The organism is Lysinibacillus sp. 2017, from assembly GCF_003073375.1.
Taxonomy (GTDB): Bacteria; Bacillota; Bacilli; order Bacillales_A; family Planococcaceae; genus Solibacillus.
In genome coordinates this window covers 1,211,100-1,268,770 of the sequence record NZ_CP029002.1, presented here as the reverse complement: position 1 = coordinate 1,268,770, position 57,671 = coordinate 1,211,100, and the positions used below count along the sequence as shown (strand labels likewise).

Sequence of the window (57,671 nt, the reverse complement as noted above, 5' to 3'; positions counted from 1 at the left end):
ATTTTTAAAGCTCATCACTAAAACATAGATTGTTTATTTAAGTTTATAATATTTTAAGCCTTTATGAATTGAAGCATTAACCAAATTTTCGATTTTTATAGACATTTACATGCTTATGTTTTTTAATTCGTCATCTAGATAAAACAGATGATGCAGGAAATACCATGAAGGTAACACTTTGCTGCTAGTGTTTTTAATTTTAAAGGCGCTATTCCCTTTTATTGGAATAGCGCCTTTTTTATATGCTTCTACTAATCGCTAGCCGACTGTGCTACTTTCATTAAATAATACTGTTCCTCCCTCGCCATATGGTCAGCCATAGACGCAGAAAAGATTCCTAACACTTCCGCGCTCAACTCCAATTCTTCAAGCTCATTTAAAAAGGTTTTAAATAAGCCCATTTCCACTTCCACCTCATGGTTAAATCGATTTAACGCCGGGAATTTCTGGATATTCGTACGTAAATAGCCCGTTAATTCGACTGCTTTTAAATGAAACTGTTCAAAGTGTTTCGTGAACGCACTGCTTTTTTCCTTTAATCTTTTTTCGACACCATCCAATCGGTCATTAATGGCACCTGCGTGACCCGATGCATCGACCAACCAGATGAGATGATGATGTAATTCGTGAAAGATTGGTGGCACTTCCCCTTGTTTGAGGTAATTTAATATCAGTAAGTATTCTTCTAATTCGTTCACCATATGATTCAGAAAAGTAGGTGTTAGTTTTATGAGGAAAATTCACATGTATAACAGATCAGCAAAAAAGCGACATACAGACCAACTGTTTCCTCTCTTGTACACTCAAAAGAAGGGGCTTGTCCAGAATACTTCTGGACAAGCCCCTCTTTCATTGACAGTTTTAGAATTTAAACATTATTTTAGTAAGTTAATGTAACGACTGTACACATAACCTTTTTTCCCTTTGTAGGAAATGACATACCAGCCTTTTTCTTTGCCAAGAATTTCGATTTCTTTGTTTTTAGAAATAGCGCCTAACACTTTCCCACTGTTGGCAGCTTTTGAGCGAACGTTCAATTGATAAGCTTTTACTTTTCCTTTTAATGCTGCTGGTTTAACTGGTTTGTCGGTCTTGTTCGGTGTTGCTGGCTTAGCAGGCTTATCCTTTGAAACTTCTGGCTTCGCTGGTTTATCAGTTGGCACTGCTGGTGTAGCCGGCTTTTCTTCATTGTTTGGTACTGCTGGTTTATTTAATGCTTCAACCAAAGCTAAATAAAATTCACCTGTTGTTTTAACTTTTACAAATTGAGCAGGATCGACATTCGCTTTTGTTGATAATGCGTTGATTTCTTGTTTTGTAATAGCATCTTTTACATTGATAGATGCGATATTAGTGTACTTTCCATCTTCTGTAGTAGGTACTGCTAGAATACCTTTATTGACTAGTTCTACAACTGCTTTACGTGCTGGAGATTTTGTATCTACTCCGACAATTTTCCAGTTGCTTTGAATCGTTGGTTTATATTCGCCCTTCTTTTCGTCCTTTAAGTATCTAATGGCAAGATTGCGAATGGTACCACCCGTTTCGCCATAGGCACTTTCATCTTTCGAGGACCAGATCATATTGAATTTACGCCCTTCTAACGCTTGTCCTTTAGATAGAAGGAAGTCCATTCTATATGCATTCATCCCTAGCGTTAAATGATCCTCTGCTTTAATCGGAGTTCCGTCTAGCTTTGTAAGGTTTTTAATACGTTTTCCTGGTGCCTCGGATAAGTCGATATCGTATTTCACATTTCCGAAGAAGTCATTTGTACTGTATTTGGATGCACGACGAGTTTTATCAAAGCTTACTGTCACGTCTCCATCACGCGTACTATTAAAATAGCCAACTGCCCATTCCATATAATCTTTTAAATCTTTTCCTGTTACTTCATAGACAGAAACTTCCCCTCCAGCAAACTGGTAGTTGTAAGCAATGTCTTTTTTCTTTATAGGTCCAATATTTAAAGAGGCTTTGTCATTGTCAATCTGGTGCGCTACCACATCTGCCTTACTATAATGAAGCATCACTTCATGGAAAAAGTCAGACAGAGGTGTTTCTTGGACTTGTACTGCTGGGATACCTTCTATTTCATTTGCTTGTACAAGGTTTGTCCCTTTTAATTGAGCGACCACCACATTAGCATCTGCACGGGCAAATTCATGATAAGGCTGTAATATTTTTTCCAGTTCTTCATCAGATTTTACCATAGTTCCATCTTCCGCTTTCACGGGGATGGTAGAAGCGTCCTTGCCCTTCAGCGTTAACTTATCTCCTTCTTTAGAGAAGGTAAGATCAATTCGTGAAATATGTGTACCGTATTTTGCTGGCTCGGTAACTAGAACTCCATTTACATCTTCCTTATTTATCAACACATGATTATGTCCTGCAAAGATTGCTGCAAGCTCAGGTACTTCGTTGGCAATGTCCATTACACCTGTTCCAGGATTACCATTTTCATTTTCAAGACCCATATGTAAAAGACCAATCATTACATCTACTTTACCTTCTAGCTCTTTCACCGCTTTTTTCGTTTCTTCTACAGGATCCTTGACTACTAGACCCTTAAGATGATCCGTACCTTTTTCATATTGTGTGATTAATGGCGTAACCATTCCTATTACTCCAACCTTTACTCCATCACGTTCGATAATGGTATAGGCAGGTAAAAAACGTTCCCCATTTTCCTTGTATACGTTACCTGCTAGTCGAGGTCCTTTGAATTGACTAGAAACCTTGTCCAAAACATCTAAACCAAAGTTAAATTCATGATTACCAAAAGTCCATGCCTCATAGCCCATCTCATTAATCGCTTGAGTCATAGGAGATAGTGGTTGATCGTTGAATAGCTCTGCAGAATTGTCCTGTATCAAGTCTCCATTATCCAATAAAATAGTATTTGGACTCTCCGCACGCACCTGCTTGATAATTGTATATAATTGCGTTAGGCTCCCAGTTACATTCGGTCCATCTATCGCATAATCCCATGGCATAAATCGACCATGAATATCAGAAGTAGCTAGAAGTGTTATATTCACCTCATTTTCTTCTGCATGTGCAGGGAGCTGTTTGATAAAAAGCCCATTCCCTAAAAATAAAATCACAACTAAAAAACTTGACACAATCCTTTTCCAATTAAACAAATTTTTCGCCTCGTTACTGTTCAAATTTTAATAACTATATTATTATACCATTAGGAATTAATTTTCAGAAGTTGCAAATTATAGTTAATCATTTGGATTGTTTTCACACCAAGGTGGGGGCGACGACCAGGTATATCATTAATTAATAAAATTGGGCTGACAAGAAAGTTTTTACTTTCTAGTCAACCCAAATTTTTATACGATATTAAAAAAGCTTTACAATATACATAACAAAAGTAACTACTAATAATAAAGGCATAGCTTGCTGTGGCAATAGCAGTTCGATTTTGCGTCTAAATACAAATGCCACAATGAAGATAATGATTATTAAATACAACAAATAGCCTCCCTCTGCGATGATAGGCGTTGCAGGTGCAAGAAATAAAATGGTAAAAGCCATTATGAAAAATACAAGACGTCCTACAATTTGTGTTACACGTAGGGATTTCTTTGCCGCAAGTATTAAAAATGGCATTGAAATAACGATGCCACCAATTACCCCTCCTGGAATAATAGTATGGTCAAATCGCATCGCAATGTATAGCGTCACTAATAATACAGCCGCTGTTAATGCATCTACTACCATCCTATTTGTGAGATAAACATAAAGGCATATTAGTAGACAAAGTAGCATTCCTAGCATAATCAACACTTTCGGTGTTTCTAGAAAAAATATAATATCACCAATCGTTAATAATGCATACCATGTGATCAAGACAAATAGCCATTTATGTAAGGCTTCAAACTTTGTTTGCTGCACTAGCTTTACCCATCCAAATTGTAAAGACAATATAAATAAGACCTGTTAAAGCCGCCATATAGACTTTCGGCACTATGTTTTCTTCTCCATCAAACATTGTAAGCGTCAAGAAAATTATTGTACATAAATATGTAAGAATCGATACTAACATTTTCTTCATACAAACTCCTCCTGTTTCCATCATTATGGCACAAAAATTTTAGAAAAAAAGTATATTTTCCCCTTTTTATACAAAATATAAATCACCCTATCAGGTTCTGGATGCTAATATAATTTGCTAGAAACCTAGTCCCTAAGTACCCTATAAAACCGTACATTATGATACTATGCCAAACCGATTAAAATTTTAAAACGCATCATTGGCTAGATAATTATGCTATCTATATATAGAAAACATCTTTTCTTCGTGGTTTTTGAGAAGTTGTGCTATATTCAAATGGTCAGGAGTGAGTTGATGAAAAAGTTTTTAACAATTACCGTATTTATTGTTGTTTTACTCGGAGCAGCCGGCTATGCTGTATGGCATTTTGGTACAAATATCGCTTCCGAAAAAATAAGTGAAAAAATTGAAGCTACTTTAGATGACGAAAATCTAAAAGAAGTAAAATCCTATATCGAGAACGATTCGAAGGTTCAAGAAATTGTTAGCGAGGCAGCAACTACAAATCCGCATACTCTTCCCTTCCAAACTAAGGAAGAAGCGACACGTGTGTTAATAAAAAAAGTGGGCGTTAATCGTTTACTTGATATTCAGGAACAAGCGCAAAACGGTTCAATTAATAAGGATAAAATAATATCCGAAATTGAAGATAAACTATCTGAAGATGAAATTTCTGCATTAAAGTATGTTTTATATAAGGAATTGAATAAATAAGACTAGCCATTTAATAGTATTATTTATAAAAGCATACAAGCTGAGATTCATAGAAGGATTTTCAACACAGCTATTTTTTATTTACTTACACTAACTCCAACCATGCGAAATCCTTTCAATGTGTGGCGTGTATAAACACATGGATGCTGGTGGGTTTAATTAATTAGGCTCGGTTCCTATTTACGTGGAATCGAGCCTATTTTCTTCTAGGGCTTACTCACCTACCGTACCATCCTTATCAGCATCGTGCATATAGGGGTATAACCAGTGATCACTCGTTATTGGCATACTGTAACCTGCTGCTTTTGCTTCTTTAATCGTCACCTGTCCATTACCGTTTGTATCCACGCTAGAAATATCTTCAGTACCATTCGAAGCATTGGGTTTATTAGAACTTGTTGACTTATTTGAGTTAGTTGATTTACTTTCAGTTAATCCTAGAGATTTATTTATTTCATCAGGGTTGCCGTTATCAAATTCATCTACAATTTTATTCCCTTTTAAAGTGTAAGTGTACTTGTAATGAGAAGGAATCTGCGTTTCCGTATTAGGATATGTGATTGTTGCTTCAAAATTAGTAGCTCCTCCAGCTTTACGAAGGGCATCTTCCATATATGCTTGATCACCATGTCGGTTAAGCGTACTATCTTGTGGCGTAATATTATAAGCATTTGATACCCCACCAAGAGAATCTGCAATAATATGCCCTTCATCTAAATCTGCTCTTTCGACACCAGGGACTTTTGCCTCATCACGGTAGTATCTTCCAGACGATGTTACAGGTTCGGTACGATCATCTTGTAGAACGATTTCTTCAGCAATGACATGTACTAGTTGCCCGTATTCATTCGTAAATGCATAGTAATGTCGGTCCCCAAAACCAATGTCAACGACGACGCTAGGTTCGCGATATCCAGACAAATCACCACCATCAACTTCAATTAGTTTGTATCCTGAGAATAGGTCATTATTTGATTGTGTTGGTATTTCCTCTACTACTGGTTTATCATCTGTAGTGATTGTTTCTTCTTTTCCATTATTATTTGTATTAACTGTGGTTACTTCTTGTGAATCTGTTTCTCCATATGTAATGGATGCATCTTCTACGTTGGTACAACCAACTATAAAGATGGCAGTTAAAAGTATGATTAAATAGTTTACTTTCTTTTTCATTTTAGGACTCCTTATAGCATTTTTTTACTGAACATTCTAGAGATCTTTGAATAAAACATAAATTAACATTGTTAACCTATTTATAATTATAGTATATTACAATATTAATTATATTACAGTAGATCCTTAGTGTTCAAATATCTCTTTCATCCTGCCAAAAATTATATTGCAAAAAGGAGCGAAGAAAATGAGGAGTAGAGGTAAAAAAATTCTTATTACATTGTTACTAGTATGTTTTTGTCTAATTGTGATTAGATTTATTATTAGGTTTTTGGACTTCTGGATTTCTAAATAAGCTCAAAGTCCGAGAATATTATCCTTTAATTTTTCGCAATGGAAAAAAACGAGCGCCACTCAGAGAAGGCGCTCGTTACATAGAATAATTTTTTGATTTACAAACAAACTATCGACATTAATCTTCCTAGCTAGTGATCATTTTCTGTTGAAATCAATTACGGATTTTGAGTTCGAATACTGTCGCTATACTTGATTTGCTCCTCATTCAGCCGACTCTGCTAATTTTATTAAATAGTACTTTTCCTCCCTAGCCATGTGGTCAGCCATAGACGCAGAAAATATCCCTAACACTTCCGCACTTAACTCCATTTCTTCCAGTTCATTTAAAAAAGTTTTAAATAAGCCCATTTCTACTTCAACCTCATGGTTAAATCTGTTTAACGCTGGAAATTTCTTCACATTAGTACGTAAATATCCAGTTAATTCTACTGCTTTCAAATAGAACTGTTCAAAGTGTTTTGTAAAAGTACTGCTTTTTTCCTTTAATCTTTTCTCTACACCATCCAATCGGTCATTAATGGCACCTGCATGACCAGAGGCATCTACCAACCAGATTAGATGATGATGTAATTCGTGATATATTGGTGGCACTTTCCCCTGTTTGAGATAGTTTAATATACGTAAGTATTCTTCTAATTCGTTCACCATATGGTTTATGAAAGTAGGTGTTAAATGGATTTTCATTTCGCTTGTTAAGTGGCGTTCAATAAGTGATAGTTTGAAGGTCCTTAAATATTTTACTGATTCTTCAACATTATTAGTGAAAAGAATCGCATTGGATTCGTTAAGTGAACTTACTTGAGAAAGAAGTTGATCGAAGTGATTGATAAAGGAGGCAGCTTTAGAAATATCCTCTATTTGAGAAGGATATAGCGAATCATAGATAAATCGTGAATGATCTCCTAATACCTGAAGCCAAAACTGATGTTCAAAAACAGCACTCTTCAAATAATCATTTTCCATGCTATTTACATCCCCTTTTTTTCCACTGGTATTCAATTTATTCGACTCGGAATTATTTTATGAGAAAAGTTCAAACTTAATACCGTTAGACAGATAATCCACAAAGGAGTAGTACAGATCACCTTTTCACTCTTTTATCTGCATTTTTTTTAGACGTACCTACAATTAAATGCCTCCTACAATTGGATACATAACACCAACTGTAGGAGGCATATCAATATTTATTAGTTTTACGGGGTTTTTATTTAGACTAACATTTTAGATTACAAGTTGATTGGCTCGCCACCCGTAACCCCATAAATCTGACCGGTGATATAACTTCCTTCATCGGAGGCCAGAAGAACATACACTGGCGCAAGCTCTACCGGCTGTCCCGCACGACCAAGAGGAGTATTTTGTCCAAACTTAGGAATTTGTCCTTCCAATTTTCCATTATCCAACTGCAATGGTGTCCAAATTGGTCCTGGTGCAACGCCATTGACACGCACCCCTTTAGAAGCAAAGTACGAGGAAAGAGTTACCGTAAAGTTGCTTATCGCACCTTTTGTAGCTGCATAATCCATTAATGATGTCGACGGATCGAAGGATTGAACCGATGTGGTAGTGATAATCGCACTTCCTGGTTCTAGATGCTTTTCGGCGGCTTTTACGGTCTCAAACATGCTGATGATGTTTACTTTGAAGGTATCATGCACTTGTTTGATTGTTAAATCACTTAGAGTTGGCTGTGCAATTTGTTGCGCAGCATTCAATACTAGCGTGTCCAATCCCCCAAACGCTTCCACTGTTTTTGTAACAATCTCTGTCGCAGAACCATCTTCTCGCAAGTCATATGGCAGCAGTAATGCTCTTCTTCCTGCTTTTTCAATTAATACTTTGACTTCGTTGGCATCCTCCTCTTCACCAGGGAAGAATTGTATGGCCACATTTGCACCTTCACGCGCATAGGCAATGGCGGCGGCACGGCCTATTCCAGAATCACCACCAGTAATCAAGGCATTGCGCCCTTCCAGGCGATTGTTTCCTTTATATATTTCTTCTCCGCAGTCAGGTTTAGGGTTCATTTCATTCTGTAGCGCTGGAGTATTCTGCTCTTGATTCGGGAATTTTCCTGTATGAAATTTCTTGCGTGGATCAGTTAGATGTGGGTTTCCCATCAAAATCATCTCCTATCTTGTTTAATATTTATAGCCAAAGAATAAAAGTTCAGAAAAGCTTTTAACACACTTTTAAAACTTTCATAAACTAATCTCTGTTACATTTTTAAATACCCAATAATCATTACGTTAAACAGCGTCAGTATTAAAATGCATCAAACAAATCAAACTAATAACCCCGAATAGATCCACTTTTTTTAAAGTGTCCACTATTCAGGGCCCAGTTCATATCCAATTCATTTCACAAAAATGTTTAAAAATTTGTTATGCAGCTCTCGTTTCTCTAGTCACTTTTCAAAGACACTATATCAAGTGAAATTTGAGCCATCCACCATTAATTTACTGATCTTTCTTTATGTTTTCTTGTGCCATTTTAACTAACTCTTTCACCATACTCCCTCCGATTTTTCCGCCTACTTTACCAGCTTCAGCAGAAGTAAGTTGACCATTATAGCCATCTTTTAGGGGAATACCTAATTCTTTAGCTACCTCTAATGCTGCATCTTCAGGATTTTTAGTACCGATGACTTTCGCTTTTAATTGATCAAGCTCTTGTCTAGCTTCGGGTACAAGGATTTTATTTCGATTTTTCTTTGCCATTTGAATCACTCCTTTTATACTAGCTTAGACAATAAAGAGCAAAAAATGAGTAGCAGATAATGTTAATCATTTCATCAATTTCTTATTCACATTTTTTAGCATCAGTACCTTTAATGAAAACTTTCATTTGGATTTGGATTTTTTTCGATGCTCTGCAAAAACTCTAGTAGCAAACCATTATTACTAGCAGCAATTGCATTACTTGTTATATTAAGTGGTTTAACTTCCTCTAATTTTTGATAACAAAAAAAAGGATAGATAGAGCAAATAAGCTCTTCTATCCTTTAAGGTTATATACGGTTTAATCCATTAATTAAATTACCCAAAGAGAATGTAGGTCATTACGTTCTTTCGATGTATGTTCCTTTTGGCGTTGCTTTCTATCTACTCGCAACTGTGTTCCCCTAGGTCTCTAATGCTCTTTCCTATACGATAAACGCAAAGTATGAAATGAATAATAAACAAAGCACATACATAATTGGGTGAACTTCTTTATAACGCTTTTGTGCTATTAAACAGATTGGATAGAAAACAAAGCCTAAACCAATACCGATTACGACGCTTGAAGTAAGTGGCATCATAATAATTGTTAAGAACGCTGGAATAACAATTTCTAACTTCGTCCAGTTAATTCGACGGATTTCCATTGCCATTAACGCACCAACAATGATTAATGCAGCAGATGTGACTTCGACAGAAATAACACTTACAAGTGGTGAGAAAAATAATGCAACGACGAAACAAGCTGCAATGACAACTGATGTAAAGCCAGTTTTACCGCCAACAGCAATACCAGCAGAAGATTCAACACTTGTTGCAGGAGTTGACGTACCTAAAATGGCACCAATGACACCTGTAGCTGAATCAGCAAGTAAGCCTTTCCCGATGTTAGGAATTTTATTATCCTTCATCATACCAGCTTGGCTCGCTAAACCAATTAATGCACCCGCAGTATCAAAGAATGCAACGATTAAAAATGTGAAAATAACGGTTAATGTTTGTGCATTGAAAATGTCACCTAAGTGCGTAAATACAACACCAAATGTTGGCTCTATGCTTGGAATACTACCTACAATTGATGAAGGAATATCGATTAATCCAAAGATCATACCAACAGCTGTAGTAATAACCATCGCGTAGAAAATACCGCCGTTAATGCCACGTACTAGCATAATAACTGTCAGAATAATACCAAGAACCGCAAGTAATGTCATTGGTGAAGTTAAATCACCAATTGATACGAATGTATCTGGGTTACCAACAATAATACCGCCATTTTTTAAGCCGACAAATGTGATGAAGAAACCAATACCAGCCGCGATGGCATATTTTAAATCGATTGGAATGATGTTAATAATTTTCTCGCGGATTTTGAATAAGCTTAAAATCATAAAAATGACACCAGCTACAAAAACGCCCGTTAACGTAACTTCCCAATCAATCCCCATCCCAATACATACAGAAAATGTAAAGAATGAGTTTAATCCCATACTAGGTGCCATTGCAAATGGGAAGTTTGCCAGTAAGCCCATTAATAATGAACCGATGATCGCAGTAAGCGCAGTTGCAGTAAATACAGCCCCATGATCCATGCCAGATTGGCTTAGGATAATAGGGTTTACGACTAATATATATGCGATTGATAAGAAAGTTGTGATACCCGCGAGTGTTTCCGTTTTATAGGAAGTACCACGTTCCGCAAATTTAAAAAAGTTTTTCATGTTGTAATCTCCTATTTATAGATTAAAGATAGAAAGGGAATGATGCCGAGTTCGTTTTTACAACCAACTTTTTTATTTTCCCTTAATAATAGAAAAAACCTTGACCACAAAATGAGGCCAAAGTTTTCTCTACAAAACGGAATAAAAATATATCATTTATTTTCCATTCCTTGTAGTCAGCTATTTATTGGTAGCTGGTAGAAACTTTCAAGCCGTATTCTTGAACTTATACAAGGTAAATATCTTCTTTTTAAAAACAATAGGAGAATAATATCAAGTTTAATTTAAAACGTCAATAGTATAAATTGGAATAAGTTTTTCTAATAAAATAAGTAAAAATATTCGAAAAAGAGCGAAAAATTGAAAAGAAATTAGATCTACAAGAAAATCACAGTAAACCAACTCGCCACAATTCTTCAGGTTTGCTAGTACCGATTACCTTCGTTTTTAATTGATCAAGCTCTTTTCTAGCTTCATGTACAAGAATTTTGTTTCGATTTTTCTTTGATTCCTTTTATACTAGCATAGGCAATAAAGAGCAAAAAATACTAGCAGAAAATGTTCATTTCATCAATTTTCTTTTTCACAGTTTTTTATGCATTCTACACATTACAGCAATGGATTTTTAACACAGATAAGACAGAAAACAAAAAAAGAGTAAACAGCCTACAAATGTTGTTATATCACGTTTACAGGCTATTCTCCTTTGAGACAATTTCTGTACCAAACCTCGTATATAGCCTATAGTATAATATCACTTACTATATAGATCATTAAGAGATAGGTGGATACAGAATATAATAAGAATACAAACTGGTAGGAGGTGAGCTTTTAACGATGGAATTTTTCGTAATATTTATTGTGTTGCCGATAGTCGGAGTTATTTGGTTCTTAAATTTAGTCACCTTTATTGAAAAGCTCCATAAAGGTAAAAATACGCATAACCAAAAAGTCTTAGGTAGCGTATGGACTTTCCTATTTATCGCTTTGCTGTTTTATTGTTTGATTTGGTTAATAGGTTAATATTTCTAAATAAAATGGTTAATAATAATGAGAATTCATTTTTTAAAAAGGAGTTTCTCATGACAAAAAAATTAATGAAGGCTATTTCAGATCATTCCTTGCCATTAAGTGACATGAGTTTAAATAAAATGGTGGAGGCCATTGGAGATGCCAAAATTGTAATGATTGGTGAAGCGTCCCACGGAACATCCGAATTTTATACAACTCGTGCGGAGATTACGAAAAAGTTAATTGAACATAAAGGATTTCAACTCATTGCGGTAGAGGGAGATTGGCCATCCACCCAAGTAGTAAACCGATATGTAAAGGGCTACAGCACTGAAGGTGAAACTGCAAAAGATGTATTAACGAAAGCTTTCCAACGTTGGCCAACATGGATGTGGGCAAATGAAGAAGTAGCAACCTTTACAGAATGGCTAAAGGAAAACAATAGAAATTGCGAAAAAAAAGTAGGCTTTTATGGCATCGATTTATATAGCTTATTTGAATCAATTGATGAAGTATTGAAATTTTTATCGAATAATCCGCAACATCAAGTTGACTTAGAACATGCTAAAAAGGCTTTTACTTGCTTTGAACCGTATAATCGAAGTCATGAGCATTACGCCCTTTCTGCAATTCAATTTTCCGATGAATGTATTAGTGAAGTCGTTAGCTTATTACGCTCATTACGGAATCATAAAGAACATTATTCGAGTAAGCAGGAAGAAGATTTAAATGTCGTGATGAATGCGCTCGTAGCAAAAAATGCAGAATCGTACTACCGAGAGATGATGTCAGATGAAAAATCGTGGAATACGCGTGATTATCATATGGTGGACGCGATTCATGAATTACGCAACTATTACGGAGAAGAAACAAAGATTATTCTGTGGGAGCATAACACACATATTGGGGATGCTTCTGAAACATCGATGAAAGATGAGCAGCTGATAAATGTTGGCCAAGTTATTCGAGAGCAATGCGGGAAGGATAACACCTATGCAATTGGTTTTGGCACGTATGAAGGCACTGTAATTGCTGCAGATCGTTGGGAAGACCCTTTTGAAATCATAAAAGTCCCACCTGCAAAACTAAGCAAATGGGAAGGCCAACTCCACGCAGTGAGTCCATATGATAAAGTATTATTATTTAATGATGAAAATAGAGAATTGTTTAATGATTGGATTGGTCACCGTGCGATTGGTGTTGTGTATAATCCTGAGTTTGAGGCTTACGGAAATTACGTTCCTTCTAGAGTTGGTAGCAGGTACGATGCTTTTATTTATATCAATCAAACGAACGCTTTACATCCTTTTCAATAATGGCAATAAAGTAAGAAACGCCCTAGAAGTACCACCTACTTTTGGGGTGTTTCGACGGTAAAGTATTGTACTATTTCGATCTCCCCTTCTGTATCATGCTTTTTTCTTCATGAACTGCTCATCTAACCTTCTACTAAAGAAAACGCTGCAATTGATTCATATTTTGGTGTATTTTCTAGATTTGATTTGTATAACACGATTTCACTTACTTGAAAAGACAAAACCTTTTCTCCAAAAGGATTATGTGTGGCTAAATCGCCCATTTTGAAATCTTCAATTCCTCCCCATTTTCGGGCCAATGTGATATGGGGATGATAGCGCCGTGTTTCTAAAGAGAAGCCCGCCGCAAGACAAGTTTTATGGACAATTTCTTGAAGTTGAAATAATTGATTCACTTCATTCACTGCTCCCCAAAAGATGCGAGGAGATTTTTGAGGACCAAACACATTTAGTCCTTCAATCTCTAACTGAAAAACCTTTTGTTTCTTAATGGCATCGCCAACTAAGCTAATAACGGGCGAAAGTTGTTGTGGGTTTACTGAACCAAGAAAAGCAAGGGTTATATGATAATCATTCAAATCCACCCAACGTTTAAACTGAAATACTGGTTTAATTTGAACCAGTTCATCGTGAATTGTTTGTTTAACACTATCCGGAATACGTACTGCCCAAAAATAATGGGTCTCTCTCTCCATATACTTTCACCTCTTTTTATATAGAATTGGTAAATGTTCATTATAAGATACGTATGGATTTAAAAGAAATGAAAGAAATGAAAGAAATGAAAGACATTAAATCCATGGCATAGTTTATATAGAAGGCAATGGAAATATACGTAGAGATGTTACCACTTGTTGTATTAACGGAGGCTATAGAAAATAAACCGCAAAATTTAATTTGTGGTTTATTTTCTATTAATATTAAATTTTTTTCAATTTCAAGATCAAAAGCTTACTTTGCTTCCTCAATTGCTTGATTGGGATTGTTCGGGTTGTTCGGGTTGTTCGGGTTCGGATTCACTGGCTCTGGATTTACCGGAGTCGGGTTCACTGGCTCTGGACTTACCGGAGTTGGAGTCACTGGCTCTGGATTTACCGGAGTCGGGTTCACTGGCTCTGGATTTGATGGTAGTGTAAGGACTAGTTCCTCTAGTTCCTCCACTTTATCATCAAATCGATTCATAAAGTCAGTTAACCTGGCCATTACTGTACCTAAGTTCTTATATGTTACAGGTCCTTTTGGATTAAATGTTCCATCTGGGTATCCTTGAAATAGACCAAGTGCTACTGCTGCTGCAACTGCATCTCTTGCATATTCTGAAATACTATCTGTATCACTAAATTTAAGGTCCTTTCCCATTCCTGTTACATCTATACCAAGTATTCTCACAAATATAACAGCCATTTGTTGTCTTGTTAAATCTTTATCAAAACCGAATATACCATTACCAGTTCCTGAAATAAAACCTGCTTTAACAAAAGCCTCAATCGCTTCAAATGAAGGATCATCTACTGGTACATCACTAAAGGTCCCAAGTGCTGTTCCCTCATTCGAAGTAACATCATCCGAAAAAGCATCCACCTCAGCGGCAGTAGTAGGTGTACCCGACAAAGGAGATCCTGTGTTCCCTGAAGCTGCTCCTCCATTCGAAGTAAAAGCACTTAAAAAAGGATTCACATCAGTGGGTACCAAAGGGGTAGAAACAATACTCACTATTTGAGATGCTAAAATAGCTTTCGCCTCATCCATATCTGTTGATGCGTTGTTTAATGCATTAACCCAGAAAGTAAGCCCAGCAGTATCCGGTACTCGTCCAAAAGTACTTTGATATAAAGTAGTTACAAATTGTTCGTGTGTTTGACTGCTAGAATAGTTCGATGTGCTTTCAGGTGCAGTTAAAAATCCTTGAGTTATTGCTGAAACACTACCACCTGATGAGAGTGCATTCGACCAAAAAGTTAATCCATCTCTATCCGGTGCTCGATTAAATAATGCTGTATATAAGTTAGATATTTGTATTATAGATTCTTGTTTGCTGATCGTACCAGATATACTCCCAGCGACCGCGGCATAAGTAGTAGAATACATAGCATTAAACATAAAAACGATACTGCAAAAGACGACTAAAGATTTTAATTTTATTTTCCTCATAATAACCCTCCTGTAATTCTTCAAACAAATGAACATATTCACTCCAATAAAAGGTACCTATTATTTAATATTTACATTTCTTACAAGTAAAGAAACTTAACATAACCACCTTTCTGCTTATTGATTTGGTGTTGTTTTCAAGACATACCATTGGCTGACATTTTAATTTTATCACTTTCTATAAAGACTTTTCTTAATGAATTCTTAATGAAAATAGCCTGCTTCAAGAGGTGTTTCATAAATTTCCATTTGACAATTATTTGGTCCAGAAAAAATAAAAAGAGTGTAGCCATCATCAGCTACACTCAAAATAAAATATTTTATTTACTACTCTGCACCTTATAAATTTTACTATCGAGTTGCTTATTAAGTGCTTGTTGGATAAAGTTTGTTGCTTCGTATAACTTATCTTCATCAATATTTGTCTCGATTTTGAGTCGATGAAGGAAGTTGACAAGGTCATTGGTAGAGATGTTACCGCTTGCTCCAGGAGCGTAAGGGCAACCTCCTAATCCGCCTATTGAGCTATCAAATTTTGTCACACCCATTTCCAACGCCGCATAAATATTGGCTAATGCACGCCCATACGTATCATGAAAATGAAGTGCAAACAGTTTAGGGTCATAGTTGTTAAATAGCTCTGACAAGATTTCCTTCACTTGTACTGGATCTGCAACACCAATTGTGTCACCGAGTGAAATTTCCTTCACGCCCATTTCAATATAAGCGTCGATGATTTCTTTAATCTTTTCGATGCTTATATCATCACCAAATGGACTTCCAAATACAGTTGAAATATATCCTCTGAGTGGGATTCCTTCATTAGTAGCAATTTCTGCGACGGTTTTCAAATTTTCAAGTGACTCGGCAATCGTAGCATTTAAATTGCTTTTATTATGTTCTTCTGAAGATGAAATAAATAGAGCAATTTCATCAACACCTTGTTTAACTGCGCCTTCTACACCTTTTAGATTGGGTACAAGTGCAGCATAAATGATACTTTCATTGCGTGTGATCTGTTCTAAAACTTCATTATGATCTGCTAGAGCAGGAATCCACTTTGGACTGACGAATGAAGTTACTTCAATATAATTCAATCCTGTTTTGCTCAATAAATTGATCCATTGAACTTTTACATCTGTCGGGATAATTACCTTTTCATTTTGTAGTCCATCTCGCGGACCAACCTCTCTAATTTCAACAAATTTCGGTAGTACCATATGTGCTACACATCCTTACATTAAATTCCGAATAATTTTAGCATTATCCAGCTTGAAGCATAGAATACCATGAATTGTACGCCAGCACCAACACCTAAAATACGGTTCAGTAGTCCCCCTACAGTAGCAACAGTAAATGTTAATACAACACCTAATAATTGTGCTTCATTATAAGCAAGTAGGAAGGCAAGACCAATAAACATAGCAACGATTGCTTCTTGGCTAATATATTTTAATACTAAAACTGAAGCTTTACGTGCATAGTTCATCGAAAATGGATAAGCGATTAATGCACTAATACCTAGTCCAATTAAACCGAATATAAAGAAGTCCCATGTCGACAACATTGTATGTAAGTTATTGATTGGATCAACACTAAATACAGGTGGCGCATTAAATAATGGTGAAGCAGGACCGAGTGCAACAGGGCTTAAGGGAATACCGAATGCAATTAATGGAATGATTACTTCTGCGATATAAGTAGATTCAGTAACACCATTCATAACGGTTAAGCTAGTTGTAGACTTTTTGTAAGCACCTTTTGTTCTAGAGCCGACAATTTCACCCATTAAAGATGTCATACCTACTGGGCTGAATACAAACGTTAAAGATGAGATAAATGTTGTGATAGCTGTAAAGATAGATTGCTCTTTTGATAGAATTTTGAATGGATTAGGGAAAAAGCCCTTCCATGCTTTTGTTTCGGGTGCAAGATTATATTCATTCGGTTTATTTCTGATTAACTCATGTTTAGCAATTGGCGAAGTAGCCATTAAAATATTACTAAACATTGGACCGATTGCAATCCCTAAAAAGAATGTGATAGATAAGTGTTTTTCAAGTAATGAAAAGCTCATAAAATCTAAAGATTTGATGAAAAATGCAAAAGGAATAATGATTAAAAGACTTGCCCATTTCCCTTTAGAGAAGAAGGCGATTAAAATGGCAGCAAGTGTGAAAATAATACCTGATGATGATTTAAAGAAATCTGCAAACTGCCCTAAAAAGCTTCCTAAAAGAATTGATGTCGGTAAAGCGATAAATGCACCAAGAATACCACCAGAAATCATTTTTCGTAAGGCAACATGTGGCATTCCCATGCGACGTAATGTGTTAGCATGATCGATTAATGGTACAGCAGTCGTATCTCCAGGAATACCTAAAAGTGCTGTTGGAATAGCATGTGTTAAATGTTTTGCTAGTACAGCTGCCATGAAGAAGGCAAATACACCTTCAGGAGGAGCACCTAATAAAATGACTAGTAATGTAATAGGCACCATGATTGCTGTTTCATCTGTACCCGAGATAAGGCCGATAATCGTGAAAATGATAGCTCCCAATAGTGCAAAGAGCATGGCTACTAAATAAATACTCATTTCTTATCTGCTCCTTTCATGCTTTCTATGTTTGCTAGTACACCTAATTCTTCAAGTTCTTTTCTCGTTACAGCATCTTCCTGAATTAAGCGAATCTCTTCATCGATATCTAATTTTAAATCTTCATAAGCTTCTCTCATTGAAGTAGCGGATGATTGATCATCTAGAAGTATTCGTTTTGGTCTGAATAGCGTTGTATTAATTGCGACAATAATTAATATAGCAGCAATACCTGTTAGCAGAGAGTAAGAATTGACCATATTCGCCTCGGCAAATTTAGGGAATAGCCATTGCCCAAACTCATAACCTAAAAGGCTAGCAGTGACACTTAAAATAATCGAAATAATAAGTTGATTACTAGAAACTGTATCACCAAGAATTTCAATGAATTTTTTTTCTTTAGGTTCATTGTTTTTATTACTTTGCGAATGCGCCATTTTATTCACCTCTTAAAGCGTTCGTAATTTCTAAAATACGATCGTAGCGGAAGTCTTTTTCTTCTACAGCTTGTTGAACAACCTGGTCTATTAATTCAGCTGTTGCACCAGCCATTACAGCAAGATTTTTTGCGTGAAGACGCATATGTCCTGATTGAATACCTTCAGCAGATAGTGCACGTAAGCTTGCTAAGTTTTCAACTAGGCCAACAGCAGCAATGTTACTTGCAAGTTCTTCAGCTGTTTGTACACCCATAATTTTTAATGCTGTTTTTGCTACAGGATGTGTCTTTGTTGCACCACCGATAATTCCTACAGCCATTGGTAGTTCTAATGTCCCTACAAGATTACCCGCTTTATTAATTTCCCATGTTGTTAGGGAACGATATCTACCAGATTGCGAAGCATATGCGTGGGCACCAGCTTCAACAGCACGTGTATCGTTACCTGAAGCTAATACAGCTGCCGTAATACCATTCATGACACCTTTATTATGTGTAGCTGCACGATATGGATCAGCATCTGCAAATTCATATGCACTCACGATATTTTTAGCGACCTCAATACCGCCTAACATTTCAACTGAAAATTCGCCACGAGCTCTTATAATACGTTTATCTGCAAGGTTCGAAATAATTCGTAGTACTACTTTTCCGTCTGTAATACGCTCGATTAATGGAGAAACTGATTCTGCCATCGTGTTAACAGCATTTGCCCCCATAGCGTCTTTTGTATCAACGATTAAATGTATAACGACCATTGTTTCTTTAGCCGTTTCGATAAGATGCACTTCGATATCTTTAACACCCCCACCTAAGCGGACTAAAGTTGGATCTTTTTCATTGCAATGTTCTATAATTTCATTTTTATGTTCGAAAATTTTAGCTCTGGCTGCGTGAGGATCTTCAATATTTAAAATTTGGATTTGACCACGCATGACAGTCCCTGAGCTTGAAGTAAAAATCCCTCCCAAATCATAAGCCGCACGCGCAGCATTACTAGCAGCAGCAATAACGGATGGTTCTTCTGTAGCCATTGGAATGAATACGTCTTTACCATTTACTTTGAAGTTTGCTGCTACACCTAATGGAATAGAAATTTGTCCGATAACATTTTCTACCATAGAATTGGCAAGTTCTAAAGAAATACCGCTTCCTAAAGAAGCTATTTCCTCTGTTGATAAGTTTGATTTTTCTGCAATAAGTTGTAAGCGTTCCTCAACCGATAGTAGATAGAAGCCTTTAACACGTGATGTCATTTGTATTCCCCCATTAAATTCAAAAAGTGTAATTCCATTCAACTTAGTTGAATGGTATTACACTAATATAAAGTAGAATTATTTATATGTAAATAGAAATATTGTATTTTCGATAATATTTTTGTTTTAACTAGATAAATTATTCATCTACGTATATTGTAAGTACTTTTGAATTTTCGGGAGAATTATTGATGAAAATATGTTCCTTTTTACCAGAAAAGTACGCAGAATCGCCTTTATCCAATGTATATAGTTTATTATCGTACTTCAAAAGTATGCTTCCTGTAATCACATAAATAAATTCATCATTATCATGTAGATAGGGAGTTAAGTTTTCTGCCCCATTATGAACAGTTACGATCGAAGGATTAATATTACTCATATAAGATTTATTTGCTAATAGTTCATATTGATAGCCAAGTTCATTTGTTTCGACAGTTTCAGCACGTTGTTTTTTAGAGACGATTGAAATACCATCGAATTCTTCCTGTATAACAAACCATGCCATTGGAACATGGAAGATCCCTGCAATTTTGGATAATGTAGCGAGACTTGGCGTTGCTTTAGCGTTTTCAATTTTGGAAATATGACTTTTAGTTAGCCCGATTAAATCTGCTAGTTCCAACTGAGACATTTTCGATTTTTTGCGCATTTGCTTAATTTTTGAACCTACTTCTACTAAATTCATTTAGATTAACACGACCTTTTCGTATTTTTCACTTACTGCTATTGTATTTTTTTATAGAGAAATAGTAAAACGTTTTATAGAATCAATATTTTCTATAAAAAAATTTTGTCTTCTCTAGGAAATAATCACCCTTGTTTACCCTATAGTATGAATGTGCTGTATCCGTCAATCCCATATGTTTCTAATGCAATTTTGTTGAAAACTACGCGTATATCTCTTCATCGGCTTAATCCTGTGCTCAAGTCTTTAGATTTTAATAAAATCTTTCCCTCCCAAATATGATATCGTACACTATATAACTAATAATTTATAATAATTAGTTATATTTGAACGTGAAGGGGTTAGTTATTTTGGAAATAAGGGATTTGAAAAATTTTATTAAAGTTGTAGACCAGGGAAGTTTTACGAAGGCTGCAGAAGAAATGTATGTTACTCAATCATCTTTAAGTAAAAGTGTGAAACGTTTGGAGATACATTTCGGAAGCCAGCTGATCGTTCGGATTAAAAATAATTTACATTTATCGGATATCGGCAAGATCGTTTATCAACAAGGCCGTGAAATTATTAATTCCGTCAATGATTTGAATCTCTCTATTAATCAAACGAAAAATGGTGAATACGGAAGTATTTTATTAGGTATTCCACAATTAATCGGTACACTCTTTTTCCCTAAAATTGCGAAAGAATTTTATGAATCACATGGCAATATTAAAATCGAGCTGATCGAAAATGGTGCAAAAAAGTTAGAGCGAATTGTTACAGATGGAAAAGTTGATATTGCATTGATTGTAAAAACACAATTAACAAAAGATAATTATGATATTTATCCATTTATTGAAGATGAGTTTTATATATTTTTAAACGAGGATCATCCACTTGCAAATCGTACAGAGATTTCTATTTCAGAATTAAAGAATGAAAAATTCATTATATTTCCCGAGGAATTTACTTTGCATGACTATATTATTAATACCTGCAAAGCACATGGTTTCTTCCCTAATATTTTGTACAAAAGCTCTCAATGGGATTTAATATTGGAGCTTACTGCCTCTCATAACGCCGTGACCTTACTACCTAAATCTATCTATACCAAAAACGTCAATAAAAGAATAAAATTAATCAAAATAAAAGGAAAACCACTGTTATGGTCATTAGTTTTCATTACTCTAAAAGATTCCTATAAATCATTTGCGCTTCAGAGCTTCATTAAAAATATCGATTCCTTTAAGCCTTAATATTCCGTTTTGGAATAATTAGAAGTCTCTTTATTCGTTTTACTGATTTTTATACATAAGATAGAATCCTAATTAAATAAGGAGCGAAAATAGAAGTATTACATATAGCTTAGGATTTTCCAAAATGGATATTTCTAGATATTGAGTCAGTGTGAACAACTATAGGAGGCTATTTTTATGAATAAAGTTTTTGAATCCTTTGATAAGGCTGTTGAAGATATTAAAGATGGTGCAACATTATTAGTAGGTGGATTTGGTCTTTGTGGTATTCCCGATCACTTAATTGCTGCCATTCAAGCAAAAAATACAAAGGACTTAACCGTTGTTAGCAATAACTGTGGCGTCGATGATTTCGGTCTCGGTTTACTACTAAAAAATCGTCAAATCAAGAAGATGATTGCTTCCTACGTAGGCGAAAATAAAACATTTGAGCAACAATTTTTATCTGGTGAATTAGATGTTGAACTAACACCTCAAGGCACATTAGCTGAAAGACTCCGCGCAGGAGGTGCCGGTATTCCAGGCTTTTATACAGCCACAGGGGTCGGAACGCTCGTCGCAGAAGGAAAAGAAACAAAAGAATTTGATGGAAAAACATATATCCTTGAAAAGGCCATTCAAGGTGACTTTGCTCTTGTAAAAGCCTGGAAAGCCGATCCATCAGGCAACTTACTGTTTCGTAAAACCTCTCGTAATTTCAACCCACTTGTAGCTACTGCTGGGAAAATTACAATTGTCGAAGTTGAAGAGCTGGTCGAAATCGGTGAACTAGATCCAGATGAAATTCACTTACCGGGCGTTTATGTTCAACGAATTATTCATAGCCCTCATTTTGAAAAACGTATTGAACGCATAATGCTAAGGGGGGAAAACTAATGGATGCACGCAAAAAGATTATCAAAACTGCTGTTCAAGAAATTGAGGACGGCATGTACGTGAACTTAGGAATCGGCTTACCAACTCTCATTGCCAACGAAATTCCTGCAGACATCGACGTCTTTTTACAATCTGAAAACGGCCTACTTGGTATTGGCCCCTACCCTACAGCAGAAGAAGTGGACGCAGATCTCATAAATGCAGGTAAGGAAACTGTAACAGCCAGACCAGGCGCTGCTTACTTCGATAGTGCTAGTAGCTTTGCCATGATCCGTGGAGGCCATATAGACCTAGCCATTCTAGGCGGTATGGAGGTTTCACAAGCAGGCGATCTTGCCAACTGGATGATTCCAGGAAAAGTAGTTAAAGGCATGGGCGGTGCTATGGATCTAGTCGTAGGTGCAAAGAAAGTAATCGTCATTATGGAACACACAAATAAATACGGCGAATCAAAGGTCAAAAAAGAATGCATCCTTCCATTAACAGGGCGCGGTGTTGTTCATCGTCTTATCACTGATTTAGCCGTATTTGATTTTCAAAATGGTGAAATGAACCTAGTAAAACTACAAGAAGGCATCACACTTGAAGAAGTAACTGAAAAAACAGAAGCTGAATTTGTGAATAAATTACAATAACTCTAAAGTCGAAAAGCCACCTATTCGAAAAACTTTCAGATAGGTGGCTTTTTGTCGTTTATACTACAAAGGTGCGCTATTTTAATGTCAGTTTTCTACTGTCTAATTAAGCCACTTAATATACGAGCTGATTTCTGTTCAAGATTATTAATGGTGTAACTGCTGGTAGCACTTTGTCCCAACATACAGAAATAGGGTGTTCCGAGTCAACATAAAACAATTGTGTATGAACGTCTTTATGCTTACTTGTCAATTCTACCGTATCCAATGACTTGGCGATTACATCTGAAAATAGCCCCGTTTTATAAATAGCCTCCTTCTTTGTCCATAGCTCATAAAACGAGTTTATTCGGTTTTGCTTAGACTTTTCATTGATCAAATTAATTTCTGCCTCTGACATAACATAAGCCATTACCTCTTCATTAAAATGAGCAATTTTTTCAACATCAACCCCAACATGGCCATCATTGGTCATAGCCATAACGATCCACTCACCAGAATGTGAAAGATTAAAATCGCCCTTCCAATGATTTTCGCCAACAAGATATGGGCGGCCAGTTTTATCACGAGCAATTTGTATATGTTGAAGATTTGTAAATGTTCGGATTGTCCATCTTACTAGTGCGCTCCCTAACAATGCTCGCTGCCGGTCCTGCCAATGCTTGTACTTCAGAATCCTATTTTGTTCTTCATGTGGAAGTTTTATTAAGAATGCACGCCATTCCCATTGCAATAATTGAGGACCAATAGGAAGAGCGAATAAGTGGATTTCCCTTTTTATGGCCTCAGAATTCGGCATCACCTAACGCCTACTAGCTTTGGCTTTGGAAAATAGCCCATTTCAATTCCATATTTAATCATTGTCCAGAGAAAATCGGGGTTTGGCTCTGCGCATATGACATCTGTGTTCTTTAGAAATTCCTGCGTCTTATTACTATTAAATATAAACGGTGAATCACTTGCTCCATCGCCTTCAAGCTGAGCAATTGCTAAGGTTAAATAATCTTGTAACTCTTTTGGATGATCCCCATGCAATAGCCATTTTTCATATTCTTCTGCCGATACAATTTCTAACTCATAGCCAATTTCTTTTATATCTTCAATAAAATCTAGATATCTCAGCGGTACAGGGTTACACACATGGAAAATATGCCCGTTTGATTGTGGTTGGCGAGCTAATGCAACAAGCGCCTGGCTTGCATAATTAATCGGTGTAAAATCAACATACCAGTTTGCTTCTGGTGTTTTGCCTAAATATAGCATTGATTTAATCATGCGATAAAAAGCATTATCATCCATATTACGTTGGAATTTCCCTGTTTCAGAATGACAAGTTAAATTTCCCACTCGATAAATTGTTACCGGTATCTGTTCCATCCCAGCATTTCTCACAATATTTTCAGCCTTTAGCTTACTTTGGTTATAAACATTTTCCAGCGTAACATCATAATCAAAATCACCATACTCTTGGGCATGTCCCCATTGACTTGCAGCAAGTTCTTCAGGAATGCCAATTGTTGAAACGTGATGAAAATGAATACCGGCTTTACGTTTCGCCAGCTCAAGTAAATACCGAGTTCCTTCAATATTGACATCATGAAAATGATTAGCTGCGCCGAAATGTCGTACATCGGCACCACAATGAATAATCGCATCGATTTCTTCAATAAGTTTGTGCTCGTCTTCAACTAATAAATTTAGCGCTTTTTTACCCAAATCACCTTGTATAACCGTGACCTGCTTATCTATTATTGGGACAATGGCATCACCAAAATAATACTGCATACTTTCTTTCAATTTTTCATCCAGTGTTCCGTGTGAATTTTGTCTGATTAAACAGTATACATGTACATTCGTTTTATTCAAGAGTTCATATAATACATGACTTCCTAAGTAGCCTGTTGCCCCAGTTAATAGCACCGTGTTCATTGGCAAAGGTTTTGTGGTTGGATCGACTGGTAGAGCATTTGGTTCCATTAAATCCTTCAATACATAGTCAGTTGTTCGTTTAGTCGTATCATTATGCTCAGGCTGATAATTACTTATATACGTATCTAGTTCTGCAATGGTTTGGTATTGGAAAAAGTCTTGTATTTTTAAAAATGGCACATGCTTTTTTACTTGGACAAGAATCTCCAGTACTTTGAGCGAATGTCCACCACTATGAAAGAAATTATCATGAATTCCGACACGCGTAATACCAAGTACATGTTCCCAAGCATTAGCTAACATAAGCTGTATATCATTTTCGGGCGCATCATAATGACTTGTGAAAGAGACTGCTACATCTATTTCAGCTAACTGTTTTCGGTCTATTTTACCAGTGGCGGACAATGGCATTTCTTGCATTTCAATCAAGCGCTCCGGTACCATATATTCTGGTAGATTGCTTGCTAAATACCCCCTGATTTCATCTTGTTTTAGTTGTGTACCACCTGTTACTGTATAAAAAGCAAATAAGCTGTTATTTCCATCTGCCTTTTTCTTCGCGAGAATCACTGTTTCTTGTATACTCGGGTGATTACTTAACACGGCTTCAATTTCCCCTAGCTCGATTCGAAATCCTCTCACCTTGATTTGAGAATCTTTGCGACCCACAAATTCAATTACTCCGCTTGGTAATAGACGCACTAAATCTCCTGTTCGATACATCCGTTTTTTAGGATCATCTGAAAATAAATGAGGGACAAATACTTCCGTCGTAATTTTAGGCTGGTTTAAATAGCCATCAGCTAAGCCGATTCCTGCAATACATAATTCTCCTATTACATTGGGTGGACAAAGCTGACCATCTGTATTCACAATATACATTTCGTAATTTGCAATCGGTTTGCCAATTGGAATACTTGATTGACTGTCTTTTACTTCTTTGTCCACTTTGTAATAGGAAGACAATACTGTACATTCTGTCGGTCCATATACATTCACAATTTCCGTATGTATTCCGAACTTTTCTTGCCACTTTTGTAAAATAGCAGGCATTAACGCTTCTCCGCCAACAGACAAGTATTTTAACGATTTCAATGAATTCTTATACTCCCTTGGAAGATGAGTAGCTAACTGTGTAAAGAAAGCATTTGGTACTGTTGCCGCTGTAACTTTTTCACGCTTGATCATATCAGCAAAAGCCTCGATAGATACGCGTTCTATACTTGTTAGCATATGTAATCTAGCACCGGAGAAAAAAGCAGTGAACGTTTCAGTGATTGAAGGATCAAAACTATAGGAGATAAATTGAGAATAGACATCCTGCTCAGTGGATTGATAAATTCTTTGATGCTCTGTTATTAAGTTGATAACTGCATCATGTCTGAGCATCGTTCCTTTCGGCTTGCCCGTTGATCCTGATGTATAAATGATATAAGCTAGATCGGTTGATGCGACATGGGCATTGATATTTTCTTTAAAAAACGTTGTTTCCGTGCCGTCTAATATCAACACATTGCGGGAGTTAGAATCGATAAGTGGTAAATCATCAAGTAAATGAGTATGTTCTTTTTTCGTCAAGATAAACGGAGCACTTGTATCATTTAACTGGTAATGACAGCGTTCTTTTGGATAACTTGGATCAATCGGAACATATACCCCTCCCGCCTTCAGAATGCCTAACAGACTGAGTATCGTCTCCTTGCTACGTTCCATGAGAATGGCAACATAATCCCCTTTTTGTAGTCCATTTTCGATTAACATATGTGCAATTTGATTCGAACGTTCATTTAGTTGACGATAAGTCATGACCCCACCATCGAAAGACAATGCAATTCTTTCAGCAAACTGTGCTGCAGATTGATAAAACATCTCCGGTATAGTTTTCTCTTTTTCATAAGATGCTTTCGTCTGATTTAACGCTAGATATAATTGTTTCTCCTCATTCGTCAACAGTTGCGTTCGATCGATCGGTAATAGATGTTTTTCATTACTTTTCAAATTATAATCTGGTGTCATTAAATCAACCCTTTGTTTTAAATTCAATCCTCACAATTCCTTTCTTCTAAAAAAAATATTCAATGGAAAAGTCGTTCCCATTGAATACTTTTTCATTATGATTTCACTATAAATGAACTAACCACTTTCATTAATTCAGCTGATAAATTAGTTAATGCTTGTGCTTCCTCCGAAACTCGATTTACTGTATCTAACTGAGTAACAGATGCATCGGCAATCGTTCTTGTATTATTTCTAGAATTGATAGAGAAGTGTTCCATATCCTGAACGGATGTTGTTACTTCTTCCATACCTGCAGCCATTTCTTCAATTGTCGCTGACAGTTCTTGAATCTGACCTGAAACTTGATGAATTGAAGTTAAAATTTGCCCAAAGGACTTCTCAGAATCATTAATCAGAAGCAGGCCATTATCTACTTCCTCTACAGCATGAACCATTATTTTTACAGATTCATTTGTATCATTTTGAATATGAGATATGAGTGTAGAAATTTCTCTCGCTGATGCCTCTGATTGTTCTGCAAGCTTGCGCACCTCATCTGCGACTACAGCAAACCCATTTCCTGCTTCACCTGCACGAGCAGCCTCAATGGCGGCATTTAATGCGAGTAAATTTGTTTGTGAAGCAATGCCTGTAATAATACCGACGATTTCTTCAATTTTACCTGAATGTGCGCCCAACATTTTTACCGATGATGCCGATTGGTTGACCGCATTACTAATCGCGTTCATTTGCGCCACTGATTTATTAGTGGATTCATGTCCTTTTTCTGCTTCCTCAGTTGCAATAATAGAGGATTCTGAAATCTGATTTGACGTCATCGCAATGCGCTGGATACCTGTATTCATTTCTTCGATTGTTATAGAAGCTTCTTGTGCTTTTTGAAGTTGTAAATCTGCACTGCTAGCAACCTCTTGCATGGATTCAGAAACTTTATTATAAGAATCCGTTGTTTTATCCATATGTGATGATAAAACTTGTGCCGAATTTGAAACATGTGAAGAAACATGAGTAGCACTTTTAATAACTGTTTTCAAATTTTCAATCATTAAATTAAAGTCATGAGTCAGCAATCCGAGCTCATCTTTTGATTTAACAGGTAAAGCCTCAAGTTCTAAATCACCTTCAGCTACTTTTCTAGAGAGTTGAGAAAGTTGATGAATCGGCTTTAGTTTCTTATTTAAAAGAGAATAAACAACGATTGAAGATCCGATTAAGAATAGAACTGTAACCAGTAGTATCCATAATACTTCTGACATGGCTTTAGCAGTTACCATTGATACATCATAATCAATCGCATAAGCACCCAACATTGCCCCGTCCTCATCTAATATTGGTGTTAATCCTGTTTTATAGCTACCAAATTCATCGCTATATATTTCAGTTTCGGTGGCATTTTTTGTTTCAAAAACATCTTGGATTTTTGCGAGGAAATCTGGAGATAGACCCATTTCAATCATGTCTTGATTATATTCCGCACCAAAGTCCAGAATACTTGATGAGAGAACCGGAGCATTTATATTTTCTCCATCCACGGTAATGATATAGAGATTCGTAATAATATTGGAATTATTATTGATTGCGTCCATATCTTTCGTAATAAGAAGTGCATTCGGGTTATCTGCGCTCGGCTGCTCTAATACGGAATTCAATGTCTCCATATGTATAGTTCGGGATAAAATCATCCCTGTATCATAAAGTGATTGATCCATACTTTTTAAATTACTTTCTTTCACAATGTAATAAGATAAGCCCATAGTGACCAATCCAAATAAAGATAAAATACTTATCATAACAATCGTCAATTTCAAACTAATTGACGTATACTTTTTCTTACTGTCCTTCATCTGCTTTTCCTGCCTTCCAATTTGCATACACTACTACAATTCATGTGACCTATCATACAGCGTGTCCTTATGCATTTATTTCAATTTACTGTTTAACATTATTAACCAGTAAATTGTTATTAATAATAATGTTTGACAATATTAGTTAAATATAATGTAAAGAAGCACCTTATACAACCCAAATAAAATACCATTTAATCTTTAAAAGTAGCTTTTCACTTTGAATTTTATAGTTTTTTAGCCCTATCACTTTTAAGTAGTAATACATATTCTTGTTCAGAAATTGTACTATATTGTTAAGTTGGAAAATTAATGATGCTGGACTCGTGATGAAGATGATCCCTTCTATGTAACAACGGCAGCCATTCAAAAAATAAACCGCCAAATCAAATTTAATTTGGCGGTTTATTTTCTATAATATTAAATTTTTTCATTTAAGAGTGTCGACTATTTAGAGCTACGTTCATTTGCCCATATGAATAATATTTTTCGATTTCAAGATCAAAAGCTTACTTTGCTTCCTCAATTGCTTCGATTAATGTTGAAAATAACGCTGCATTCTCGACATCTTCATCTGTCACTTCATTTAAAATTTCAAAGTCTTCATCATCGATTAATAAAATACTCATACCATCTTTAATAAATTCTTCTGCTTCGACTTCGCCTTCATAGTACTGATAGCTTACTAGCACGACGTAAGCCCCTGCTTCTTCATCTAAAAATGTGTAAAGCTTTTCTGAATTGCCGTATACTTCTTCTAAAATATCTTGGATTTCAGTTGTGCCTACGTTCCACTGCACTTCGTTATTAATAGTTGCCGCTACTAGCGATTCAATAAATTCATCTACTGTATTTGTCATGATACCCTCCAAATCCGCTAAACTAAAGGCGGTTAGTCTACCTACTGTACCATAGACAAACACGACTCGTAAAACTCTCGCACCAAATGCAAAAAAACCACTACTTTTCTACCGAGCAGCGGTCTTCTTCATTTATTTACTATTAACTCTTATAACACCGATTCAATCGCCTTTTCTATATCTAAAAACGAACTATCGGGCTCAAAGCGTTGAAGGACATGACCATTTCGATCAACTAAAAACTTCGTAAAATTCCAACGAATATTACGACCAAGTAAATAATCCGGATAATTTTCCAGTATGCCATTGTACATCATCTTTTGCTGCAGTGTTTCACGTACAAACTCTGGGCAATCTACCTCGTGCTTTAAGTATTTGAATAATGGATGTGTCTGTTCCCCATTGACCTCTACTTTTTCAAATACTGGATAATTGACACCGTATTGAAGCTTGCATTGCTTAGCAGACGTTTCGCCATCTTCAGGATTTTGTTCCCCAAATTGGTTACACGGGAAGGACAGCACCTTAAACCCTTTTGATGCATATCGTTCGTACAGCTTTTGTAAATCCTCATATTGATATGTAAATTGGCAATGGTTTGCTGTATTAACGATTAGCATCACTTCATCTCGATAGGTTTCCATCGATAATATTTCACCATTCGGTTTTTTTACTAAATAATTATAAATACTCATTTTCAATTCCCCCTTAATTGTTTCTTTGCCGTTTTGTTAATGAATACAATTATACTGCTTGAATTGTTACTTTAATATTGCCTTTTGTTGCTTTTGAGTAAGGGCAAACCGTATGTGTTAATTCTAATAATTTTTGTGTTTCCTCTAGTGAAAGACCTTCAATATGACCTTCTAGAACTACTTCTAGTACGTAATCAAATGGTGCCTGCTCTACTAAATGTACTGTAGCTGCAATTGTCGATTCACCTGCGATTTTTTCTTTACGTTTTAAAATATCTAATGCGCTATTAAAACATGCACTATATCCTGCTGCAAATAATTGTTCAGGATTTGTTGACTCTGCAACATTTGATCCTGGTGGGGCAATTTTTAATGATAATGAATTATCTTCTGCATAAGATTCCCCTTTGCGACCACCAACATTAATCATTTTTGTTGTAAATAAAGTTTTCATAAACTTGCCTCCATAAATATTTTATCCAATTAAATTGCATACAATTCAATTTGGTAAATTCATTGTATACAATTTAATTGCGTTTGACAAGTATCGTTTTAATTACTATCATAAAGAAAAAATCACCGTTATAAAGGAGATCACTTTGACCAATTATTTAGAGAATCAATTATGCTTTTTACTATATGTGACCTCAAAAGAAATCATTCGACAATATACGTCATTACTTAAACCCTATAATTTAACGTATACAGGTTTTATAACAATGCTCGCCATCGAAGAAGATGAACAGCTTACAGTGAAAGATTTAGGCAGTCGGCTTTATTTAGATTCAGGCACACTGACACCGTTATTAAAAAAATTAGAGAAAAAAGGCTATATCCTGCGTGAACGTTCCACACAAGATGAGCGACAAATGAATGTATCATTGACAGCATTAGGTCATGAAATACGCAAAGAACTTCCCTGTGTATCTGAAAAAATCGCACTAGACATGGAAATATCGCAAGAACAATATGAGCAAATAAAAGGGATTCTAAAAGGTTTTTTAAAAAATGAATTCCACTAGCTTTTAGAATTAAAATTAATAACGACAGGAAAAAGGACATCTTACAGATCACTAGTAGGATGTCCTTTTTTCTATCTAAAAATTAGCCCATTAAAAAGTGCTATCTAATCCTATGGTTCGGTAACATTAATATAGGTGAACACTATGTAACGAATATGTAGATATTAATACTGATTCAAAGGTAGTATCGATCATGATAAGTGCCAGCTTTGACACCCTTCGGAACTTTTACTTCACACCACAGTTACTTTAGGCGTATAATTTCAATAAAGTATAATATTTTTTTGACATAAAAGGGGTTAGGTCTATGGCCGCACTATATGCGACTGGTGCATTTGCTGAACAACTCGGCATTAGTAAAGCATCACTACAACATTACATAACAATTTTAGAAAAGCACGGATATGAAGTTCGACGCAATAGTCGTATGCATCGCCAATTTTCAGACGAAGATTTTATGGTTTTACGTGCGTTTTTAATGTTAAATAAACATCGCGGTTTAAAATTAAAGGAAGCTGCGCAAACCGTAACGAATCCAGAATTCGAGCCAGCAGAAATATTAAAGCATGATATTATTCCAGCATCTTATCAATTATCACAATTTGAAGATTTATCAAATTCGATGCAACTTTTAGCAACACATGTGCACGGCATCGAGCAACAAAACATGCAGTTATTAACATTAATCGAAGAACAACGAACACAAAATGAGCTATTACTTGAGCAAAACCAAACGTTAAAACAACAGTTTGGCGTCATGATGCAACATATTTTGGATCAGGCAAATGAGCCAAGCACTCTACATCAACGTCAGCTCGACCGAGTCGAACAGCAAAACAGTGCGATTATGAGTGTATTAAATAAACTCAACGTTACGCAGCAAGAGTTCACTGCTCCGTCTCAATTAGAATCCGAAAAACAAACGAAAAGTGTGTTCGGAAAGTTGTTTAAATAACATAACACTTCCACCTAATATCTTTTATGAAAAATGCCCTAAGAGCTAACTCTTAGGGCATTTTGAACAATCAAAGCATTAAATTTGGAACTAACTTTTAAAAGATTACTCTACGCCACTTTCTAAAACCGCAAAAGAAATTGTATCGCAATTAATTTCTGCCAATGCGCCTAACGGTAAAATAAATTTTGGTTCGGTATGACCAAAACTCGCATTATAAAGAATCGGTAACGACTCTAAATGGAATTCCTTCATAACGGTTAAAATTTCCTTTTTATATTCCTCATAGTAGCTTTCATCTTGTGGTTTACCAAAGATAATGCCCTTCGTTTTATTTAAAATGCCTTGAATCGCATAGTTTCTTAGCCAATACCTTAGATAACTTGGTTGTGGTTTATCTTCAGATGTTTCAAAGAACAATATGCTATTTTCCCAATAGTTCTCCCCTGGCCAAAGCTCTGTTCCTTTTGCAAATTCAAGTACCTCCATACAACCACCAATTAAACGTCCTTGAACTAAACCTGTTCCTTGCAGTAGTTCATATCCTTTATTTGGCTGCATCGTACGACTTTGATTTTTATTTGATTCTTCCCACTCTAAACGTTCACTCGTCCATTCTTTAGCTGGTGAAATTTCACCAATTACTTTATTTGAAAAGAGCGTTCGCTGTACCGCTTCCATTGTATATGGATGCATTTCTACATTTTCAGCAAAGTCTGTTAAAATGGCGGGTCCATAAAAAGAAGAAATTCCTGCTTTCAGGCAAAATAAATGGGCAATCGTTACGTCCGAGTATCCCATAAACACTTTTGGGTTATCACGGATCACATCAAAGTCAATATAAGGAAGTAAACGAATACTATCATTTCCACCGATATTCGCGATAATGCCTTTAATTTTTTCATCCTTAAAGGCAACCATTAAATCTTCTGCCCGCGCTTGTGGACTGTTATATAGATAGTCTGCCCCTTTTAAACTATTAGGCATCGCAATGACTTTCAAACCAAAAAGGTCTTCTAATCTCTTTACACCCTGTTCGTAACGCCATTTAAGCTCTGATTCTCCAGCCCCTCCCCAAGAAGGACTTACCGTAGCAACAAAATCCCCTGGCTGCAACATTTTAGGTTTTACCAACATAATAATCACCTCATTAAAAAATGAATTTAAATTAACCACTCCAAATTTATACATTAATTGGTATTTTTATAATAGTATCATTTTAATAGGTGCGCATCAAACAACTCGTGCTTATATTTTATTTCCAATTCCATAATTCCACATCTCCAAGTTGGAATTGATAAATGCCATTTTCCGCGCGCAGCTTTAGCAATTCTTTTGTGGGACCTGTTACGACTGCACCATATACTTCGAAACCATTTGATTGTATATATTCATATCGTTCTTCTAAATAACTTAGCCCAAGGAACCTTTCATAGTAGCTCTCTTTTTTATCCAACATCTCTTTCAAGTTCATTAGATAATAATCCTTGCTTTCATCCATCATCTCCAGATTTAAAGTATGAATAAATGAACCACCATTAAAATCTTTACCATGTGCATGACCGCCATACAGTCCAATTTTATCAGAAACAGTGACTGTCTTGCCCGAACCCCCATATGCAGTTGGGGTAAAGCTTTCAAATTCCCCTGTGAACAATGGCATCCAAAGGACATCTAGATCATAATTCGCTACCTTTTTAAGCAATGCTTCTGGCGTCATATAATCAACTGTTGTAAATTTCATTTCAGTTACAGTTCCTTCAGGTAACTTTTCAAGTCGTTGCCAAACCGTTTGTGAGAATTCATCTTCAGCATCTTCATTTTTATTCGCATCATTCGGTAAAACAAAGGAAAATTCATTAAGTACTGCTCGTCCTGGATGTTCATACTGTATGTGTGAAAAGACGTTCAATAAACTTTTCGTAACCTTTACATCACCAATTAACATTTCCTCTTTCCCTACAACTTTCAAAAGTGGATTAGAAAATTGTTGTGTCCCCGTTGCACGAATAGAACTACCTAATATACTTTTAAAATCCGCATAGACATTCGGATATTTCATGCTCGTTGCCACTCTTGCATAATACGCATCCTCATTTTTAGTGTCCGTCGCATCAGAAATTAGCGTGATAGCAAGCATATAAATCCAATAAATAAATGCAATGATTATGATAATCCGTACGATTTTAATCGTTAATAACCATTTGGAACGTTTTAAAATTTTAGCTTCTTTTTCCTGCGTCCACTCATTCATAAAAATCTACCTCCCTCTTCATCAGTTCATTGATTTTCTTGCGGGCTCGATGTAGCAGCACCTTACTATTTTCCTCTGAAATTTGAAGGAGCATGCTAATTTCCCGATTAGAAAGATGCTCATCTTCTCTTAAAATATATACCGTCCGATATTTTTCAGGTAATTGTGCTAAAATCACTTGCAATGTTTGCGCATATTCCTTTTCAACGAGTTCATGCTCTGGCAAACCGTATGGACTTACCATTTCTTTTGGTTTTAAAAATAATTGAAAAAGTGGATTTTTTCTTCTACGCTCTAATTTTCGCCATTCATCTAAATATGTATTTCTTGCTACTTGAAATAGCCACGCTTTCGCATTATCAGCATCCGCTTGTTGCAAATGAATCGTAGCGCGGACAAAGGTTTCTTGTACTAAATCTTCAGCAAGTTCGGCATTTCCGCACATTTTATATAAGTAATAATACAAAGATTTCATATGCTGACGATAAAGAGCATCTAATTTATCAGTATTATGCATGCTTCCTCCTTTCTAGCGCTATACCTTACACGTTATCTCGCTAAGAATGTTACACTATTTTTTCCATTAAAGAAAAAGAGTTCAATTTGTTTACAATTTACACTTATTGTACTGCCTAAAATAGCATGACAGTGGACAAGTAATTGCGCAAAAAAAGAACACCTACTTTTATTATTCAGTAGGTGTTGTAAGAAATGGATCTCACATAACAAACGCAAAGATGTTTCCTTTTAAGATTTTCAAACTCTTCTAAGTCTGTACCCGTATAGTGCGCAAACATTGTAACTGGATAAAAACTTTTCCGTGTTGGTAACTGAACTGTCTTAATTTCATTCCCTTCAAGATACATATGATAGTAGGATGTGGTCTGATCAAAATTCATTTTTTCATACCATTTTTGCACCCATTTATCATCCCGCGTCCACGCTTCCAAATAAGTTAGGTTTAATTCTTTGGCTTCTTTCATCGCTGCTTCTAATAGCTTTTCTCCGATTCCCTTTCGTTGATAATCTGGGTGAACCGCAATATGCCAAATCATTCCGCCTAAACTGTCTTTAGTCGTACAAACAGATTTTGGCTCTTTTTCATATTCAATATCGATTAATCCTACAACCTGATTATCCATAATAGCAACTAGTTCAATTGAAGGGTTTTCATATACTTCTTTTTCCTTTAACACATTGTCATAATAGGCTGTATTCAAAAATGATAACACTCGGCAGCGTAACCATCCTTGTTCATCATTTTCTGTATATTTACGAATAATCATATTTTTCTCCTTACTATTTATCATAAAACGCCCCTAAAATACCCTTATTTTTACATTTTGACGTTTTAATAGTACATTGGTTTCTTTAAATTTTTGAATTACGGGATAATTCATAGTATTTATTGTAAAATAACAGCAACACATGGAGAAAGAGGCTTGTTTTATGAATTTAGAATTAAAATTAATTAACCTAATCGAATCAGATTATTTATTATGTTCAATTTTAAAAAAGGCGGAAGAATTACATTTAAATGATTGCTGGGTGGCAGCTGGTATCATTAGAAATAAAGTTTGGGATAATTTACATACGATTCAAACCGACATCAATGATATTGACGTCATTTACTTTGATGATTCTGATATTTCATTACAGAGAGAAAAAGCATTAGAGTCAAAGTTAAACCTATTACTACCTAATCAGCCTTGGTCAGTAAAAAATCAAGCGCGAATGCATATTAAAAATGGCGTTGATCCATATTTATCCTCGTATGATGGGGTTGCCCATTTTCCCGAAACTCCAACATCTATTGCGATTCGTATAAAAAATAATGAAATAGAGATTATAGCTCCTTATGGTTTACAGGATTTATTTGAAGGGCGAGTTAGACCCACTCCTCCATACCAAAAAGGTTCCAAGCTCCATCCTATTTATTTAGAACGAATTCAAAATAAGAAGTGGAACACCATTTGGAGTAATTTAGTTATTGAATCTCAGTAAAAAAATCCCCACCCCACCCTTTGTACAATCAAAAAAAGCAGCATACTGAATAACTATGCTGCTCACTATAAGGAAAACCTGGGGATCACATAAGATTTTCAATGATAAGACATCGTATCTTATATGCGATTTTATTCATAAAGCCGATAATGTAACAGTAATCAAAAGTCCTCTAAATGATTGATGTTACTGACTTTCAACAAAGGTGCATAAAATGCTGTATAGAAAAAGACAAAAACACCCTGCATTCAATTAAATGGGGGCGTTGGTTCGCTAACTTTTATTTGGGAACGTTATTGGATTAAAAATTGTAATAAATATACGGTGTCACATTACAAAATTCTTTAATCTAGCTAAATTTTCTTCCAAAAATAATGCATTTTTTTCAATACCTCGGCGTTTAGACCATCCAATACTATTGAAGGCATCTGTAAATGAGTAAAATGGTAAGACAGCCTCTAAATCAATTAGTGGTCTAATACTTTTATAGCCTTCTTGAAATGCCTGATATAAATTAGGGTTAAAGCGTAAAAAGTCACGGTATAATTTGATGAAATCTATTTCTGTCGAACCAAATCGGACACTTTCAAAATCAATCATTCCTGAAATGTTATTGCCATCAACAATTATATTTGCTGGTCGAAAATCCATATGTATAAAGCTCGGTCCATCATTAGGAGGAAGCTGATGTTTCATATTTTCAAATTTTTCAATAGCTTTCGTGTATAAATTTTCATCCAATACTAATCTTACATCCTCAGCAAAACTATAAAATTGCTTTTCGATAAAAGTAGACCAATGCGAAAACTCATTTTGAATACCCGTTAATACTTTCCCATCTGGTGGTTGTACAGTGTGCATTGTAGCTTGAAGTACTCCTACTTGAAACGCTACTATAGGGGCAACTTCTGTGGTTAATTGTTTTCCCTTTAATTCTGATAATAAAAAAGCACCAGGACATTCTTCATCTCCAGACCAGTAATTCAACATTTTTGGAATGGCTACACGTCCTTTCAAAATTTCATAGGCTTCCAATTCCCGCTGCCAATTCAATTTTGTATAGGGGATTTTCAAAAAAGTATTTTCACCATTTAGCAATGTACATTTATAGACTGTGGAACTATGGGAATTTTCAACATCACTAATTGATTGTACCTGCAATCGAAATTGGTCAATTATTCTATTTAACATCAAATATACCTCCCTGTTGAATATTGTGCGCTCATATTCACTTTAACAGATCATTAAAAGAAATTAAAATTCTGTTCCGTTAGTTAACGTAAAAACATTACCAAAGCGAGATTTTGGGTCGTTTTCCTCTTAGCGTTGTAAATTCGCATAAATTCCTATTTACAAGGTAAGGGGGTATTCTGGTCTGTTAGGACAATATTCACAATGAAGATCACTACATTTTGATTCAGTCCAACTATTACATTTAGGGCAAAAATATGTATCAAAATTATCATAATAAACTAAGTTAGATTTGCATTGCGTACAAAATTTATTTTGTTCAATTTGACCGAAAAATTCGAAACCTATTTCAAAAAAAGGTATATTATTGTAATGTATTACTAAAAGTAGAGGAGGATTTAGATTTATGAATAAAGCTAAAATGTATATATGGTTGGTAATTATATTTTTTGCAATTATATTTATTGTTTTACCTATTCTGTTTCCTCATAGCATTATATTAAATTGGGTAAGAAATATATTGTTTGGTATTTTGATTCTAGGTTTAACATATGATTTTATAAAAAGTAGAACAAAAAGTAAGATTATCAGCTAGATTTTTTTAGACTGTATTAAGGTTTCCGTATTTAATGTAGTAACAAATGCTTTAGATTTGTATTCAAGAATAGTGAAAACATTCAAAAAGCCTGACACATTGGGGACTGACCACCGTTTTTGAGACAATAAGAAAACACCTTATATTACAGCTAGTTGACGGTATTCTACCGACGACTGGCTGTTTAATTTTGTTTGAATTTGGATAACTTACTCTTGTTCCCATAGAAAAAACACCTCCACATTGTCATTATGGGATTTCTTGGCTTACCGTTTTCGGGCGTTCCTCATTCCGAAAAATTTTCTCCAGTTGAGCTTCCTTCATTATTAAAAAAATCAAACTACCTCATGATAATAAAATGCTTACTCATTCAAGATCACTTCCCAAACGTTTTACTTAGGCAGAAAGCAAAAACTAAAACTTCATATTTTTAAAAATTTTAAATAGTCTAATAGTTTATCCTTTGTAAAATTAACTTTTTGTTATATATTTAAAATGATTCAATTACTTTTCAAATTTGGGAGGGTTTTTATGAAGTTGAGGTCTAAGTATTCCTTTTTATTAGCAGGTGCATTTGCAATCGCTTTAATCGCTGGATGTGGTGATTCAAGTTCAGACAGCGACATCGATCTAAACGAGTTATCATTAAAGGACATTGAAGAAAAAGCAAAAGAGGAAGGCAAGATTAACTCAGTTGGTATGCCTGATGCATGGGCAAACTGGAAAGAAACATGGGAAGAAGTTTCAGAGAAATACGCGTTAAAGCATGTCGATACGGACATGTCTAGTGCTGAAGAGCTTGCAAAATTTGAATCAGAAAAAGACAATGCCTCTGCGGATATTGGTGATGTAGGGATTGCATATGGTCCAATTGCCGAAGATAAAGAACTGACACTAAAATATAAAACTTCTTACTGGGATGATATTCCGGACTGGGCAAAAGATGATGATGGTGACTGGATTATCGGATATACCGGAACAATTGCCTTCATTGCAGACAAAAACAAAGTTCCAGACGTTCCAAAAACATGGAAAGAATTACTTGAATCTAAATATGTCGTTACAGTAGGCGATGCATTAACTGCAAACCAAGCACAATTTGGTATTTTAGCGGCAGCAATGGCTAATGGCGGTGATGAAACAAATATTCAACCAGGTCTTGATTACTTTACAGAACTTGCAAAACAAGGACGTTTATCTGTAGTGGACCCTGAAGTGGCAACACTTGAAAAGGGTGAAAATGAAGTGGCAATCGTTTGGGACTTTAATGGTTTAGGTTACCGCGCACAAATTGATGAAAATCGTTTTGATGTGACAATTCCAACAGATGCCTCTGCTGTATCAGGCTATGCGACGATTTTAAATCGTTATGCAAAAAATCCACATGCAGCAGCTCTTGTACGTGAATATATTCTTTCAGATGAAGGACAGGACAACTTAGCAAAAGGCTTTGCTCGTCCAATCCGTGAAAATGCGAAGCTTTCAGAAGAAGGTAGCAGCAGCTTATTAGATGCTTCTTTATATAAAAATGTTCAGCCAATTGAAGATTTTGATGCATGGACAGAAACATTAAAATCACTTCCTCAATTATGGCAAGAACAAGTATTAGTTCATGTAAAATAACGATTTTTAATTGGACTAGTTGAATAGTTGAAAGCGTGTTATTCCTATTTTTAAATTTATTAGGCAGCTCGCTAACTAAGTTTAGCAACTGCCTTTTTTCTAATTAATGGAAGTTACAGAGAAACAACTTCTAGTGTTCCAACTGAAATGCAAAGGGAGTGATTATTTGAAACGTTTTAATTCTGCTCTTATTTTTCTTATTCCACTCGTATTAATTGTTGTTCTTTATTTTTTCCTACCATTAATTTATATGCTAATTTCTAGCTTTACGACAAATAAAAATGTGTCATTTGAAAACTATCTTTCTATTTTCACAAGCAAATTTTTACTACTAAGCTTTTGGAATAGCATTAAATTATCGTTTATATCAGCCATTGTTGCACTTATCGCTGCACTTTTAGGCGTTTATGCCATGTATTCATATTCTGAAGCGGCCCGTGAACGCATATTAGTTATCATCAATCTAACATCGAACTTTTCTGGCATTCCACTTGCCTTTGCCTTCATTATTTTATTAGGAAACAGCGGATTTCTAACAATTATTATGAATAAAATGGGCTGGGATTTAAGCTTTTCAATTTATAGCTGGAGCGGGCTTGTCTTAATTTATATTTACTTCCAACTTCCATTAGCCGTTATGCTACTGTATCCGATTTATTACGGGATTCAACAAAATTTAAAAGATGCTGCTACCTTATTAAAAGCAAGTCCCTTTACTTTTTGGCGTCGCATTGGGGTTCCTATAATTTTACCGAGTGTCGCAGGAACCTTCGCTATCCTGTTTGCGAATGCAATGGGTGCTTATGCTTCTGCTTATGCATTGACAGGTAGTAGTCTGAACATCACTGCCATTCGCATCGGAAATTTACTATCTGGTGATATTTTCGCCGACCCAGAATTAGCAAGTGCGATCGCAGTCGTATTAGGTTCGATTATGGTAACAAGTATGCTGTTAAGTGAATGGCTAACAAAACGAACGAGGAAGGATTTGATACGCAAATGAAAATCGTAAACTTTCTCGTCTTTCTTTGTATCTTAATCTATTTAGCCGTCCCCCTCCTTGCTACCGGACTTTATGCACTCTCGACTTCGTGGAATCACAGTATTTTACCGGAAGGACTCACAATGAAATGGGTTATGCAATTATTTCAAGATGAACATTTTTTGATGGCATTTGGCCGTTCTATTTTTTTAAGTGGTCTTTCGGTATTGCTTTCGGTTATTTTGGTCATTCCTGCAATCTGTATTATTTTGCTGTACTACCCAAAATTAGAAAAGTGGCTACAGCTAATTGTTGTATTAATTTATTCATTCCCTGGCATTATTTTATCGGTCGGTTTAATCCGCCTTTATTCAGGAACGTTCATGCCCTTACTTTGGGTAATTGTCGGCGTATATGTCGTGCTCATTTTACCGTATATGTATCAAGGTACGAAAAACGCCTTGAGTAATGTACAAGGGCGACAATTGATGGATGCAGCTGAACTACTAGGTGCTTCTAAATTGGTCGCATTTCGTAAGGTGCTGATTCCTTCGATTTATCCAGGAATTTTTGTTGCGACACTTCTTTCATTTTCAATTCTTTTCGGGGAATTCGTATTAATCAATTTAGTTGTCGGTGCGAAGTTTAAAACCTTACAAATTTATTTGATGGAAAAACTAACGGTAAGTGGGCATATCGCGAGTGCGGTCGTATTAATTTACGTCATTCTTATGTCCATATTAATGCTAACAATCGCAAAAATCTCAAGTAAGATGAAGGGCGCTGAAGTCAAATGAGTAGTGTATCACTAAAAAACATCACTAAAAAATTTAAAGATACGGTCGTGTTACAAAATATCGATATGCAAATAGAAGATGGGCAATTCGTGACATTACTCGGTCCCAGTGGCTGCGGGAAAAGTACAATTTTACGTATTTTATCAGGCTTAATTGAACAAGATTCGGGTGAGATATTCGTAGATGATACTGAAATTTCTACCCTTGCTGCTAGTAAGCGCAATGTCGGTATGGTGTTTCAATCGTATGCATTATTCCCAAATTTAAACGTTTTTGATAATGTTGCATTCGGCTTGCAAGTACAAAAACTCCCAAAGAATCAAATCAATGAAGAAGTACAAAAAATTTTACACCTTGTCGATTTAGAAGATAAAGCACAATCCTTCCCACATGAGCTTTCAGGTGGACAGCAGCAACGTGTGGCATTGGCACGTTCGATTATCGTAAAACCGCGTGTCCTTTTGCTCGATGAACCACTAAGTGCATTAGATGCGCAGATTCGAAAACGCCTGCAAGACAAACTGCGAGAAATTCAGCAGGAACTCAACATGACAACGATTTTAGTCACACACGATCAAGAGGAAGCGATGCATGTTTCGGACAAAATTTTCGTCATGAGTAAAGGACAGATCGCCCAAATCGGAACACCTCTTGAAATTTATACACAACCAAAATCAGATTTCATTGCAAGTTTTATTGGTAATTACAATATTTTCACTTTCGACGAATTAAAAACGATCCTCATGCAAGAACCCGCTGTAAAAGCGTTGAAATACGCAATTCGTCCTGAAGCAATCCATGCCAATGAGCAGCCTGGAAGCTATCGTTTTGAAGCAACCGCAAAGCAGTCCATTATGAGCGGAAATATTATTAAATCTGTATTTGAAAAGAACGGACTGACACTTACAATTGAACAATTACATCGTGATGCTACGGAGTTTATTGAAAATAACACATACACATTGTTTATAGAAAAAGAAAACCTGATTCCTCTTGTAGAATGATTTGAATCCTTTGAAGAAAGGCAAGTGATGTGATGCTCGTAGATTATCATATTCATTTAGAAGAAGGCCCGTACAATGAAAAGTGGCGCAAACGTACGCTACAAAGCTTACTGCATTTTTATCCGAATCCATATCCGCCTTCCTCAATTGAGGCGATTCGCTATGAAACCACATTACTTGAAAATCGTCTACAAAAAGGCTGTTATCATGAAAACTGGATTGACCTGTACTGCCAAACCGCGAAAGAAAAAGGTATCCTGGAAGTTGGTATCGTCGATCATTTATACCGCTTTAAAGAAACCCGCACCTATTTCGAGAAGGCCCTCGACTTAAACTTAGAGACGGATCTTGGTCAAAAGCAACACCACTGGCTAAACCGTGTGATGACAGAAAGTATGCAAGATTTCATCACCGCCATACAAGACGCTAAAGTTCGCTGGCAACAGCAAGGCGTTACATTGTTACTCGGGATTGAAGCCGACTATTTTGTAGGGCAAGAACAGGAATTAGCACAGCTATTAGCGCTAGGCGACTGGGATTTCGTCATTGGTTCAGTGCATTTTATCGACGGTTGGGGTTTTGATAATCCGGACGTTTCGACGTTATTTTTAACGTACGATTTAAAAGAACTTTACGCAAAATTTTTTGAAACGATTGAGCAGTTAGTTGATAGTAAGCTATTTGATATCGTGGCACATATCGACAATTTAAAAGTGTTTAACTACCGCGTTGAGGACGAGGAGTTTAATACGTATTGGTATGATCGCCTTGCTAAAAAGTTAAAACAAGCAAACATCGCAACTGAAATTAATTCTGGTTTACGTTACCGCTATCCTGTTGCTGAAAGCTGCCCGAGTCCAGCATTTTTAAACAATCTAACCAAGAGTCAGATTTCGATTACGTTAAGTTCTGATGCACATTTTCCTGATGATTTAGGTAATTTTGTAGCGGAGAATTCGACGCTGCTTGGAGCTTTGAATGTTGCGCGGTTCAGAAATAGAAAACGAATATAAAAAGTAACATCCAGTTGACGGTATTTGACCGGTGATTGGATGTTTCGTTTCGTTCGGAAAGAAATATTGTTATCTTAGCGCCAATACATACTGCCAATTCACTACAATTTAAGCAGTAAAAAAAGCTCAACAAGTCACTTTGCTGAGCTTTCTTAAGTAGTTCACTAATTACACAACCTCATGATAATAAAGTGCGTATAAATCATTCAATGTCACTTTCCCGAACGCAAAGTCCATCACTTGATGCTCCACTAAGAAAGTTGTCAACTCGCTTAACAGTTCAGGCTCTGAACTTGGCAAATGAAGTAACGTCATCTCATTGACTAATGTTTGCTGTTCAATGGCTGGATAATTCACTTTAACTTTTTGTTTCAGTGTATCTTCCATATTTTTCACGCGAATTGTTTTAATTTTTGCTTGGCTAAAGCCTTCTACAATTTGATTTGCATTGACAAGCTTCCCATCATTAAATAAGAAAATACGATCCGCATACTTTTCTAAGTTATCCAGTAAATGTGATGCAATAATAATCATCTTGCCCTCTGCTTTTTTCTTCAGCAAAATTTTCGAAATCACTTCAACGTTATTTGGGTCAAGCCCATTCATTACCTCGTCCATCATCATAATGTCTGTATTGGCCACAATTTGCATTGCGAAGCATAAACGTTGACGCATACCAAGGGAATACGTGCCCGTTTTTTTATTCACATAATGGCCCATATTTAAAGATTCAATCGTTTCGTCAATGAGCTTCATGTCGGAATTCCACATCATTGCATACATTTTCATATGCTCACGGCCACTCAAATGGTTATATAAATCACTTTGGTCTGGCATCATTGAAACGAACTGATGGATTTTCACTTCGTTTGTTTTTGATGAATAGATTAGTCCGTTATGAAAGCTAACATGGCCACTAGTTGGCTTTAAATAATTCATCAGTACATTCATTAACGTTGATTTTCCTGTTCCGTTTGGTGCAACTAAGCCAATCATTTCTCCCTGTTCAAAGTTTATCGAAATATCATCCAGCACCTTACGCTCGCCGAATTGAACCGTAATATTTTCAATTGCTATCATGCGTTCTCCTCCTATTTCACCAATTTAAATCGTTTATTCACTGCCACAATGAGCGTTAAAATGAGTAATATTACAGCTAAACCAACTAATAACAGTAAGCCAAGACGGAAATCTAACTGGTCGCTCGTATAGTAATAGTTTTGGTATTTCGAAACAATCTTACCTACTTCGATATAAGATGTAGGGTAATTATGAATATCCCAGAAGTAGCCGACTCCTCGACTCGCATAAAATTTCTCGCCAAATAGGAGTAACAACACTACAGCAAAATTCACCATCTCTTGGCGGAACAATACGCTACATAGCAGCACAGCATTAATGACAACGATAAACCATACCAAAATCAGCGCAACACTTTGTCCTAAAAAGGCACCGAGCGTCATCATTTCAAATTTACCATCCTGCATCCAATTCAAATGTGGTGCATAAACCGGTGAAGGTAACTGGAAATGTCCAAAGCCAAATTGCATACCAATAATTATAAAACCAATAAATAACGGTATGAATAACGCAATGCTTCCTATGAGACTAACAACCATTTTCACGAGTAACCTTTTCCAGTCACTAATTGGAAAGCCCTTTAAAACCGTTGGATGGCGTCGATCTTTCGTAACAATATCGATTGATAATAACAGTGCACAAACAATTAATAATATCGGCAAATTCTCTTTTACTAAGCGTTCTAATGTTTGCAACGCCGTACGTTGTTCAAATGCTTCCATTGATAATTCGTATTCTGCCTTTGCATAGGCATCATAGCGAACATATTGATCTAAGTACGCGAAAAAAGCATCATCATTGGCAAAACGATTATTTTCCGTAAAATAACGGGCATTGTATGAAATGCTTTCATTTTTATAGGTAAATGCATTCGTTAAAATATACCATTCACTCGTTACTTCCGCATATTTTTGCAAATCACCATTATCTAATGCATCCAGTCGCATTTTATCGCGCGGATTAACTTCACTATAAATATAATACGCATAGCTAACAGATGGATGGGAATTGTGAAGATCCTCAACATCCACATTATCTAAAAATTCCTGACGTGTTAAATAGCGCGCTTCAATTTCATCATAATCTGCCTTTTCAATCGGATCATAGGCAGGGGCAATTTTAAACGCATAAAAAATCGCAACAAAAGCGAGTAAAATATAAATGCTTAAATTTTTCTTATCCATAAAAAATTGCTTACATTCCACTTTAAAATAACTCCACATGTCTATCCCTCCTACGCCCTTTTGATTTTCCCTGTTGAGAAGAATGTTTTTATGACGAACAGCATCAATATTATACACACGATAATAATGAGCATTCCTACATTCATCGTAATATCAACAGATTTTTCTAAGTCAACTGGCATGCCACTTAAAATTTCGTTGAAATTCATAAAATTGAATGGATTATAAGGGAACATGCTAATAAGTGACGGGAAAATCATTGGTAAAAAGAACAGTATAAAGTGGACAAATAACGTTAAGTACATGTTTTTTAATAATACATTTAAAATAATCGACAGCAACATGACAAACACTGAAATAATGATCATATAGCCCACACATAATGCGATATATTGAATGCTTGAAATAAGTGTAGCGTCTCCTAAATATGCTCTCACTGGCTCTAAAAGATCACCTAGTCCATTTTTCAATAACGGTATAGCACTAACAAAAATCAGTGCGATAAAGGCAATAACGTATAAAAAGGCAATGATACATTTCGATATAATGTAATGGTCAAAACGTACGGGATACCCTTTAATAATACTAGAGTGCTCGAAATCGTCGAGCAAAATAGAGCTCGTATAAAAACTGATAAATATGTACCATCCCGCCCCAATTAGACTAAATATAAATAATAAAAACGGTATGTATTGAGATAAATTGCTAATCGTACTCTTATCTTCATCCATCATCTTTTTAAAATATAAATAATTCAACGTATTTTGTAGTTTCGAAGGCAATAATATCGCGACCTTCTCGTATTCTTCCATTTCAAATGCTTCTTGTCTTAACTTAGCAATATTAAATGCACCCTCATAATATAATCCATAATCTTCTACGGTTAATCCCGCAATTTGAAGCGCAATGGCACTTTTCTGACGGGTTAAATTTTTATATAATTCACTTCCATCCCCGCCTTCTGAGGCATCCTTCACTTGGAACTTCGATAAAATCGCCTGCGCATGATAATAATCACTCTTCTTTTCGGCAATTTGTTCGCCGACTTCCTGTGCTTTTATGAAAAACATACAACCAAACACAATGACAATAACAGCTAGTAGCGCGACAAGGTTTTTACGGTTCGATCGTTCGATTAATAACCCGACTTTTAATGCTTGAAACACACTCATCTCCCTTTCTATCTAAATTTCACTAATTACTATATATATCCCTCTTTTAGTAATCATTTACTCTATTAGAATAATCTAATTATTAAAAATTTACAAATAACGTAAAAAAAAGCTAGAGCTACATGAGCTCTAGCTTTTTGAATGATCAAAACATCTTCAAGTATTGATCACGCTCCCACTGCGTAACTGTTGTTCTAAACATATCAAACTCTATTTCTTTTGCTTCTTTGAAGTTTGCATAAATATGATCACCTAACGCATCAATAATGACTTGATCTTTTGCTAATGTTGCTAACGCTGCATCTAAAGAACCTGGTAGACTATCGATTCCGTTTGCCGCGCGTTCTTCTGTGTTCATCACGTAGATGTTGCGGTCTACTGGAGCTGGGGGCTCGATTTCACTTTTCACGCCATCTAAACCAGCAGCTAAAATAACTGCCATTGCTAAGTAAGGGTTCGCCGATGGGTCAACTGAACGTAATTCGATACGAGTAGAAAGTCCACGAGAAGCCGGGATACGAATTAATGGTGAACGGTTTTGCGCTGACCATGCCACATAACATGGAGCTTCATACCCTGGTACTAAACGCTTATAAGAGTTTACAGTTGGGTTCGTTACCGCAGTGAACCCTTGTACGTGTTTTAATACACCCGCCATGAAGTTTTTCGCTGTTTTTGATAATTGTAATTCTGAACCTTCATCCCAGAATGCGTTTTTATCACCCTGGAATAAAGATAAGTTGAAATGCATTCCTGAACCGTTTACGCCGAACAATGGTTTTGGCATGAATGTTGCATGTAATCCATGCTTACGCGCAATTGTTTTTACTACTAATTTAAATGTTTGGATATTATCACATGCTTCTACTGCGTTCGCATATTTGAAGTCAATTTCGTGCTGACCTGGTGCAACTTCGTGGTGAGATGCCTCCACTTCAAAGCCCATCTCTTCTAATTCTAGAACAATGTCACGGCGGCAGTTTTCACCAAGGTCTGTCGGTGCTAAGTCGAAGTAGCCACCATCATCATTTAATTCTAATGTTGGTTCTCCTTTTTCATCTAATTTAAATAAGAAGAATTCTGGTTCTGGCCCTAAGTTGAAGTCTGTGAAGCCAAGGTCTTCCATTTCTTTTAACATACGTTTTAAGTTCGAACGAGGGTCTCCTTCAAATGGTGAACCATCAGGACGAGCGATGTCACAAATCAGTCGTGCTACTTTGCCTTTTTCTGCCGTCCAAGGGAAAATCATGAATGTATCTAAATCAGGGCGTAAGTACATGTCAGACTCTTCAATACGAACGAAGCCTTCAATAGAAGAACCATCGAACATCATTTTGTTGTCTAACGCTTTTTCTAACTGACTTACTGGAATTTCAACATTTTTAATGGTACCTAAAATATCCGTAAATTGTAGACGAATAAACTTAACATTTTTGTCTAAAACGATTTTTTTGATATCCTCTTTTGTTAATTTGCTTGTTCCTTTTACCACTGTATTTGTCATACTTCAACACTCTCCTTTTTTTGGTCACTACTCACTTTTATATTGAAAGAAACGCGATAAATCGCCTTGACGTAGCGAAGTTTTTTTTGTCGCCTGCGCCTGCTGCATTTCTTCTCGCAGGATTGCGCGTAACTCTGCATCTGATATCTGTACTGTGTCAGAACTTCTAACATAATTATCTTTTCGCATAGCGAACACTTTTTTTATCCCCGCCATATTAATGCCTTGATCGAGCAATTCTCGAATTTCTAAAAGCGCATCAATGTCATCTAAAGAAAACATTCTTCTGTTCCCTTCCGATCTAGCAGGGACAATTAGTTCATGTTCTTCGTAGTAGCGAATTTGTCTGGCCGTTAATTCAGTTAATTGCATGACCATACTAATCGGCAATAACGGCATTGCTCTTCGAAACTCTCGACTCATCATCTCGCCCCCTTCCTTAATCCATACTTTAAATCAATGTAAGGTACTTTGTCAATTCAATGTTATAAAAACTAACATACATTTTTTAGATCACTTTCATCTCATAATTCGAACATTTTCTACCAATAAAAAATATTCTATGTTAGCTTTCCATACAAAAAAACCGCATACTACACAATTCACGTAGCATACAGTTTCATTTATTACAATTACTCATTAATTCCACGTTAGGATCATCCGCTCAAATAAACCGTTTTTTCAACCGAATACAAATAGTCCTACAAGCTAATCAAAACTCCTTCATATATTATTTTTTGAATTTTCTCTATAAAATATCTATATTTTTTACCTAAAAGGGAATAACATATTAGATAAGTAGCAATTATACGTTATTCTTATTTTTTATTCCCTAAATTCAAATTAATTAGGGCCAAGGAAAAGAAATTCAGTCATTATTCATGTATAATTATAAACAACAAGGAATTAGGGGGAAATTTATGGCTAAGCAAAGTATCACAAAATCTTTAAGCGAAAAATTCATCATCATTATCGGTGGTTTAATCGCTGCTTACGGTTTAGAGGCCGTGTTAATCCCAAACAACGTATCGGATGGTGGCGTTACCGGGATTAGTATCGTAATCTCACAAATAACACCGCTTCCATTAGGAATACTTATCGCAATTCTTAACATTCCATTTATTTATCTAGGCTATAAACAAATCGGAAAAAGCTTCGCAATTAATTCAGTCATTGGGATTGTATCATTATCAGTCGGTACTTCATTAATGCACCACGTCACTACGATTATCGAAGGTGACGCATTACTCATAACGGTTGTCGGTGGTATTATTATAGGTATCGGTATGGGTCTTGCACTACGTAACGGTGGTGCGTTAGACGGCATCGATATGCTTGCAGTATTGTTATCTAGAAAACTTCCATTTGGAACAAGTGATTTAATCCTATTTTTAAACTTCTTCGTCTTCATCGTTGTATCATTCGTATTCGGCTTTAAAGGTGCATTACTTTCAGCGATCGCCTATTTCATCGCATCAAAAGTAATCCATATCGTCGAAGAAGGTTTAAGCGGTTCAAAATCATTTAAAATCATTACAAATGAACCTGTAAAAATGGTTGAAACTATCCGCGATCGTTTGGGTCGTAGTGCTACATTCAACACAGTTCAAGGTGCTTATTCAAATCAAGATTTCAAAGAAATTACATGTGTAATTAACCGTCTTGAAGAAAGCAAAATGAAAACAATTATCCGTGAAATTGACCCTAATGCCTTCGTTACAATTTACGAAGTTGTAGAAGTTAAAGGCGGAAACTTCAAGAAAAAAAATGTTCATTAAAAACAAAAGCGCTAGCAGCATAAATTTATGCTGCTAGCGCTCTTTTTATTTTTTCGTCGGAATAAGTAAACCTACTAAAACCCCAACAACCGCCGGAACTATCCACCCTAATCCAATTGAATACAGTGGTAAATACTGCGCATAAAAGTCTGCAACTTCCGTTAAGAAACCTACTTCAAATGTTGGTACACTCGCAACTAATGCATTATAACCATCAATTAAACTAATAAAGAATGTCAATAAAATAGCTACTGCAAATACGCTTTGTTTATAGTTAAATAGCGGTCCTACTAACGCTAAAATAATCAACACAATCGCCAGTGGGTATAAGAACATTAACACTGGAACTGCATACGTAATGATATTTGTTAAACCTACGTTCGCAATTGTAAATGATACAACACATAAAATGACTACAAACGCCTTGTAACTCACTTTCGGGAACACTTCATGGAAAAATTCACTACATGCCGTAATTAAGCCAATACTTGTTTTCAAACAAGCTAACACGATAATGATCGCTAGTAAAATTGCCCCGTACGAACCAAAATAATGATCCGCAACCGCCGCAAAAATTTGACCACCATTATCAAATGTACCAATTGCCGTTACACTTGATGCACCCATATACGCAATTAAGCCGTAAATCAGCATCATTAGCGCCATTGCAAAGACACCCGATTTTAATGTCGCTTTAGCGATTTCTTTTTTATCCGTCACACCTGTACGTTTAATCGCATTGATGACAATAATCCCGAATGCAAGCGACGCTAAGGCATCCATCGTATTGTAGCCTTCTTTAAAGCCTGTCATAAACGCTTCGTTAATATAGTTACCTGCGGGTTCTACAAAGCTACCCATCGGTGATAGTAAACTAATACCTATTAATACAAATAGAAAAATTAAAAACGCCGGTGTTAAATATTTGCCGATAATGTCCATAATCTTCGCTGGATTTAAAGAGAAATAAAACACAACTGCAAAGAACACAAAACTAAATACCGCAAGCCAAAGTGTCGCTTGTGATGGATCAATAAACGGCTCAAACCCAACAACGAACGGTACTGTTGCAGTACGAGGAATCGCAAAGAAGGGCCCAATTGTTAAATAAAGTGCTAATGCAAACACAACCCCAAACACTGGGTGTACTTTCGAAGCTAAATCTCTTAACCCATTACTTCCTGATAAGCCAATTGCTAATATCCCTAAAAACGGCAAACCAATTGCAGTTACTAAAAAGCCAATTAACGCGAACCAATAATTCGTTCCTGCTAATTGCCCCATTTGGATTGGGAAAATTAAATTTCCTGCACCAAAGAACATACCAAACAGCATTGTACCAATGACTGCGTATGTTGAAAATGGTATTTTTTTGTCCATATCCGTCTCTCCTAAGATGTAATTTGCCACGTTGTCCATTTGACGAAATAGACCGATTTTTCACAACAATGTACACTATGATAGCAGTCCTACGAAAGGATTACAATACTTTCTTTTCTAAGAACAAAAGCGCTGAAGCGTCCGTTTAATTATTTAAAAGTTATCCACACTACGAAGGATTTATAATTTCCTTAAAAATAAAAAAGACTATACCGCAAAATACATTTTACAGTACAGTCCCCTTCATTCTATTTTTTACGCCATATATTGGCGACGTTGATTTTCAATCCATACACGCATCGTACGATAAAGCATTGTAACAACAACGAGCATCATGATTCCTTTTACGATGTTGAACGGTAAAATACCTAACACAACCGTTTCATACATATCAAATTGCGGCATTCCTAATAAATACGTATACATTGGTAAAAACGCAATATAATTTAATACTGCCATACCGACCGACATTACGATTGTAGAAATGACTAAACCTGTCATTAACCCTTTTACTGAAGGGAACTTTTTATAAATGTAATACGCAGGGAAAATAAATAACACACCTGTTACAAAGTTTGCCATGTGACCAACAGGAATTCCTTCTGGTGCACCTGTATAAACCCAGTCTAATACATTTTTAATGAGTTCTACTAAAATACCTGCAACGGGTCCCATAGTAATCGCCGCAATTAAAGCTGGCACATCACTAAAATCAATTTGCAAAAATGCTGGGAACCACGGTAATGGGAAGTTCAATAACATTAGAATAAATGAAATCCCACTTAACATTCCGACCGTTACGAATGAACGTAACTTCAAAGTTTGTTTCTTCATACTAAAATCTCTCCTCATTGCTGATTCTATCTCGCAAGAAGAAAGGACGATCCCATTCAATTCATGAAAAAACCCTTATGCTCGTTTTGCATAAGGGAGAAATAGGCACACTTAAATAGAGGTCTATCCGTGGATTTGTAGCAATTAAGTCTCCTAAAATTTATAGTGCTCAAAAAAGCGCTATTTTATAAGAAACATAAAATTGGTACTACAAAAAACACGACATTTTCATAAAATGACGACCGTACCTTCATCTTCTCCCATCCAGACTATACTGTCGGCTTTGGAATTTCACCAAATCCTGCACACAAAAGTGGCTCGCGGGCTCGAAAAGCTTTTACGCAACGTCCTCCAAGTAAATGGTCAGTCGTTGACACTTTTATTACCGCCGATCGGGAATTGCACCCTGCCCCGAAGATGAATCAATATTAAATTTTATAGCAATACTTCGCTACAACTTCTATTATAAATTAAAAATAGGAATTGTAAAGACAACTGTCCGACAATCCCTATAATTTCGTTATTCATTAAAAAAATCATATTGTATTAAATTCGCTGAAATTGGTTTTTCGAGTGGCTTCGTAAAATCAAATCCCTTCCACTCTACCGGTTGCATATTTTTAAACTGCACTTGCTTATCAAAGCTTGCCGCTGTTAATAATATCCCTTCAATCATCCGCATTGCTTGCATGGAATCATAGCTTTCTAGATCAACCGTTTGATCAAAAGTAATCACTACTTGCTCGTTTTCTACTTTTGTTTGAAAAGTCACATCAGGAAGTATAACGGTTTGATAAATATCATTGGCTTCTGTCGTCATATTTTTAAGAGCCTCTTCAACATTCGTGTAGCTCATTCTGAAATTCGGACTCAAATAAATTGAGCTATCACGCTTTTGGTAAGCAAAATAGTTATAATGCGTGGAGGCATCTGTTAATGAAATCGGCTGTGTCATTTCTCCGAGATTGTCGAAAGTGGCGACATTGCCTTGTTCATCTTGTATCGTTACTTCATTATAGGCATTTCCAAATGTATCGACAAGCATGCCCCTGTAGTTTGAAATAGCGGCAGAACCTAAATCATATGGTCGCTCTTCTGGTACTTGATGGATAAGGCCACCATTTTTTTCTAGTAGCTTTCCTTGTAGTGGATGATATTCATTGAATCCGAGTGCCTGTTCATCAATAAGTGGCGCAAATACTTCATAAAGCTGTAGGGCTGTTGGATTGGGTGTACCAATTTTTTGCTGCACGACATCATTTGGGATTAGAAAACTAACAGGCACACTTTCTGCATCATCACCGGCTAAACCAATTGTAAATAATGTTACGTCAACTAATTGTGATGGGTAAACTAGTGATTGAGCCGCCATACTATCCATCACCTTTTCCATAGACATTGTACGGCTTTCACTAGTTGCCATTTCTTCTTTTGATTGTGCTTCTAACTCATAAGAATCAGCCGTTTCATCCTGAATAGAATTTCCTGATAGTTGTGTTGCAATAACCACAATAATAAATAGTGCTGCCAATGAAGCGATTAAGGGCAGCCAACGAATTCCCTTTTTTCGTTTTCCTTCTATTTTTACGGGTTCGTCTAAAAATAATCCTTCACTTTGTAATCGCTGAAAAACTTCCTCTTTCGTTCGATGGTCTTTTTGTTTAGGCGCTTTAGTTAAAAGAGATTCAATACTTTCTTCATCCCAATCTTTTTTCATTTTGAATTTGCCCCCTTCCCATCGATGCTCTCCATTATTTGGCGTAAGTTTTTCAGTGCGCGATGTTGTGTAGTCTTTACCTTTGCTACTGTCCACCCTAAAATTTCAGCTGTTTCTTGAACCGATAATTCCTGTATATAACGCATGATAACAACCATTTTTTGATCTCCAGAACATTCTTCTAATGCAATTAATAATTCTCTTAATTGGTCATTAATTTCTGTAAATTGTTCTGGCGTCGGCATTGTCGAGACAAGTTGCTCTGTCTCCCAATCAAATGTAGTGAATGAATGCTTATCACGTATTTGCTTTTTTCGAAAATGATCAATGGCTATATTCTTAGCAATGGAAAAAAGCCATGTTTTTTCGCTACTCTTGCCTTCAAATCGCTCATACGACCTCAGTACACGCACATACACTTCATGCGAAAGGTCTTCTGCAACCGAACGATTTTTTATTAAATAAAACAAAAAATTAAAAACATCTTGATGATACGTATCGTACAATCGATGGAAAATGGCCTGTTGCACCCATTCCACCTCCGTTCTATTAATTTGTCGTTTTTCAACCTAAAAAGTTACAAAGCACTTCAATCAGATTAGTAAAATAGGAGCTATTCTGTAAGTCATGACCAACAGGATAGCTCCCCACTTTCTTTATAAAATTCAACATAAATTGAAACTTCAATCCGTGATGTTTCTTCCTCAACCACGGATTGATTCTAAGCTAAAGGCAAGTAAAATGTGAATGTTGTGCCTTGTTGTTCGATACTATCAACTGAAATCGAACCATTATGTGCTTCAACGATATTTTTCGTGATTGCTAAACCTAGGCCAGTCCCACCTTTTGAACGTGTACGAGCTTTATCAGCTTTATAAAAACGTTCAAATACATAAGGAAGATCATCTTTAGGAATACCTTGACCCGTATCACTCACTTGAATTTTAGCGAAATTTTGTTCACTCACAACCGAAACCGTTACCGAGCCTTCCGTTGAAGTATGACGGATTGCATTATCAATTAGATTCGTCAATACTTGTTCGATTCGATCTTCATCTATTGGGATAAGTAATTCAGGTGGAATTTTCGTTTCAAAATACAATGTCACATGTTTTTCTTTCGCTGCTTGATCAAATTTATGCGTCATTCGTTCAATAACTGAAACGAGTGGCACATCATCTTTATACAGTCTCATATGACCTGATTCCATCCGTGCTAAATCAAGTAAATCCGTTACAAGTCGACCCATACGCTGTGACTCGTCATAAATGACACGAATCATATCGTTACGGTCTTCCTCGGTCGTAACAATCCCATCAATGATTGCTTCTGAATAACCTTGTAGCATCGCAATCGGTGTACGTAATTCATGCGAAACATTGGCAATAAAATCGGATTTCAACTTTTCTAACTTGGTTTCCTCCGTTTTATCTCGAATAACCGCTATCGCACCACGGATAGCATCTCCACTATAAAGCGGGCTTATCGTAATGCTGTAATACGATTTTCCAAGTGCTAATTCTTCATCAATTTGATCTTCAAATGATAAAACATGATCTAACATTTCATACAGTTCAACTGGAATTGGCTTTGAGCTATCTAAACCTTTCTCAACAAACCATTTTTGCAATAAGCGTTCTGCTGGTGGATTACTTAGTAAAATCGTTTTATCGCGGTTAAACGTAATAACAGCATCTGTCATAGAGGTTAAAATACTCGATAGTTGCTCTTTTTCTTGGTTGATTACTTCTAAATGATGCTTTAACTGACGTCCCATTTGGTTGAAGGCTACGGCAAGTTGACCAATTTCGTCATTTTGCTTCGTATCCAATTTTGCATCAAAACGTCCCTTCGCAAGTTCAAATGCATGTTCTCGCATTTTACGTAGTGGTGATGTGATTTTTGACGATAAGAAAAAGGCGAAGATTGTTGTCAGTACAATTGCAATGGCTGCAGCAAAAACAACAATTTTCGTCGTTTGTTTGCTCGCCTCGTGAATGGCATCTGGATTTTTATAAATAAATACTGCGCCATGCGTCGCGTCTTCACTTTTTAATGGGAACCCGAGCACGATATAAGAATTCATGCGATCCGGATCTTTATTGGATGGAAGCAAAAGTTCTTTCACAATTGGTTTTTCTGTTTCATAAACTTTTTCAAACGATTTATTTGAAATAATTTTCTGTTGGATTGGCTTTTCATTTACGCCTTGTTGATCAGCAAAAATAACTTCATTTGAATTCTTTGCTACAAGTGCGTTTGTCGTCTCCGATAATAGTTCAGAGATAATCGCAAATTTCTTCTCATCTAGTGCTTCATCATCCACAATAGTGGCAATGACTGCCGCCGTTTGACGAAGCGACTCTTCTGTTTGTTCATTATGATACTTTTCTAAAAACTCCAGCATAAAAATCGTGAAAATAAATAAGACAAAGGAAACGAGAAGCAAAATGGTTACCCACAGCTTCCCGACAATGCTTGTTGCTATTCTAATCATTTACAACCTCGAATTTATAGCCTACGCCCCATACGGTTACGATCATTTTGGCCGCATTTTCAGAAACACGGTTTAATTTTTCACGTAAGCGTTTTACGTGCGTATCAACTGTACGTAGGTCGCCGAAGAAATCATAGTGCCATACTTCTTTTAAAAGCTGTTCACGGTCAAATACTTTATCCGGTGCCTTGGCTAGAAAATAAAGTAATTCATACTCTTTTGGTGTTAAGTTTACTTCAGTGCCATCTGCAGTGACACGGTGTGCATCATGATCGATTGTCAAATGTGGGAATACGACTAAATCTTTTGAAGAAGATGCACTTGATACAGGTGAAAATACAGCAGAACGACGTAAAATTGCCTTTACGCGTAAAACAACTTCACGTGGGCTGAATGGTTTTACGATATAATCGTCTGCACCTAGTTCAAACCCTTGTACACGGTTTGCTTCTTCACCCTTAGCTGTTAATAAAATAATTGGTGTTGTTTTCTTTTCACGTAACTCTTCGCATACTTCTAATCCATCTTTTTCAGGCATCATAATATCTAATAAAATGCAGTGGTAATCTTTTTCAAGAGCCATTGTAAGCGCTTGTTCACCATTCTCTGCCTCATCTACTAAATAACCTTCTCGCTCTAAATACATTTTTAATAAACGACGGATACGATCCTCGTCATCAACGATTAACACAGAAATATTCTCAGACACTGGTGTTACCCCTTTCAACTCTCTATTTCTCTACTCTATTGTACCTTTTCAGAGCGCAATTGAAAAGAAAAGCTCGACCAAAAACGGTAGAACTTTTCTAATTTTATGATATTTTGTTAATTTTATCGCACTTCA

The 57,671-nt window shown here is 36.0% G+C and carries 52 protein-coding genes, 1 pseudogene and 2 riboswitches; of the genes and pseudogenes, 14 read left to right on the top strand and 39 right to left on the bottom strand.

Annotated elements, in window-relative coordinates; translation table 11 throughout:
* Positions 1-251 precede the first annotated feature (251 nt).
* From DCE79_RS05790 to DCE79_RS05775, 4 genes and pseudogenes are all read right to left on the bottom strand, one after another.
* Positions 252-731, bottom strand: a pseudogene (locus DCE79_RS05790) (DUF2935 domain-containing protein); the annotation flags it as partial.
* A 144-nt stretch (positions 732-875) separates the two neighbouring features.
* Positions 876-3,107 carry a 5'-nucleotidase C-terminal domain-containing protein gene (locus DCE79_RS05785; protein WP_369916808.1) on the bottom strand — a complete coding sequence of 744 codons (2,232 nt, stop codon included), beginning with the start codon at positions 3,105-3,107 and terminating at the stop codon, positions 876-878.
* Positions 3,108-3,351: 244 nt separating this feature from the next.
* Complete coding sequence (locus DCE79_RS05780) at positions 3,352-3,906, bottom strand: hypothetical protein (protein WP_108712163.1); 555 nt, start codon at positions 3,904-3,906, stop codon at positions 3,352-3,354.
* The gene (locus DCE79_RS05775; RefSeq protein ID WP_108712162.1) at positions 3,887-4,066 is read right to left on the bottom strand and encodes a hypothetical protein; all 180 of its coding nucleotides are present in this window, start codon (positions 4,064-4,066) and stop codon (positions 3,887-3,889) included. The genes DCE79_RS05780 and DCE79_RS05775 overlap by 20 nt, the downstream gene beginning before the upstream one ends.
* A gap of 294 nt (positions 4,067-4,360) precedes the next feature.
* Here DCE79_RS05775 and DCE79_RS05770 point away from each other — a divergent pair, with 294 nt between their 5' ends.
* Positions 4,361-4,780, top strand: a complete 420-nt coding sequence (locus DCE79_RS05770) for a hypothetical protein (protein WP_108712161.1) — start codon at positions 4,361-4,363, stop codon at positions 4,778-4,780.
* Positions 4,781-4,993: 213 nt separating this feature from the next.
* On the opposite strand, the gene DCE79_RS05765 is transcribed toward DCE79_RS05770, so the two are convergent.
* The 5 genes from DCE79_RS05765 to DCE79_RS05745 form a co-directional block, all read right to left on the bottom strand.
* On the bottom strand, positions 4,994-5,953 hold the full coding sequence (locus tag DCE79_RS05765; RefSeq protein ID WP_108712160.1) for a DNA/RNA non-specific endonuclease: 960 nt from the start codon (positions 5,951-5,953) through the stop codon (positions 4,994-4,996).
* Between the two features lie 498 nt (positions 5,954-6,451).
* The gene (locus DCE79_RS05760; RefSeq protein ID WP_108712159.1) at positions 6,452-7,213 is read right to left on the bottom strand and encodes a DUF2935 domain-containing protein; all 762 of its coding nucleotides are present in this window, start codon (positions 7,211-7,213) and stop codon (positions 6,452-6,454) included.
* Between the two features lie 263 nt (positions 7,214-7,476).
* Positions 7,477-8,370 (bottom strand): SDR family oxidoreductase, encoded by an 894-nt coding sequence (locus DCE79_RS05755; RefSeq protein WP_108712158.1) that lies wholly within the window; start codon positions 8,368-8,370, stop codon positions 7,477-7,479.
* Between the two features lie 339 nt (positions 8,371-8,709).
* A complete protein-coding gene (locus DCE79_RS05750; protein ID WP_108712157.1) occupies positions 8,710-8,970 on the bottom strand; it encodes an alpha/beta-type small acid-soluble spore protein in 261 nt (86 codons plus the stop codon).
* A 425-nt stretch (positions 8,971-9,395) separates the two neighbouring features.
* The gene (locus DCE79_RS05745; protein WP_108712156.1) at positions 9,396-10,691 is read right to left on the bottom strand and encodes an NCS2 family permease; all 1,296 of its coding nucleotides are present in this window, start codon (positions 10,689-10,691) and stop codon (positions 9,396-9,398) included.
* A gap of 153 nt (positions 10,692-10,844) precedes the next feature.
* A riboswitch (purine riboswitch) is annotated at positions 10,845-10,945 on the bottom strand.
* An 828-nt stretch (positions 10,946-11,773) separates the two neighbouring features.
* Between DCE79_RS05745 and DCE79_RS05735 the strand changes: the two genes are divergently transcribed.
* The gene (locus tag DCE79_RS05735; protein WP_108712154.1) at positions 11,774-13,018 is read left to right on the top strand and encodes an erythromycin esterase family protein; all 1,245 of its coding nucleotides are present in this window, start codon (positions 11,774-11,776) and stop codon (positions 13,016-13,018) included.
* Between the two features lie 122 nt (positions 13,019-13,140).
* Here DCE79_RS05735 and thpR read toward each other — a convergent pair whose 3' ends face one another.
* The 7 genes from thpR to DCE79_RS05700 all read right to left on the bottom strand — a co-directional run bounded on the left by thpR (position 13,141) and on the right by DCE79_RS05700 (position 20,148).
* Positions 13,141-13,713 carry an RNA 2',3'-cyclic phosphodiesterase gene (thpR, locus tag DCE79_RS05730; RefSeq protein WP_108712153.1) on the bottom strand — a complete coding sequence of 191 codons (573 nt, stop codon included), beginning with the start codon at positions 13,711-13,713 and terminating at the stop codon, positions 13,141-13,143.
* Between the two features lie 256 nt (positions 13,714-13,969).
* Complete coding sequence (locus DCE79_RS05725; RefSeq protein WP_159083057.1) at positions 13,970-15,118, bottom strand: S-layer homology domain-containing protein; 1,149 nt, start codon at positions 15,116-15,118, stop codon at positions 13,970-13,972.
* 371 nt (positions 15,119-15,489) lie between these two features.
* The gene (locus DCE79_RS05720; RefSeq protein WP_108712151.1) at positions 15,490-16,389 is read right to left on the bottom strand and encodes a hydroxymethylglutaryl-CoA lyase; all 900 of its coding nucleotides are present in this window, start codon (positions 16,387-16,389) and stop codon (positions 15,490-15,492) included.
* A 20-nt stretch (positions 16,390-16,409) separates the two neighbouring features.
* A complete protein-coding gene (locus DCE79_RS05715) occupies positions 16,410-17,765 on the bottom strand; it encodes a tripartite tricarboxylate transporter permease (protein WP_108712150.1) in 1,356 nt (451 codons plus the stop codon).
* Positions 17,762-18,202: a hypothetical protein gene (locus DCE79_RS05710; RefSeq protein ID WP_108712149.1), complete on the bottom strand. Its 441-nt coding sequence runs from the start codon at positions 18,200-18,202 to the stop codon at positions 17,762-17,764. The genes DCE79_RS05715 and DCE79_RS05710 overlap by 4 nt, the downstream gene beginning before the upstream one ends.
* Before the next feature lies 1 nt (position 18,203).
* Complete coding sequence (locus tag DCE79_RS05705; RefSeq protein WP_108712148.1) at positions 18,204-19,460, bottom strand: hydroxymethylglutaryl-CoA reductase, degradative; 1,257 nt, start codon at positions 19,458-19,460, stop codon at positions 18,204-18,206.
* A 139-nt stretch (positions 19,461-19,599) separates the two neighbouring features.
* Positions 19,600-20,148 carry a helix-turn-helix domain-containing protein gene (locus tag DCE79_RS05700; protein ID WP_108712147.1) on the bottom strand — a complete coding sequence of 183 codons (549 nt, stop codon included), beginning with the start codon at positions 20,146-20,148 and terminating at the stop codon, positions 19,600-19,602.
* 365 nt (positions 20,149-20,513) lie between these two features.
* Here DCE79_RS05700 and DCE79_RS05695 point away from each other — a divergent pair, with 365 nt between their 5' ends.
* The 3 genes from DCE79_RS05695 (at position 20,514) to DCE79_RS05685 (ending at position 22,894) form a co-directional block, all read left to right on the top strand.
* A complete protein-coding gene (locus tag DCE79_RS05695) occupies positions 20,514-21,383 on the top strand; it encodes a LysR family transcriptional regulator (RefSeq protein WP_234417343.1) in 870 nt (289 codons plus the stop codon).
* A gap of 177 nt (positions 21,384-21,560) precedes the next feature.
* Positions 21,561-22,259 carry a CoA transferase subunit A gene (locus tag DCE79_RS05690; protein ID WP_108712145.1) on the top strand — a complete coding sequence of 233 codons (699 nt, stop codon included), beginning with the start codon at positions 21,561-21,563 and terminating at the stop codon, positions 22,257-22,259.
* Positions 22,259-22,894, top strand: a complete 636-nt coding sequence (locus DCE79_RS05685; protein ID WP_108712144.1) for a 3-oxoacid CoA-transferase subunit B — start codon at positions 22,259-22,261, stop codon at positions 22,892-22,894. The genes DCE79_RS05690 and DCE79_RS05685 overlap by 1 nt, the downstream gene beginning before the upstream one ends.
* Positions 22,895-23,009: 115 nt before the next feature.
* Here DCE79_RS05685 and DCE79_RS05680 read toward each other — a convergent pair whose 3' ends face one another.
* The 6 genes from DCE79_RS05680 to DCE79_RS05655 form a co-directional block, all read right to left on the bottom strand.
* A complete protein-coding gene (locus DCE79_RS05680; RefSeq protein WP_108712143.1) occupies positions 23,010-23,693 on the bottom strand; it encodes a 4'-phosphopantetheinyl transferase family protein in 684 nt (227 codons plus the stop codon).
* Complete coding sequence (locus DCE79_RS05675; RefSeq protein WP_108712142.1) at positions 23,693-26,839, bottom strand: non-ribosomal peptide synthetase; 3,147 nt, start codon at positions 26,837-26,839, stop codon at positions 23,693-23,695. The genes DCE79_RS05680 and DCE79_RS05675 overlap by 1 nt, the downstream gene beginning before the upstream one ends.
* Before the next feature lie 95 nt (positions 26,840-26,934).
* Entirely contained in the window at positions 26,935-28,686 is a 1,752-nt protein-coding gene (locus DCE79_RS05670) for a methyl-accepting chemotaxis protein (protein ID WP_108712141.1), read from the bottom strand.
* Positions 28,687-29,195: 509 nt separating this feature from the next.
* Positions 29,196-29,546, bottom strand: coding sequence for a hypothetical protein (locus DCE79_RS05665; protein ID WP_108712140.1), 351 nt, complete (start codon positions 29,544-29,546; stop codon positions 29,196-29,198).
* 149 nt (positions 29,547-29,695) lie between these two features.
* Positions 29,696-30,241 carry a glutathione peroxidase gene (locus tag DCE79_RS05660; RefSeq protein ID WP_108712139.1) on the bottom strand — a complete coding sequence of 182 codons (546 nt, stop codon included), beginning with the start codon at positions 30,239-30,241 and terminating at the stop codon, positions 29,696-29,698.
* 49 nt (positions 30,242-30,290) lie between these two features.
* A complete protein-coding gene (locus DCE79_RS05655; RefSeq protein WP_108712138.1) occupies positions 30,291-30,695 on the bottom strand; it encodes an Ohr family peroxiredoxin in 405 nt (134 codons plus the stop codon).
* Between the two features lie 145 nt (positions 30,696-30,840).
* Between DCE79_RS05655 and DCE79_RS05650 the strand changes: the two genes are divergently transcribed.
* Together DCE79_RS05650 and DCE79_RS05645 are read left to right on the top strand one after the other, a co-directional pair.
* Positions 30,841-31,263 carry a MarR family winged helix-turn-helix transcriptional regulator gene (locus DCE79_RS05650; RefSeq protein ID WP_108712137.1) on the top strand — a complete coding sequence of 141 codons (423 nt, stop codon included), beginning with the start codon at positions 30,841-30,843 and terminating at the stop codon, positions 31,261-31,263.
* Between the two features lie 307 nt (positions 31,264-31,570).
* Positions 31,571-32,218, top strand: coding sequence for a MerR family transcriptional regulator (locus DCE79_RS05645; RefSeq protein WP_108712136.1), 648 nt, complete (start codon positions 31,571-31,573; stop codon positions 32,216-32,218).
* A 105-nt stretch (positions 32,219-32,323) separates the two neighbouring features.
* Here the strand turns inward: DCE79_RS05645 and DCE79_RS05640 are convergent, their stop codons facing one another.
* The 4 genes from DCE79_RS05640 to DCE79_RS05625 all read right to left on the bottom strand — a co-directional run bounded on the left by DCE79_RS05640 (position 32,324) and on the right by DCE79_RS05625 (position 35,758).
* Positions 32,324-33,355 carry a S66 family peptidase gene (locus DCE79_RS05640; protein WP_108712135.1) on the bottom strand — a complete coding sequence of 344 codons (1,032 nt, stop codon included), beginning with the start codon at positions 33,353-33,355 and terminating at the stop codon, positions 32,324-32,326.
* Positions 33,356-33,473: 118 nt separating this feature from the next.
* Positions 33,474-34,472 (bottom strand): anti-sigma factor C-terminal domain-containing protein, encoded by a 999-nt coding sequence (locus tag DCE79_RS05635; RefSeq protein WP_108712134.1) that lies wholly within the window; start codon positions 34,470-34,472, stop codon positions 33,474-33,476.
* Positions 34,465-34,989 (bottom strand): RNA polymerase sigma factor, encoded by a 525-nt coding sequence (locus DCE79_RS05630; protein ID WP_108712133.1) that lies wholly within the window; start codon positions 34,987-34,989, stop codon positions 34,465-34,467. The genes DCE79_RS05635 and DCE79_RS05630 overlap by 8 nt, the downstream gene beginning before the upstream one ends.
* 175 nt (positions 34,990-35,164) lie before the next feature.
* Entirely contained in the window at positions 35,165-35,758 is a 594-nt protein-coding gene (locus DCE79_RS05625) for a GNAT family N-acetyltransferase (RefSeq protein WP_108712132.1), read from the bottom strand.
* A gap of 163 nt (positions 35,759-35,921) precedes the next feature.
* On the opposite strand from DCE79_RS05625, the gene DCE79_RS05620 reads away from it, so the two are divergent.
* Positions 35,922-36,476, top strand: coding sequence for a nucleotidyltransferase family protein (locus tag DCE79_RS05620; protein WP_108712131.1), 555 nt, complete (start codon positions 35,922-35,924; stop codon positions 36,474-36,476).
* 327 nt (positions 36,477-36,803) lie between these two features.
* On the opposite strand, the gene DCE79_RS05615 is transcribed toward DCE79_RS05620, so the two are convergent.
* Both DCE79_RS05615 and DCE79_RS05610 read right to left on the bottom strand, forming a co-directional pair.
* Positions 36,804-37,667 carry an aminoglycoside phosphotransferase family protein gene (locus DCE79_RS05615; RefSeq protein ID WP_108712130.1) on the bottom strand — a complete coding sequence of 288 codons (864 nt, stop codon included), beginning with the start codon at positions 37,665-37,667 and terminating at the stop codon, positions 36,804-36,806.
* Positions 37,668-37,826: 159 nt separating this feature from the next.
* Positions 37,827-37,991, bottom strand: a complete 165-nt coding sequence (locus tag DCE79_RS05610) for a hypothetical protein (RefSeq protein WP_234417393.1) — start codon at positions 37,989-37,991, stop codon at positions 37,827-37,829.
* A gap of 802 nt (positions 37,992-38,793) precedes the next feature.
* Between DCE79_RS05610 and DCE79_RS05600 the strand changes: the two genes are divergently transcribed.
* From DCE79_RS05600 to DCE79_RS05580, 5 genes are all read left to right on the top strand, one after another.
* Positions 38,794-39,885, top strand: a complete 1,092-nt coding sequence (locus DCE79_RS05600) for an ABC transporter substrate-binding protein (RefSeq protein ID WP_108712128.1) — start codon at positions 38,794-38,796, stop codon at positions 39,883-39,885.
* A 166-nt stretch (positions 39,886-40,051) separates the two neighbouring features.
* Positions 40,052-40,888: an ABC transporter permease gene (locus DCE79_RS05595; RefSeq protein WP_234417342.1), complete on the top strand. Its 837-nt coding sequence runs from the start codon at positions 40,052-40,054 to the stop codon at positions 40,886-40,888.
* Entirely contained in the window at positions 40,885-41,664 is a 780-nt protein-coding gene (locus DCE79_RS05590) for an ABC transporter permease (RefSeq protein ID WP_108712126.1), read from the top strand. Before DCE79_RS05595 ends, DCE79_RS05590 begins: the two co-directional genes overlap by 4 nt.
* Positions 41,661-42,668: an ABC transporter ATP-binding protein gene (locus DCE79_RS05585; protein ID WP_108712125.1), complete on the top strand. Its 1,008-nt coding sequence runs from the start codon at positions 41,661-41,663 to the stop codon at positions 42,666-42,668. Before DCE79_RS05590 ends, DCE79_RS05585 begins: the two co-directional genes overlap by 4 nt.
* Before the next feature lie 32 nt (positions 42,669-42,700).
* On the top strand, positions 42,701-43,681 hold the full coding sequence (locus DCE79_RS05580; protein ID WP_108714432.1) for a histidinol phosphate phosphatase domain-containing protein: 981 nt from the start codon (positions 42,701-42,703) through the stop codon (positions 43,679-43,681).
* A gap of 168 nt (positions 43,682-43,849) precedes the next feature.
* Here the strand turns inward: DCE79_RS05580 and DCE79_RS05575 are convergent, their stop codons facing one another.
* From DCE79_RS05575 to DCE79_RS05555, 5 genes are all read right to left on the bottom strand, one after another.
* Entirely contained in the window at positions 43,850-44,761 is a 912-nt protein-coding gene (locus tag DCE79_RS05575; RefSeq protein WP_108712124.1) for an ABC transporter ATP-binding protein, read from the bottom strand.
* A gap of 11 nt (positions 44,762-44,772) precedes the next feature.
* The gene (locus DCE79_RS05570; protein ID WP_108712123.1) at positions 44,773-45,984 is read right to left on the bottom strand and encodes an ABC transporter permease; all 1,212 of its coding nucleotides are present in this window, start codon (positions 45,982-45,984) and stop codon (positions 44,773-44,775) included.
* 11 nt (positions 45,985-45,995) lie between these two features.
* Positions 45,996-47,117 (bottom strand): ABC transporter, encoded by a 1,122-nt coding sequence (locus DCE79_RS05565; protein ID WP_234417341.1) that lies wholly within the window; start codon positions 47,115-47,117, stop codon positions 45,996-45,998.
* Between the two features lie 145 nt (positions 47,118-47,262).
* Positions 47,263-48,621 (bottom strand): type I glutamate--ammonia ligase, encoded by a 1,359-nt coding sequence (glnA, locus tag DCE79_RS05560; RefSeq protein WP_108712121.1) that lies wholly within the window; start codon positions 48,619-48,621, stop codon positions 47,263-47,265.
* A 27-nt stretch (positions 48,622-48,648) separates the two neighbouring features.
* Positions 48,649-49,044 (bottom strand): MerR family transcriptional regulator, encoded by a 396-nt coding sequence (locus DCE79_RS05555; protein WP_108712120.1) that lies wholly within the window; start codon positions 49,042-49,044, stop codon positions 48,649-48,651.
* A gap of 497 nt (positions 49,045-49,541) precedes the next feature.
* On the opposite strand from DCE79_RS05555, the gene DCE79_RS05550 reads away from it, so the two are divergent.
* Positions 49,542-50,399 (top strand): YitT family protein, encoded by an 858-nt coding sequence (locus DCE79_RS05550; protein WP_108712119.1) that lies wholly within the window; start codon positions 49,542-49,544, stop codon positions 50,397-50,399.
* Positions 50,400-50,444: 45 nt separating this feature from the next.
* On the opposite strand, the gene brnQ is transcribed toward DCE79_RS05550, so the two are convergent.
* From brnQ to DCE79_RS05520, 6 genes are all read right to left on the bottom strand, one after another.
* Complete coding sequence (brnQ, locus tag DCE79_RS05545; protein ID WP_108712118.1) at positions 50,445-51,779, bottom strand: branched-chain amino acid transport system II carrier protein; 1,335 nt, start codon at positions 51,777-51,779, stop codon at positions 50,445-50,447.
* A gap of 255 nt (positions 51,780-52,034) precedes the next feature.
* Positions 52,035-52,613 carry an ECF transporter S component gene (locus DCE79_RS05540; RefSeq protein WP_108712117.1) on the bottom strand — a complete coding sequence of 193 codons (579 nt, stop codon included), beginning with the start codon at positions 52,611-52,613 and terminating at the stop codon, positions 52,035-52,037.
* Positions 52,614-52,861: 248 nt separating this feature from the next.
* Positions 52,862-53,036: riboswitch (FMN riboswitch) on the bottom strand.
* A 97-nt stretch (positions 53,037-53,133) separates the two neighbouring features.
* Positions 53,134-54,330: a hypothetical protein gene (locus DCE79_RS05535; RefSeq protein ID WP_108712116.1), complete on the bottom strand. Its 1,197-nt coding sequence runs from the start codon at positions 54,328-54,330 to the stop codon at positions 53,134-53,136.
* Entirely contained in the window at positions 54,327-54,860 is a 534-nt protein-coding gene (locus DCE79_RS05530; protein ID WP_108712115.1) for a sigma-70 family RNA polymerase sigma factor, read from the bottom strand. Before DCE79_RS05530 ends, DCE79_RS05535 begins: the two co-directional genes overlap by 4 nt.
* A 191-nt stretch (positions 54,861-55,051) precedes the next feature.
* Positions 55,052-56,827: an ATP-binding protein gene (locus tag DCE79_RS05525; RefSeq protein WP_108712114.1), complete on the bottom strand. Its 1,776-nt coding sequence runs from the start codon at positions 56,825-56,827 to the stop codon at positions 55,052-55,054.
* Positions 56,820-57,536 (bottom strand): response regulator transcription factor, encoded by a 717-nt coding sequence (locus DCE79_RS05520; RefSeq protein ID WP_108712113.1) that lies wholly within the window; start codon positions 57,534-57,536, stop codon positions 56,820-56,822. Before DCE79_RS05520 ends, DCE79_RS05525 begins: the two co-directional genes overlap by 8 nt.
* Positions 57,537-57,671: the final 135 nt, after the last annotated feature.

What these genes read in the sequence shown, in the direction of transcription:
- DCE79_RS05615 (WP_108712130.1), bottom strand. Translation starts at nt 37,667, where the DNA reads ATGTTAAATAGAATAATTGACCAATTTCGATTGCAGGTACAATCAATT.
- DCE79_RS05770 (WP_108712161.1), top strand. Translation starts at nt 4,361, where the DNA reads ATGAAAAAGTTTTTAACAATTACCGTATTTATTGTTGTTTTACTCGGA.
- DCE79_RS05665 (WP_108712140.1), bottom strand. Translation starts at nt 29,546, where the DNA reads ATGACAAATACAGTAGATGAATTTATTGAATCGCTAGTAGCGGCAACT.
- DCE79_RS05590 (WP_108712126.1), top strand. Translation starts at nt 40,885, where the DNA reads ATGAAAATCGTAAACTTTCTCGTCTTTCTTTGTATCTTAATCTATTTA.
- brnQ (WP_108712118.1), bottom strand. Translation starts at nt 51,779, where the DNA reads ATGGACAAAAAAATACCATTTTCAACATACGCAGTCATTGGTACAATG.
- DCE79_RS05765 (WP_108712160.1), bottom strand. Translation starts at nt 5,953, where the DNA reads ATGAAAAAGAAAGTAAACTATTTAATCATACTTTTAACTGCCATCTTT.
- DCE79_RS05640 (WP_108712135.1), bottom strand. Translation starts at nt 33,355, where the DNA reads ATGTTGGTAAAACCTAAAATGTTGCAGCCAGGGGATTTTGTTGCTACG.
- DCE79_RS05575 (WP_108712124.1), bottom strand. Translation starts at nt 44,761, where the DNA reads ATGATAGCAATTGAAAATATTACGGTTCAATTCGGCGAGCGTAAGGTG.
- DCE79_RS05585 (WP_108712125.1), top strand. Translation starts at nt 41,661, where the DNA reads ATGAGTAGTGTATCACTAAAAAACATCACTAAAAAATTTAAAGATACG.
- DCE79_RS05705 (WP_108712148.1), bottom strand. Translation starts at nt 19,460, where the DNA reads ATGACATCACGTGTTAAAGGCTTCTATCTACTATCGGTTGAGGAACGC.
- DCE79_RS05680 (WP_108712143.1), bottom strand. Translation starts at nt 23,693, where the DNA reads ATGCCGAATTCTGAGGCCATAAAAAGGGAAATCCACTTATTCGCTCTT.
- DCE79_RS05745 (WP_108712156.1), bottom strand. Translation starts at nt 10,691, where the DNA reads ATGAAAAACTTTTTTAAATTTGCGGAACGTGGTACTTCCTATAAAACG.
- thpR (WP_108712153.1), bottom strand. Translation starts at nt 13,713, where the DNA reads ATGGAGAGAGAGACCCATTATTTTTGGGCAGTACGTATTCCGGATAGT.
- DCE79_RS05720 (WP_108712151.1), bottom strand. Translation starts at nt 16,389, where the DNA reads ATGGTACTACCGAAATTTGTTGAAATTAGAGAGGTTGGTCCGCGAGAT.
- DCE79_RS05750 (WP_108712157.1), bottom strand. Translation starts at nt 8,970, where the DNA reads ATGGCAAAGAAAAATCGAAATAAAATCCTTGTACCCGAAGCTAGACAA.
- DCE79_RS05660 (WP_108712139.1), bottom strand. Translation starts at nt 30,241, where the DNA reads ATGAGTATTTATAATTATTTAGTAAAAAAACCGAATGGTGAAATATTA.
- DCE79_RS05635 (WP_108712134.1), bottom strand. Translation starts at nt 34,472, where the DNA reads ATGAATGAGTGGACGCAGGAAAAAGAAGCTAAAATTTTAAAACGTTCC.
- DCE79_RS05755 (WP_108712158.1), bottom strand. Translation starts at nt 8,370, where the DNA reads ATGGGAAACCCACATCTAACTGATCCACGCAAGAAATTTCATACAGGA.
- DCE79_RS05625 (WP_108712132.1), bottom strand. Translation starts at nt 35,758, where the DNA reads ATGATTATTCGTAAATATACAGAAAATGATGAACAAGGATGGTTACGC.
- DCE79_RS05565 (WP_234417341.1), bottom strand. Translation starts at nt 47,117, where the DNA reads ATGAGTGTGTTTCAAGCATTAAAAGTCGGGTTATTAATCGAACGATCG.
- DCE79_RS05670 (WP_108712141.1), bottom strand. Translation starts at nt 28,686, where the DNA reads ATGAAGGACAGTAAGAAAAAGTATACGTCAATTAGTTTGAAATTGACG.
- DCE79_RS05690 (WP_108712145.1), top strand. Translation starts at nt 21,561, where the DNA reads ATGAATAAAGTTTTTGAATCCTTTGATAAGGCTGTTGAAGATATTAAA.
- DCE79_RS05760 (WP_108712159.1), bottom strand. Translation starts at nt 7,213, where the DNA reads ATGGAAAATGATTATTTGAAGAGTGCTGTTTTTGAACATCAGTTTTGG.
- DCE79_RS05540 (WP_108712117.1), bottom strand. Translation starts at nt 52,613, where the DNA reads ATGAAGAAACAAACTTTGAAGTTACGTTCATTCGTAACGGTCGGAATG.
- DCE79_RS05645 (WP_108712136.1), top strand. Translation starts at nt 31,571, where the DNA reads ATGGCCGCACTATATGCGACTGGTGCATTTGCTGAACAACTCGGCATT.
- DCE79_RS05675 (WP_108712142.1), bottom strand. Translation starts at nt 26,839, where the DNA reads ATGACACCAGATTATAATTTGAAAAGTAATGAAAAACATCTATTACCG.
- DCE79_RS05570 (WP_108712123.1), bottom strand. Translation starts at nt 45,984, where the DNA reads ATGTGGAGTTATTTTAAAGTGGAATGTAAGCAATTTTTTATGGATAAG.
- DCE79_RS05700 (WP_108712147.1), bottom strand. Translation starts at nt 20,148, where the DNA reads ATGAATTTAGTAGAAGTAGGTTCAAAAATTAAGCAAATGCGCAAAAAA.
- DCE79_RS05710 (WP_108712149.1), bottom strand. Translation starts at nt 18,202, where the DNA reads ATGGCGCATTCGCAAAGTAATAAAAACAATGAACCTAAAGAAAAAAAA.
- DCE79_RS05715 (WP_108712150.1), bottom strand. Translation starts at nt 17,765, where the DNA reads ATGAGTATTTATTTAGTAGCCATGCTCTTTGCACTATTGGGAGCTATC.
- glnA (WP_108712121.1), bottom strand. Translation starts at nt 48,621, where the DNA reads ATGACAAATACAGTGGTAAAAGGAACAAGCAAATTAACAAAAGAGGAT.
- DCE79_RS05630 (WP_108712133.1), bottom strand. Translation starts at nt 34,989, where the DNA reads ATGCATAATACTGATAAATTAGATGCTCTTTATCGTCAGCATATGAAA.
- DCE79_RS05535 (WP_108712116.1), bottom strand. Translation starts at nt 54,330, where the DNA reads ATGAAAAAAGATTGGGATGAAGAAAGTATTGAATCTCTTTTAACTAAA.
- DCE79_RS05555 (WP_108712120.1), bottom strand. Translation starts at nt 49,044, where the DNA reads ATGAGTCGAGAGTTTCGAAGAGCAATGCCGTTATTGCCGATTAGTATG.
- DCE79_RS05725 (WP_159083057.1), bottom strand. Translation starts at nt 15,118, where the DNA reads ATGTTTAATGCTATGTATTCTACTACTTATGCCGCGGTCGCTGGGAGT.
- DCE79_RS05655 (WP_108712138.1), bottom strand. Translation starts at nt 30,695, where the DNA reads ATGAAAACTTTATTTACAACAAAAATGATTAATGTTGGTGGTCGCAAA.
- DCE79_RS05620 (WP_108712131.1), top strand. Translation starts at nt 35,922, where the DNA reads ATGAATTTAGAATTAAAATTAATTAACCTAATCGAATCAGATTATTTA.
- DCE79_RS05685 (WP_108712144.1), top strand. Translation starts at nt 22,259, where the DNA reads ATGGATGCACGCAAAAAGATTATCAAAACTGCTGTTCAAGAAATTGAG.
- DCE79_RS05735 (WP_108712154.1), top strand. Translation starts at nt 11,774, where the DNA reads ATGACAAAAAAATTAATGAAGGCTATTTCAGATCATTCCTTGCCATTA.
- DCE79_RS05600 (WP_108712128.1), top strand. Translation starts at nt 38,794, where the DNA reads ATGAAGTTGAGGTCTAAGTATTCCTTTTTATTAGCAGGTGCATTTGCA.
- DCE79_RS05525 (WP_108712114.1), bottom strand. Translation starts at nt 56,827, where the DNA reads ATGATTAGAATAGCAACAAGCATTGTCGGGAAGCTGTGGGTAACCATT.
- DCE79_RS05580 (WP_108714432.1), top strand. Translation starts at nt 42,701, where the DNA reads ATGCTCGTAGATTATCATATTCATTTAGAAGAAGGCCCGTACAATGAA.
- DCE79_RS05550 (WP_108712119.1), top strand. Translation starts at nt 49,542, where the DNA reads ATGGCTAAGCAAAGTATCACAAAATCTTTAAGCGAAAAATTCATCATC.
- DCE79_RS05775 (WP_108712162.1), bottom strand. Translation starts at nt 4,066, where the DNA reads ATGAAGAAAATGTTAGTATCGATTCTTACATATTTATGTACAATAATT.